A 48,689-nucleotide genomic window follows, 5' to 3' on the forward strand; every position below is an offset into this window, starting at 1 on the left:
AATCCTTCTTGCAATTTGCGAGTCACAGGACCTATATTACCATCGCCAACAGTTTCTCCATCTAATTTAACCACAGGCATTACTTCTGCTGAGGTACTAGATATGATAATTTCGTCTGCCTTTTTCAAAAATTCAACATTAAATGTTTCTTCGATAAATGGAAGGTCGTAGTCTTCAGAAATCCATTTAATCACTTTACGAGTTATACCATTTAAAATGCAATTATTAACGGGATGAGTGTAAATTTTGCCATCTTTAATTGCATATACATTGCTTGAAGCACCTTCAGTAACCGTTTCTCCTCTATGTTGAATTGCTTCACTGGCATTATATTTTACGGCATATTCTTTAGCAAGTACGTTACCTAAAAGGTTTAAGCTTTTAATATCACAGCGTAACCATCTAATATCTTCGACAGTTACAGCGTTAATACCATTTTTCAAATCTTCATATGGTCGATCATAACTTTTCGCAAAAGCCATTAATACAGGTTTCACTTCTGGAGTTGGGAAGCTATGTTCTCTTGGCGCAACCCCACGTGTAGCCTGAATATAAACGCCACCGCTTTTAATTTCATTTACTTTTAAGAGTTGTCTTACGATATCGATTAATTCTTCTACCGTATAATCTAGGTCTATTTGGAGTTCTCCTGCACTTCTAACAAAACGTTCGAAGTGCTCGGTAACTGTAAATAACTTACCATCATAGGCTCTAATATATTCGTAAATGCCGTCGCCAAACACATAGCCTCGGTCTTCGTATGATACTTTAGCGTCTTCTTGATTAATAAATTCACCGTTAATAAATACTTTCGTCATAGTTTAACCCTCCACACATAGCGCATAAATTGCTTCTAAATAGATACTTGTTGCATTGAATAATTGTTTTTTAGTAATATATTCATTCTTTTGATGCATTAAATCTTCAGAATCTGGGAACATCGCTCCGAATGCTACACCTTTATCAAGATTTCTGGCATAAGTGCCACCCCCGATTGTATAAGGTTCCGACATATCTCCTGTTTGATTTCTATAAACGTCTACTAGCGTTTGCACAAATGGATCATTTTTATCAACGTAATGAGGTTGTTGAACCTTACCTAATTCAATATCGAAACCTTGCTCTTTAATCTCTTTAGTAAAACGTTCAATGGCTTCTTCAAATTCAAAGCCTTGAGGATAACGCAAGTTGATTCCGAATTTGCCCCCATTTTTATTGTCATAAGTGATGACGCCTACGTTGGTAGTCACATCTCCCATAATATCAGTATGGAATTTCATTCCCATTTTCTCACCAAAATGAGATTCATGTAGATAGCGATTACTGAATTCGACAAATGATTTGGCAGTTTGATTTAGATTTAATGTTGATAAGAACTCTAATAAGTATAAGCCGGCATTAACACCTAATGATGGGTCCATACCGTGTACGGCTTTACCTTCAACTGTTAATACTAATTCGCCACTATCAACGACGCCTTCACCTTGTAATTTACGTTCATCTAAAAATTGTTCAAAGTGTTGGACTACATCGGTCATATTTTCTTTTACAAGCACACGTGCTTTGGCATGATCAGGCACCATGTTATAGCGTTGACCTGATTCGAATGATAATAATTCATCATCTGGTTCATTAGAATCTTCAAATGTAGACGTTTGGACTAAATCGAATGTCGTAATACCTTTTTCACCGTGAATTGCTGGGAATTCTGCATCAGGCGCAAAACCTAATGTTGGCATTTCTTCAGTTTGGAAGTATCTTTCTGTGCATTTCCAATCAGATTCTTCATCTGTACCTATAATGATGTGAATTCGTTTTTTCCAATCTACATTCATGTCATTCAAAATCTTAACAGCGTAATATGCTGCAATTGTTGGACCTTTATCGTCAAGTGTTCCTCTAGCAACGATAGCATCATCAGTAACGACTGGTTTGAATGGATCTGAATCCCAACCGTCTCCAGCTGGCACCACATCCACGTGGCATAATATGCCTAAAACATCATCGCCATTACCCGCTTCAATTCTTCCTGCTATATGGTCTACGTCGTGTGTAGAAAAACCGTCTCTCTCTGCAATTTTATACATATAATCAAGTGCTTCACGGGGACCTGGGCCAACTGGCGTTTCGCTAGTGGCTTGTGAATCATCTCTAACACTCTCAATTGAAAGTAGACCTTTTAAGTCATCAATAATCTGACTTTCATATTCTTGAACTTTTTCTTTCCACATTCGAGATCAACTTCCTTTTCAATAGATTTACACTTTATTTTACATAACTATGACGATAAATTACAGTAAGATGTCAGAATATTTATTAGTTTTTATAAAAAAAAGAGTGAGAACACTATGTCCCCACTCAAAAACATCTTCGCTATAATAATATTTAATCTTTATCTTCTAATGCATTTTTATTATTTTTTAAATCTTCTTCAGAAACAACTCTTAAATTATTATTAACAGTTGTACCACCTTCATCATCAAATTTACCTTCTTCTAAATCATCTGTTTTATTAGGATTAGAATTTAAATCAGTAAATTTTGATTTTTCTTGTTCAATAAATGATTTAGGATCATTTTTTAAACGGTTAGCATATTCTTGAGGATTATTTCTTACCTCTTGAATAGTTTCATTCGCTTTTGAACCGATTTGATTTGCTAAACCTTTAGCATTTTCTTTATAACCTTCTGGATCTTCTTTATATTTATTATATTGTTCTTTCAATTTATCTCTGCTTTCTTTACGAGATAACACGACAGCTGCAGCTGCTGCTCCAACTCCAGCAACAATTCTTAATAAACCTGTACTTTTAGCCATAGTTAACACCTTCTCCTTTATTATTGCTGTAATAGTTTTAATTCTTCATCAGTGAGCGATCTATACTCACCCAATTGAAGATTTTCATCTAACGCTAAATTAGCGATTTTAAGACGTTTTAATTCTAATACCTCATTTTCGATAACATGAAACATCCTTTTTACTTGATGGTATTTACCTTCAAAGATTGTTACATGTGATACGTTGTCGTTAACTTTAACTAATTCTGCTGGTTTAATCGGCCCATCTGATAGTTCTAGACCATTTTTAAAAGCAAGTATATCCTCATTGGTTATTGGAGTCGATGACACAACTTCATATGTTTTTGAAACGTGTTTAGATGGACTCATCAAATCGTGATTAAATTGACCATCATTGGTTATTAAAAGTAAACCTTCTGTATCTTTATCTAATCGTCCAACTGGAAATATATCCAAGTGTTGATATTCCGGAATCAAATCGATAACAGTTTGGACTGAATTATCATGAGTGGCAGAAATGTATCCTTTAGGCTTATTTAACATTACATAAATATTGTTGATATACGCAATTTTCTCACCATTTACAAAGATAATATCAATATCTGGATTAATTTGAGTTTTCGGTGATTTTTCTACTTTATCATTAACAGTTACGCTACCTTTTTTTAAAATTTGTTTAACATCAGTACGCGTCCCTACTCCCATATTAGCCAGAAATTTATCTAATCTCATCGTAAAAACCCAACTTTACGACGAATTTTACCAGGTAAGTCGCCTAAAAATTCGTCTGCTAAACGATTCTTAATAGTGATTGTGCCGTAAATCAAGCCGCCTACAATAACTCCTACAATTAAAATAATTAATGCGCCAAATTTACGTTCTACCGGAATAAATAAACTTAAGATTAGATATATTACTTCAACGCTAATCATCATAATTAAACTATAGATAAATATCTTAGCCACTTGAACCAATGTATCTGTAAAATGATATTTTGCATGAACTTTTAAAACCATTAAATTTGCAACATTTGCTACTAATAAGGCAGTGGCTGTACTTAATACAGCGCCTGGTGTGTGGAACAACATGATTAAAGGAATATTTAAAATCAATTTCACTACTACTGCTCCAAGAATAATAAATACAGTTAATTTCTGTTTATTAATACCTTGTAACATTGAAGCTGTAACACTCAATAACGATATTAAAATAGCGACTGGTGCATAGTAAAATAAGATCTTATTACCATCTGGATTATATTGGTAAAAGACTGTGTATAATGGTGAAGCTAACGCCATTATTCCTAAACTCGCTGGCACGGTTATGTACATCAATACACCAATCGAAGTTTGAATTTGACGATGCATCTCTGTTAAACGTCCTTCGGCAAATGTTTTTGTGATAAATGGAATTAAACTTACCGCAAAACCAGCTGCTAATGATGTCGGTATCATCACTATTTTATTGGTTGTAAAATTTAAAATAGTAAAGAAATAGTCTTTATTGGCATGGAATCCAACGGCATCAAGCGCATTATTATGTGTAAATTGGTCCACTAAGTTGAATAGTGGAAAATTCAAACTAACAATAACGAAAGGAATACTATATGAAATAATTTCTTTATACATTTTAGTATATGAAACTTCCAAACCTGTATGGTCTGATTCAACCATCTTATCTATATGAGGTTTACGTTTCTTCCAATAGTACCAAAGTGTAAGCAACCCGGCGATTGCACCTATCGCAGCAGCAAACGTTGCTACACCATTTGCGCTTAAATAAGAACCATGGAATACATTAATAACTAAGTAACTGCCAATTAAAATAAATATAATTCTTGCAAGTTGTTCTGTTACTTCAGATACCGCTGTCGGACCCATAGATTCATAACCTTGGAAGACACCTCTCCACGTAGCTAGTAGTGGTATGAAAACTACAACTATACTTATAATTCTAATAATCCATGTAATATCTGGGATAGTCCATCCCCCTACGCCTTCTTTTTGACCTAAGGTAATTCTTGCTATATCAGGTGCAAGCACAAATAAAATTAAAAATCCTATAATCCCTGATATACTCATAATGATAAAACTTGATCTATAGAGCTTTTGCCCCACTTTATATGCTCCTAAAGCATTATATTTAGCTACAAATTTAGAAGCTGCTAATGGAATACCAGCAGTCGCAACAGCAATAGCAATATTGTAAGGAACATATGCATAGTTAAATGGAGCTAATTTTTCCTCAGCATTGGCGCCCATAATTGCATAGAATGGTATTACAAATAGTACGCCTAATACTTTTGTAATTAAAATACTCAATGTTATCAGAAAGGTGCCACGTACCATTTCCTTATTTTCACTCATATTTAATCTTCCTACCTTTTTAATAATCGATATAATTAATTTACAGTCTGCACATTCTAACGGCTTGCATTAATATAAAATATATCACAAAATACTTATTGTTTCCCCTATCTTTAACACTTTCATTAAAATTATTAACTAACATTATATCGAATATACATTTATAATTTAATTAACAGAACCAATCTTAAATTATAACTAATTTTATTTAGAATTCAAATTAATACCAAATACGAACAATGAATATGAATTGCTAACGGAGGTCGTGCAATGTATCAAACGATAATAATTGGCGGAGGGCCAAGTGGATTAATGGCCGCATTCGCAGCGAGTGAGCATAGTGATAAAGTTCTTTTATTAGAAAAGAAAAAAGGTTTAGGCCGTAAACTTAAAATCTCAGGCGGTGGTAGATGTAATGTTACTAACCGTCTACCGTATGCAGAGATTATTGAGAATATTCCCGGCAATGGCAAATTTTTATATAGCCCTTTTTCAGTTTTTGATAATGAATCAATAATTGAATTTTTCGAATCACGTGGGGTAAAGCTTAAAGAAGAAGATCATGGACGTATGTTCCCTATGTCCAATAAGGCTCAAGATGTGGTTGATGCATTAGTAAATACTATTAAGTCAAATAATGTTGAAATTAGAGAAGAAACTGTTGTTAAGAATGTCGCTATATCAGAAAATGGTCATTTTATAGTTCGCACTCAAAGTGAAACTTTTGAATCCACGTCATTAGTTATTGCTACGGGTGGTACAAGCGTTCCTCAAACTGGCTCAACGGGTGATGGCTATGTCTTTGCTGAACAATTTGGTCATTCTATTACAGAACTTTTCCCAACTGAAGTACCTATTACTTCTAGTGAACCTTTTATTAAATCTAGACAACTTAAAGGGTTAAGTCTAAGAGACGTTGAGTTATCTGTATTAAAGAAAAATGGTAAAAAACGTATAAGTCATCAAATGGATATGATTTTTACACACTTTGGTATAAGTGGTCCTGCCGCTTTACGTTGTAGTCAATTCATATATAAAGAACAAAAAAATCAAAAGAAACAAGATATAAAGATGCAATTAGATGTCTTCCCAGATTTAAAGCGCACTCAATTAGAAGAAAAAATCTTAACATTATTAAAAGATGAACCCGATAAATATTTAAAAAATAGTTTAAGGGGCTTGCTAGAAGAACGATATTTACTCTTTATGCTTGAGCAATCAGGAATTGATAATGATACCACATATCACCATCTTTCTAATCAACAATTCATTAGCTTAATTGATAATTTAAAAGGCTTTACGTTTACCGTCAATGGCACCCTCCCTATTGAAAAAGCATTTGTAACAGGTGGGGGTGTGTCTCTCAAAGAACTATGGCCAAAAACAATGATGTCTAAGAAACAAGCCGGTTTATTTTTATGTGGTGAAGTACTTGATATTCATGGTTATACTGGTGGCTATAATATCACTAGCGCCCTAGTGACTGGAAATGTATCTGGAAATGAAGCGGGTAAATTCAAACCAGAAGATTAAGTTCTTGATTTTAAAAATACTTTTAAAATTGAATGATAAATATAAATAGCTCGACGATGTTTTCTTACATTTGAAGTCATCGTCGAGCTATTATTTTAAATGCTATATCATCTAATAAAAGAATCTATTAAATACTTTCTATTTCAGTTCCTTCAGAACCCCATGCATTCATGCCGCCATCTACGTTAACAGCATTAATTTCTTGTCCTTCTAAATAATTCACAACTTTAGCACTACGTACACCAGCTGCGCAGATAATATAATAAGTTTCATTTTTATTAAACTGATTTAAGTTATCAGGAATTTCATTCATTGGAATTGTTTTCGCGCCAGGAATAATACCTAATGCAGTTTCTTCGTCTGTTCTCACATCAATTACATTCACAGGATTAGACCCTAGCAATTTTCCTTTTAATTGATCTATTGAAATACTTTCCATATATAAAACTCCTTTAATAATTATTTAGCAACAATATTAACTAATTTTTGAGGTACCGCAATTACTTTTTTAATTTCTTTACCTTCAATAGATAGTTTAACATTTTCATCTTCTAATGCTAAATCTTGCATTTCTTCTTTAGATAAATCTTTAGGAATTTGTAATTTAGCTCTCACTTTTCCGTTCACTTGGACTACAATTTCTACTTCTGAATCAACTAATAATGATTCATCGTATGTTGGCCATGGTTGGTAAGTGATTGTGTCATTATTCCCAAGACGATTCCATAGTTCCTCACCAATGTGGGGTGCAATCGGTGCTAACATTTTCACAAAACCTTCAACATAAGGTTTATAAATACTATCCACTTTATAACATTCATTAATGAAGACCATTAATTGGCTGATAGCTGTATTAAAGTTAAGCGTTTCAAAATCTTCCGTTACTTTTTTAACTGTCTGATTATAGACTTTATCAAGAGATTTGTCGTTAGTATCATTAACTTTACTAGATAATGTACCATCTTCGTTAATAAGTAGTCTCCATACACGATCTAAGAAACGTCTAGAGCCATCTAAGCCATTTTCACTCCATGCAATAGAAGCATCTAATGGTCCCATAAACATTTCATAAAGACGCAACGTATCAGCGCCGTGTGATGCTACGATATCATCAGGGTTGACTACGTTACCTTTAGATTTACTCATTTTTTCATTTCCTTCACCAAGAATCATCCCTTGGTTGAATAATTTTTGGAAAGGCTCTTTCGTTGGTACTACGCCTAAATCATATAACACTTTATGCCAGAATCTTGCATATAATAAGTGAAGTACAGCATGTTCTACCCCGCCAATATATAAATCAACTGGTAACCAATGTTTTAATTTTTCAGGATCTGCCAGCATTTTGTCGTTATGTGGGTCAATATATCTTAAGTAATACCAACAGCTTCCTGCCCATTGTGGCATAGTATTTGTTTCACGACGTCCTTTCATGCCTGTCTTTTCATCAACTACATTTACAAAGTCATCGATATTTGCTAGTGGTGATTCCCCAGTACCTGAAGGTTTAATTTCATCTGTTTCAGGTAGTAATAATGGGAGTTCTTCTTCTGGTACTGTTGTCATAGTACCATCTTCCCAGTGAATAACTGGAATTGGTTCGCCCCAATAACGTTGTCTACTAAATAACCAGTCTCTTAATTTATAGTTAACTTTCTTCTCACCAGCATTTTTAGCTTCTAATAACTCAATCGCTTTAGCAATTGCTTGCTCATTATCTAAACCATTAAGTTCTCCAGAATTAATATGCGCACCTGCACCAGTATAAGCTTCTTTGGCAACGTCGCCACCTTCAATCACTTCAACAATAGGCAATTTAAACTTAGTAGCAAATTCATGGTCGCGCTCGTCATGTCCAGGAACGGCCATTACTGCTCCTGTACCATAGCTAGATAATACATAATCTGCAATCCAAATTGGCAATTTCTCTCCAGATAAAGGATTAATAGCATAAGCACCTGTGAAGACACCTGATTTATCTTTAGCTAAGTCAGTACGTTCTAAATCAGATTTTTTTGAAGCTTCTTCTTGATATTTTTTAATTTCTTCTTGTTTTTCATCTGCTGTAACTTTATTGACTAACGCATGCTCTGGGCTTAATACTAAAAATGTTGTTCCATAAATTGTATCAGGGCGTGTTGTGAAGACATCTATAGTTTCTTCGTATCCTTCTACTTCAAACGACACGCGCGCACCTTCAGAACGACCAATCCAGTTATATTGCATATCTTTGATTGAGTCAGGCCAATCTAGTTCTTCTAAATCTTCAATTAGTCTATCAGCGTATTCAGTAATTTTAAGTACCCATTGTTTCATTGGTCTTCTATATACTGGATGCCCACCACGTTCAGACACGCCATCTACGACTTCTTCATTAGATAATACTGTACCTAAAGCTGGACACCAATTTACTGCTACTTCATCTACGTAAGCTAACCCTTTATTATATAATTGAATGAAAATCCATTGTGTCCATTTATAGTATTCAGGATCAGTAGTATTCACTTCTCTATCCCAGTCATAACTGAAACCTAATTCTTGAATTTGACGTTTAAATGTTTGTACATTTTGTTTAGTAAATTCTCTTGGATCATTACCAGTATCTAACGCGTATTGCTCGGCTGGTAAACCAAATGCGTCCCATCCCATTGGGTGTAAAACGTTATAACCTTGCATACGTTTATAACGTGAAACAATATCTGTAGCTGTATAACCTTCTGGATGTCCTACATGTAATCCTGCACCTGAGGGATATGGAAACATATCTAGTGCATAGAATTTCTTTTGACCTAAATTATCATTGGCTTTAAATGTTTTGTTGTCAGCCCAATAAGCTTGCCACTTTTTCTCAATTTCATTGTGATTGTAACCCAAAGCATTTTCCTCCTAAAATATAAAAACACCTCAAACTATTACAATTTGTGTAGGGACGACTTAAAGCCGCGGTACCACCCTATTTCACATCAAGATGTGCACTTTATAATAGTAAGAGATGTTTAAAATTAAATTATTTAACGGTAAGTTCACTTAATTCTTAACACTAGTTTACACCACCACTAGCTCTCTTTCGAAAAGTATTTAAGCTACTACTCCAATACATTTTAATATTATGAGATTCGTGCCTTAAATGCAAGTGGTTAAACTAACTTTTACTCGCGTGCTAAGAATTTTGTCTATTTTTACCTTTTGAAAGACCACGATCAAAAATTAATACAAAGAATAAACCTACAAATAGCAATACTATCATTCCAATGAACATTGCACTCATATTAAACGCATCAACTAAGATACCACCCACAAGTGGACCAAAAGCTTTACCTACTGTAGAAGCGGAGTTGACTACGCCTTGATATTGACCTTGCTTACCATCTGGAGCTAAATAATTTGCAATTGACGGCACTGCTGGCCAGATGAACATTTCACCAAATGTAAGAATAATCATACCGATTAAAAACACTGAAAATTGTTCAGCAAAACTAGTAATTAGAAAAGATAGCATAAATATAAAAATTCCGACTATCATTTGAGATTTCAAGTTACCTTTTAATAGTGTAATAATTGGTCTAATTAATGGTTGTGCAACTAATATCATAATACCGTTAACCGTCCATAATACACTATACTGAGACATTGAAATGTTAATTTCTTGAGTAAATGATGCTATTGAACTTTCCCACTGGATATAAGCTACCCAACAAATACTAAACATTACACACAATAAAAGAAGTGCTACAAAACGCTTTTTATTTTCTTTACCATGAATATCAATGCTATCTGGTGATTTCACTTTAGCGTGATACTCTAAGTTAAATTGCGTAGTAGCTACTATGCCAAATAATACGTACATTATTAAGTTAGCAAGAAAAATATAGTTGAAACTAAATTCAGCTACAAAGCCACCTAAAGCAGCACCAGCAGCCACGCCTATATTTTGTGCTAAATATATAGCATTAAATGTTGTTCTCCCCCCGTTTGGCCAAACGGCACCAGCCATCGCATAAATTGCGGGAACTATCATTCCGCCACCAAAGCCTAATAATACTAACCATACTGCATACCATGGCCAACCATGGAAGAAGTTTAACAATGTAGTACTAATTAAACATGTAACGGTGCCTATCATAATTGTTCGATAACCACCTAATTTATCGAACAACGTTCCACCTAGTAAATTTCCGACTACCATTCCAAATGAATTTATCATAAGAACGATACCAGCGATTGTCAGGCTTTTATCAAGTTCTTCTTTCATATATATTGTGTTTAAAGGCCATAAAAAGCTAGAGCCAGTTATATTTAGTGCCATGCCAATAACTAGCCACCATACTGATCTAGGTATATTCATATTTACAGTCCCCTCTTTATATATTTATCGAAGTACAATAAACACTATAACATTAAAGTATGTTAAAATCTTTATTTAGAACTAAGTTAGATAGAAAGGAAAATGTTTTATGGGTAATTATTTCCCGTATGCCTTTGAAAACAAACGATATCATACATGGAACTACCATTTGAAGAATAAATTTAATCAAAAAATATTTAAAGTTGCGCTCGACGGAGGGTTTGATTGCCCCAACCGAGATGGTACTGTAGCACATGGTGGCTGTACATTTTGTTCTGCAGCCGGAAGTGGTGACTTTGCCGGCAATAGAGCAGACCCTATCGAAGTGCAATTCCAACAAATTAAAGACCGAATGCATGAAAAATGGAGCGAAGGTAAATATATCGCATATTTCCAAGCATTTACTAACACACATGCACCAGTTGAAGTATTAAAAGAAAAATATGAACCCGTCTTAAAAGAAGAAGGCGTTGTAGGATTATCTATCGCAACACGTCCAGATTGTTTACCTGACGATGTAGTAGAATACTTAGCGGAGTTAAATGAACGTACGTATTTATGGGTAGAACTAGGATTACAAACAGTTCATCAAAAGACTTCTGATTTAATTAACCGGGCACATGATATGCAAACATATTACGAAGGTGTAGCTAAATTAAGAAAGCATAACATTAACGTATGTACACACATTATTAATGGATTACCTGGCGAAGATTATAAAATGATGATGGAAACTGCTCAAGAAGTAGCTCAAATGGACGTTCAAGGTATTAAAATTCATTTGCTTCACCTATTAAAAGGGACGCCTATGGTCAAACAATATGAAAAAGGTATGCTTGAGTTTATGTCTCAAGATGATTATACCAACTTAGTTTGTGACCAACTTGAAATTTTGCCACCTGAAATGATTATTCATCGTATTACCGGCGACGGTCCAATAGACTTAATGGTTGGTCCAATGTGGAGTGTCAATAAATGGGAAGTTTTAAATGAAATTGATAATGAACTAGCACGTAGAGACTCATATCAAGGTAAGTTTTATAAAGCGGAGTCAAAGATTAAATCATGAAATTAGAACGTATTCTTCCATTTTCAAAAACATTAATAACTAGCCACATTCAGGAAGATAGTATTGTTATTGATGCAACGTGTGGCAATGGAAACGACACTCTGTTTTTAGCCCAACACGTACCAAGCGGGCACGTATATGGCTTTGATATTCAAGAAAGCGCTATTCATAATACCGCCGAAAAAGTTAAAAACTATAATAATGTCACATTAGTTCAAGATGGTCATGAAAATATAATTGACCACATAGATGTCACTAAAAGTGGCATGGTCGATGCGGCTATTTTTAATCTTGGTTATTTACCTAAAGGTGATAAATCAATCGTTACTCGTCCTGAAACTACTATTAAAGCAATTGAAGGTATTTTTAATGTGCTTAGTGTAGAAGGTATTATCGTCTTAGTCATTTATCATGGTCATGAAGAAGGTCAAATTGAACGTGACGCAATTCTTAATTATTTAGAACAGTTTGATCAAAATAAAGCGCATATCTTAAAATATCAATTTATTAATCAAGTAAATCATGCTCCTTTTATTTGTGCGATTGAGAAACGTTGAGGCCATCGACTAACATTTATATTCGGACTTTATTCCTCCACGAAGTAACTCATCACCTATTAAACAAGCTCTGATTTAATTTCAAAAATTAAATCAGAGCTTTAATTATATAATTAGTTTAGCAAGCATTTATGCACCCATTAAAGAATTTAAGCTATTCTCTAATGATTCGTATTTTTTCTTAATCATTTCAGAAATAAATTCTAGTAATTCAGTTTTAAATTGAGCTTTTTCTTCATTAAAATGAATAATTACTGTGCGTTCGTCATCAAGTGGGCGTTCTTTATTTATCCACCCTGCGTGAACTAAATTATTGTATGTACTAGTACGTTTGTAGGACTTAATGCTAACATAGCTATCCATTTCTTTTAATGTCATAGCCCCTTTGTCCCATAATGTAAGTAAGATAAGTACTTCTTCCTTAGTTAAATCATATGTTTCATAAATGATTTTGAAAATAGAGTTGATTTCTTTACACAATTCTTCTAATTGTAATATCATAGTGACGCTTTCTTTAGCTTGATTACTCAATGTTGACCCCTCCCTTATGATTTAGACACCTGTTTAAATAATCAATCACCCATAATATATTAATCATTTACCCATTCTATTTAATTATAATTAAATAGAACTAAATAAATTTATAATTTTTTATATTTAGAATATACCAATATCACAATTTACATTCAACTTTCATGATTTGCTCGATATTTTAATTCATTTAAAAGTTTAAATATACATATATGTATTAAGGTAAAACAATGTGGCATTTCAGTTATAATGTAGTGGAAAAAATAAAACAGTTTAGAACATGAATGTATGTTCCAAACTGTATGATTTTAAAATATGAGTACACTACATTTTTAAAGTTTATAATATATCTTCAATTTCATCTTCTTTAACGATAAATCCCATAGTATTAACACTATTATTGAGGAATGTTAGCACATAGCGCATAACTTGATCACGTTCAGGTTCATTATGAACTTCATGATATAAACCAGACCATGCTTTAAAATATAACTCCGACGTTGCTAATTGAGTTTTTAAATTATCGATTGCTCTGACGTCTAATAATTTATCTTCAGTACCATACATCAGTAATGTTGGCATAGGTTTGATATCTTTAATATGCTGTGATGTGTCTTTCATCGTTTCAATAACAATGTTATACCATTTATAAGTCACCTTTTTAAGCATTAAGCCATCTTGTTCTGTTTCTTCAATGACTTCTGGGTTACGAGTTAAATCACTATAATTAATACCTAATTTAAATCGTGCATCTTTATTACCCTTGCCTATATTTGAAATAAACATGTTTTTTCGTGTTTTATTATTTCTCTTTAATTCAAGCATTGGAGAAATTAACATCATGCCTTCAATTGGTAATTCTGCCTTTTCGAGCATATTTAACACGATTAAACCGCCTAAACCTATTCCCATAACGAAAGTTGGAATTTTATATTCATTAGCAACACTTACCCATTCGATAAGCTTTTCATGATAAATTTCGAAATTTTTAAGTTGACCCTTGCTGGCACGAGAAGTTTGTCCCTGCCCTGGCAAATCACCCATGATAACATGGTAACCATTACGTCTTAACATTGTAATAACATAAGCATATCGCCCCGTATGCTCTAAAATATTGTGTAATATAACTACCACGCCTTTAGCGTCGTGTTCTGTTTCCCACTTCCACATGATTATTAATCCCTTCTCACTTATATTTCAACACAAGTATTATATCAAATAATTACATCTAATTGGCACTCAAGCGTATGTACGATTAAGATGAATTTACGTTTTTAAAATTAGAGATTTTGAAATTAAAATGTGATTCTACCTTTTTTGTAGGGTATATACTAATGAAAACGCTTTCTTATAGCGCTTTTTCATGATAAACTAATTAATAAATAAAAGATTTTGGGGAAGATGGAGGAATTTAATATGTCACTTTTTAGAAACTTTTTTATTGCCTTATCTAACAGTAGTTATTTAAATGAAACTGCTCGTAAATTAGGCCCAAGAATGGGCGCAAATAAGGTAGTAGCGGGTAACACAATCGAACAATTAATTGATACAATTGAGTATCTTAATGATAAAAATATTGAAGTAACAGTAGATAATCTTGGAGAATTTGTAGGTACTGAAGCATTAGCAACTCAAGCTAAAAATGAAATTCTTGAAGTTATGCAAGCCATTAAAGACTATAATGTAGACGCGCATATGTCAGTTAAATTAAGTTCATTAGGTGGAGAATTTGATACTGAATTAGCTTATCAAAACTTAAGAGAAATTTTATTAAAAGCTGATGAATTTGATAAAATGCATATTAATATTGATACAGAAAAATATGACAGCTTACAACAAATTATTAAAGTATTAGATCGCTTAAAAGGTGAATTCAGAAATGTGGGCACAGTAATTCAAGCCTATTTATATGACGGACTAGATTTAATTGATAGATATCCTGAATTACGTTTACGTTTGGTAAAAGGAGCTTATAAAGAAGACGAGAGCATTGCCTATCAAACTAAAGAAGAAATCGATGCTAATTACATAAAAATCATCGAAAAACGTCTTCTAAACGCGAAGAATTTTACTTCAATCGCTACACACGACGATAAAATCATTAACCATGTTAAACAATTTGTTAAAGATAATAATATTGAAAAAGATGCCTTTGAATTCCAAATGTTATATGGTTTCCGAAGTGAATTAGCAGAAGAAATTGCACATCAAGGTGATCATTTCACAGTATATGTACCATATGGTAATGACTGGTTTGGTTACTTCATGCGCCGACTTGCTGAACGCCCTCAAAACTTAGCGTTAGCGTATCAGGAATTTGTATCTACAGAAACGCTTAAAAAAGTTGGTCTAACTAGTGTAATCGGTTTAGGGGCTCTCGCAGCAATTTCAGGGGCCGTTAAATTCTTTAGACGCTAAAATTGGAATAAAAAATTTATATTTTTATTAATAAAACACCCTAAAATGATTTCTGATTTAAGAAACCATCTTAGGGCTATTCATTTATCTTTTTCTTCTAAATTAAAATTGTTTTAGTAAGTTCGCCATTTCAATTGCACTTACTGCCGCGTCTGCACCTTTATTACCTGCTTTAGTACCTGCTCTTTCAACAGCTTGCTCAATACTTTCAGTCGTTACTACACCAAAAATAACTGGAGTATCAGATACATCGTTAGCCTTTGAAACGCCTTTTGCTACTTCATTACACACGTAATCATAATGAGATGTAGCACCTCTAATGACACATCCTAAAGTAATTACTGCATCGTATTCACTTTTTTGAGCTAATTTTTTAGCAACTAATGGTATTTCGAAAGCACCTGGCACATATGCAACATCAATATTATTGTCATCTACGCCATGTCTAATTAATGTATCTTTCGCTCCATCTAATAAACGATTTGTTATAAAATCATTAAAACGACTTACCACTATTGCAACTTTTAAATCCGTACCTACTAATTTACCTTCAAAATTCATATTAAAAGCCTCCTATAATAAATGTCCCATTTTTGTTTTTTTAGTCATCATATATACATGATTATGTGCAGTTTCCGGCACAATAATTTCTGTTCGGTTTGTAACTTTGATTCCGTATTCCTTTAATCCCTCAAATTTCTTAGGATTATTACTTAATAAATTGACTTGCTGCACATTAAAATAATTTAAAATTTGAGCAGCTATATGATAATCTCTTAAATCTTCATCAAATCCTAAAGCTAAATTCGCTGTAACTGTATCATGACCTTGCTCGATTAATTCATAAGCTTTCAATTTATTAATTAACCCAATTCCTCTACCTTCTTGAGGTAAGTAGATAATTAAACCACCATGCTTATTAATATAATCCATTGAGGCTTCTAATTGAGCGCCACAATCACATCTTTGACTATGGAAAATGTCTCCTGTTAAACACGCTGAATGGATTCGTACATTTTCAGTGGCACGAGGTTCACCTTTCGCAAGTACAACTATTTCCTCATCAGTAAACTCTGAATGGAAACCATACATTTCAAAGTCACCGTTATCAGTCGGCATTTGAACACGTGCTTTTAATTTCACTTCATTCATATTATGTTTACGAAATTTAACTAAACTCTCAATTGTAATCATTTTCAAATTATGGCGTTCTTTAAAGCGTTGAAGTTCTTCACCTTTAGCCATCGTTCCATCATCATTCATAATCTCACAAATAACACCTGCTGGCTCTGCACCACTTAATTTTGCTAAATCTACTGCTGCTTCGGTATGGCCTGTTCTTTCAAGTACGCCCTTATCTTTAGCAATTAATGGAAACAAATGACCCGGTCTATGAAAATCATTAGCAGTAGCCGCTGAATCAATTAAAGCACGAGCAGTGGCCATACGATCAAAAGCACTAATACCTGTTGAAGTCGTCACATGATCAATACTAACTGTAAAATTAGTACCGAAACCATCAGTGTTATGTTCAACCATTGGCATTAGATTTAAACGTTGCGCAATGTGAGTACTAATTGGCGCGCAAATTAGGCCACGTCCTTCTTGTGCCATAAAATTTATTGTATTATCATTCATCCACTGAGTAACTGCAATTAAGTCGCCTTCATTTTCACGGTCTTCATCATCTACAACGATAATACTTTCACCGCGTTTTAAAGCTTCAATTGCTTCGCTAATTTCATCAAATTTCATTGGTTACGCCTCCTAGAATCCAAACGCTTTTAATTTATCAACTGTTAATTCTGAATTATTTCTGTTAAGTATAGTTTCGACATATTTAAATAGAACATCCGTCTCAAGATGAACATTGTCACCAATTTTCTTAGAAGAGAGTATTGTAGAGCGTCTTGTTTCAGGGATTAAATGAATGTCGAAGCTATTACTATGTAAGTCGAAAACGGTTAGACTTACACCATCAACTGTAATAGATCCTTGTTTTACCATTTGCTTTATAATTGTATCAGGTGCCTTGATTGTCACAATTCGAGAGTTAGGTGTTTCATTAATATGCGACACCACACCCTTTTGATCGACGTGACCTAATACAAAATGGCCACCAAAACGTCCATTTCCTGCCATTGCACGCTCCAAATTCACCTCGTCATGTTGCTTAATTTGAGACAAATATGTTTTATCCTCCGTACCTTTAATAACTTGCACAGTAAAATAAGTATCTTGGAAGTTGACAACAGTTAGACATGCGCCATTGACGCTAATAGAATCACCAATCTGCATATCTTCTAAAATCTTATGACATGCAATATCAAGCGTTCTTACGGATTGTTGTGTACGAATGTTTTTCACAGTACCTATTTCTTCAACGATACCTGTAAACATTGTTATTCACTTCTTTCGCATTATCATTTTAATATTTTGGTTAATTAACTCAGTAGAAATAATTTCAAATTGTGTGGCCTGGTCTAAATCAATGACATGATCTGTTTGATAGAATTGATGTATTCCACGACCACCTATTATTTTCGGGGCGTAATAAATAATAAGTTGATCTAAGTATTTAGATTGGAGAAATGCTGAAGTAACACGAGGGCCTGCTTCAATTAAAAGTTTACCTACGCCTCGCTCGTAGATATCAGTTAAAATATTGTCTAATTTACAATCTGCTAAATGTATAATTTTAATATGCTCATTTGGACTTGTCAGCGATTCATGTTCAGTGTATATCCAAATCTCACTCAAATTATCATGAAAGATTTGTTTCGAAAAATCAATATCTCCCTTTCTTGATAAGATGATACGCGTTGGATGTTTACCATCTTGAATGCATGTCGTATACCGTGGATTATCCGCTTCCACTGTGCCATATCCAGTCAGTACTGCATCATGAGTATGACGCAAACGATAGACATCTTGTTTTACTTCAGGATTAGTAATCCACTGGCTTTGTCCATTATCAGTTGCTTGTTTACCATCTAAGGTTGCCGATACTTTTACAGTTATTTCAGGTACTTTATTATTTTTCGCTTTGAAAAAGTCTTCATATAACTGTGCCGCTTCAGTCGAATGTTGGTATTCAACTTCAATTCCAGCTTTTTGTAAGATTGCATCTCCTTCAGAAGGTAACGTAGTGTCCTTGACTGCATATATTACTTTGCTAAGTCCAAATTCAATGATTTTATTGACACATGGTGGCGTTGAACCATAGTGTGTACAAGGTTCTAAAGAAATATAAATTGTGCCACCTTTCGCTTTATCTTGAGCCATATCCAATGCTTGAACTTCAGCATGTTTATCGCCTTGCATCAGATGTGCACCTAAACCTACGATGCGTCCGTCATTAACTACTACTGAACCTACTGGAGGATTAACACCAGTTTGACCTTCAACCATTTGCGCAAGTTGTATTGCGTATTGCATAAAATTACTCAACTCATCACCTCTATAACTAAAAACTCCCTATACCGTAATGTAATTATTAGGCATAGGGAGTCTACATGTATATTTAAATAAGCTTACGACATTTCATAAATGTGCACGCTTAATAAACGTCTTTATTCAACGACGTCTTCATTCTTTCTCCCATCCAGACTTTTACTGTCGGCTCTAGAGTCTCACTAGATCAACCGAGGATGTCGTTACCAACATGCTCGGGTCGCAGGCTTAATTTACTGCCGGTTGGGAATTACACCCCGCCCCGAAAGAATTACTATGAAATTGTGATTATTGAGTTAATGTAGATTAGTTACTACAAAATAATCATACCCTTTATTTTTATAAATTACAAATGTAGAAACCATGTAAAAGTGAGAGTTCGCTATTTAATGGATAGTTCAGCTAAATAAGTGTAAAGATTTACTCTTTGTGGTCAAAGTGACTTTGTGTTTTGTATAAATAATCAACTGTACTAACAGCTTGATCAACAATCATTTTCACGCCATTACGTAATTTGTTAACTCCATTCGTAACGTGACCGATAGCAATCATATTATTAAGCGTGCCATATCTCGGGCTAATAACTTGGTTTGTCTCTGGAATGATTTGAATACCGCCCATTGGATGAGGTTGTACGATACGATGATTTTCAAGATTTAAAATAAGCCGATCATCTTCGTCTAAATCTGCTAAATGCGTTTTTGCACCGGTAGCATTGATAACGACATCATAGCGATATGCCACATCATCGTCTTTAAATTTTAAGATAAACTGACTATCATCATGTGAAACATCTTCTAATCCTCTTTTTATAATGAGTGAGTCATTATTTATCAGTTCGATAATTAATTTTGCAGTTCTCGGTGGCATCGGATTAGAATTTAATTGAATGATCTTTGTAAAACGTTGATCGAATTCTCTTTGATCTTCTTTACTCAAACTATTCCAAATCCAATTTAAATTTTCTTTAATATTTTCAATTAAACTTTGGAATATTCCCACTTTCTCAGGGTTTTGTAAATCATATTCTATATCAGCAATTGCATTTCCAGTTCGACGGTGTGCCAATTCTTCTAAATCAATCTTATAATGCTTACAATCTAATTTAAACAGTTCGAACGCACGTTCTAAAGGTACATTACCATAATGTTGCGCCTTTAATTTATTAAAATTTTCTTTAGTTAAGTGTTTAAAATTAAGGGGAATCATCTTTCCTCTAACACTAGGTAAATGAGCCGAACGACTCGTCATTGTAATAGGTAATTTCGGATGATGTGCGGTTACATAACGTACAACATCGAGACTTGCTAATCCTGTGCCAATAATTGCAATATCATCAGATTGAGATACATCATCCAATGTATTGTATGTAGGATAAGGCGTTGGTATATAGCCTTCTTTTCCTTTTAACTTATATGGGTCGTGGTAAGCAAACGTTCCAGTTGTTAAGAAGATATAATCATATTCTTTCCATTCATTCATATCTTCTGACGTACACACGTAATATCTGAGTGTCGTTTCACCTACTTCTGACTTTGTAAATATCTCATAGACTTCTTTATTAATAATAGTGAGATTATTATATGAATGTTCATAGTTTGAAAGATACGATTTCATATAATGGCCAAATACAAATCGAGGTAAATATTGAGGGTTGTCAAATTTAAATTTAGTTTGCTCCTGATACCACTTCCAGAACTCTTCATCATCATCTAAATTCAAGCTCATATTTTTGGTAGGCAAATTAATCAAGAGTTGACTACTATCATTTTGAAAAGGGACGCCCTGCCCCATGTTTTTAGCATTATCATACACATCTACTTGGAGATTTTTAAACTCATCATACTTTACCAGTTGTCTAAGCACACTCACTCCAGCTGTGCCCGTTCCAATAATTGCAACACGCATATTTAACATCATCCTTCAGTTGAACTCTATATTTATTTAACTATTCTAATATTATATCAATAACTTAATACCTATAAAATGAATTATACTTACTATATATAGCCTTTCTATATAATTTTTAACCTATTTACGATATGTTATTATCAAGATACTGAGGTGAGATAAATGAAATTTTTAATTAAAGTTGCTTTAGTCTTCGTGATTGCTTTTAGTTGGTTAAGTAGAAAAAATAAAGCCGAATAACTATATAACCTAAAAAACCAACGCGCCACTTATATACGAGACGCGTTGGTTTTTATATTATTTATGTTTGTTATCATCTTTATAAACGTAAAGTTTAAAATATTTACCTTCAGTTTTCATTTCTTTATAGAAATCGGCGATAATTTGAGCATTACTTTCTGCCCATTTAATATCTGTTGCATATTGATGTTCTCCTGGGTTCTTAGGATTCCATCTCATACTATATAATGTATTTTGGTCATTATGTGATAAGAAATGTTGATGTATAAAATCAGCTCCACCTTTAATCGCTTTTTCAGGTGAATCCCAACCATGTTTTTTAGCGTATTCTGCACCAGTTTTAATTGGATCACTATCTAAAGCACCGACACCATAGAAGTTATAATATTTTTTACCGTCAATTTCTACGCCATTCGCAAGTTCACTTTTAACTGAACCAGTTTCTAATAATGCATGAGAAATTAAATATACTTCGTTAACATGTTTTTCCTTCGCCGCTTCGATAAATGCATCAGTATGTTTCAACAACATAGGTCTATCAAATAACATACGTTTAATACGATTTTCATCAATACCTTGATATTTTGATAAATCTAAAAATTGGTATTTTTGTTTGTCATTTTCAATGAATTTACTACTATCCATTGCTGATTTAATTTCACCAGCTGACGCATCTCGCCACGCTGTATTGTTTTTATTTGAGACTTGTTGACTTGTGTAGTTATCGATTTGTTTCTCAGCAGCTTTATTTAATGTAACATTTAAATGTTCTACACTTTCTTCTTCATCAACGTTCTTGAAAAATATTTGATCAGAAATCATTGAGAAAAAGACAAAACCCGCTACTACTAAAACAATAAGCAACCCTACTAAACTTATAATAGAGCCCTTCTTGTGCTTTGTCATATTCACACCTCTTAGGTCATTGTTGTAATCTTATTTAAAGTCTTTCATGATAATAAAGTTTAACATTATTAATACCTTTAAACAATTTTATAGTTACAATGTTACAAATTCATAAAATAAAAGTAATCAAATTGAAATTTTATAAAATAAAAAGTAATGAAACAAGATTAATTTCATTACTTTAAGACAAGCCTGTCAATTTTATATAATTATTTGTTTTCATTGCGATAATCCATCATGATAAAGCTCGCTGCTTGTGATCTATTCTTATAAAAATATTGATTTAAATCAATTGTTCCTTCAATTTCGCCGTCACGGTACATCATTTCATTAGTAAAATTATTAATCATTACAAATTCTGAACGATCTCTAATAATGTCCAACTCATCATTTCTTGCAAAGAAATGCTCAAGATTTAAATGTGCATAATCCAACGCTATACCTCCCATATTTTAAATTGGCCTAAAGCCTATACCTTCAATTAATTTACCAATGTTAGGTACAATTCTATATAAATGTCGAATCACGTTCAAACAAACGAATTTAGACAAATTTCCACTAATATTAGCTATTCTATGTTTACTATTTAACATCTATTTTTTAAATTACGCAAATGATATTTCATTGTTTTTATTTTAGTATCTGCTTATCCGGAAAATTTAATTTATGTACATGAATAAGGAGAATTAAAATTAGCATTGAATTTTGAAGAAATATATCTTAAATATCATAAAATTATTCACTATTTGTTAAAACAATATCACATCAAGTATAATTATGATGAATTTTACCAATTATTATTAATTAAATTATGGCATTTATCTGTGTTATATCACCCCAATTCACACATAACAATGGCTTCCTTTTTATATACTCGATTAAAATTTTATCTTATTGACCTTTTCCGAAAAGAAAATATAAATCTTGAAACATCTCCTATAGATAATCAGATAATGTCCACTTTACCTATCTCTACAGTTGATAACTATGCATGTTATTTGAACGATATTAAATTATTTCTTAAGCCTAGTGAATATATGTGGCTTCATTATTACATTCAAGGCTATAAGCAATATGAAATAGCCCAATATATGCATGTATCTATTTCAATGATAAAAAAATATAAAACAAATGCTCTTATGAAACTTCGTGACTACTATCATGAAGGTGTATAGTATGTTACCTCATAATTCCTATAATTTATTATATCTCCAATCTTTAAAAAGCAGTTCGTTTAAGACCAAATGTTGCTTTACTGCTTATGACATGGTTCTACCTTTTTCTATAAAAAAGGTACTTACCTATTACTTGGAGCAACATAATAAATCTTACTTACAACAAGTAAAATTAGCGAAACGTTTGCTCACAATTAATAAATTAGTACCTTTGTATATTTCTGAAAAAGTTGTGTTATTCCCTATTAAACATCGACGTGCTCCCCTACAAGTTTATATTAATGCCCTCACTGTAATAGGTTTAAACTCACATAAAGATGGAACGCTTGTTACTTTTGAAAATAATTTATCGTTTTATGTGACTGAGCCTTATACATTAGTATATAAGAAATGGCAAGAATGCATACTATTAATGCATTTAGTCCGAAAAACTACTATGATTTATTAAATTTATACTCGAGTAGCTTTTTAGTAAATAATGCGGTTACCGATTTGATGAGTAGTAGACTTACTAAAGCTAGGAGTATTGAACCAATTAAAATTAAAATTACATCAATGACTGCAATCGATACTTGTGGATTTATAAAGTAATGAATAGCTGTCAGACTTGTAATAAAACCTGCGAGAAACATTCCCATTAAACATGCATAAATAAGTACCATACCTATTAACAAAATAAGTAAAGATGTACTAGATACATTCTTTTCTTTAAAAATATTTTCTTTTAAAAAGTTGTTGGCAAATTGAATAGGTTTGTTGAATTTCTTAGTTTTATCTTCTACATGATTAGATTGGCTATACTCGTATATTTTATCTTGTAGTAGTTCCTTTTCTTTCTTGTTTAAAAACCACAATTGTTTTTTTACTTTTTGTTCAAATGATGCTTGTTTCATACTGTGTTGTCTCTCCTTTTTCTCTCTTAAAGTAAATCTTAACGAGAATTGTTAACAGAAACAAGCGTTTAAAGTTTATATTTTCCCAAATAAAAACTCCGTGAAAGGAGCAGCGATAGTGAAGCATTACATGATGTATGCTTCAAACCGTCTCTTCACGGAGATTAATTATAAATTTTATAGAATTGATAAACCTGAACTTTGGATATCTTTAGCGAAACCTTGAACAGTGTCTACAGACAATTCATTGATATCGCGTCCTAAGTTGTTATTTACTTTTTTAACAACATCGGCTGGACATGTAATAATGTCGGCGCCAATTTCATCTGCTTGAATAACATTGAATAATTCACGACAACTTGCCCATAATAATTTCACGCCATCTTTACTGTGTGCCACTTCAACAGATTCTTTCATTAATGGTAGTGGATCTACGCCAGTGTCAGCTATACGCCCAGCAAATACAGAAATATATGTTGGTACGCCTGCAGTAACTGCTTCAGTAATTTCTTTTACTTGTTCAATTGTATATACAGCAGTAACGTTTAAACGTACATTATCAGCTGATAATTTTTTAATTAATGAGATTGTTGATTCGCCTTTTGAGTTTACTACAGGAATTTTAACAAATACGTTATCGCCATATTGTTTTAAGATTTCTGCTTCTTTCTCCATTGTTTCTAAATCATCTGAGAAGACTTCAAATGAAATTGAGGCATCTGGGATTTCACGAACCGCTTCTTCAGCAAATGCTTTATAGTCAGTAACTCCTGCTTTAGCCATTAAACTAGGATTAGTTGTGAAACCATCGACCTCTTTATTTTTATAAGCTGATTTCATTTGTTCAATATCAGCGCCATCTGCAAATACTTCTACTTTAAGATTACCTTTAGCCATATTTATTTCCTCCTGTATGTCATTTTACGAATATAGTCAAATTCCACCACAATGGAATTAAATTGCTATGTATATTATCCTATCTCACATGATGTAATTACTATTCCGTATAAATTAAACATTTATAATTTATTTATATCATTCTTAAAGACTGTTAGCGAATGTTTTGCACTTTTGATTATGAATTCCTATTAAAAGAAACTTTAATGCCACTATTATATCTTTCTATAAATATGGTAATATTGTTTAATGATATCGAGTAGGAGGATATATATGACGAAATCGAAAAAGTACTTCATTATATCAGTAGTGTTATTAATCATTAGTTTTTATTTTAATACATTTAATCCATTGTTAAGTCAACAAATCACATCTATTAAGTATTTGTTAATAGCTTGTAGTATCGTAAATGTTATTATTTTAGTTGCTGCAATTATATTTTCAGATAAAGCGATTAAACATTTAGGCAAACAACAACGTGGTTGGCTTAGAATTTGTAGCAAACTATTACCTTTTATCATTCTTTTAGTGATTTTATTCCATATTTATGCTTCTATTAGCACATTTGGCATTTTATCATAATTTATGGTAAATACTATTTCGCAATATTGAGTATAGGTGGTAAACAAATGCAATACGTTTTTATTTTTATAGGTGGTATGGTTGGCGCATTACTCAGATATTTAATATCTACGCTTAATTACACCTCTTCCTTACCTATTGGCACGCTTATCGCTAATGTAATAGGTGCCTTTTTAATGGGTTACCTTTCCACTGTTGCTATTCAATTATTTCAAAAATATCCTTTGATAAAAAAAGGGATGACAACTGGGCTAATGGGGGCGCTTACCACATTTTCAACATTCCAATTTGAACTTGTGAAAATGTTCCATCATGAATCGTTTAGTTCATTGCTAATATACGGACTAACGAGCTATATCGCCGGTATAATAATGTGTTGGTTCGGTGTTAAATTAGGAGGACGTAGGTGATGATTAACGGTTTACTAGTTATGCTAGGTGGCGGTTTAGGCGCAGTAGTAAGAGGATGGCTATCTGACTATATTAAGAAGAAATGGTCTTCAAGTTTTCCTATTGCAACGTTAATAGTGAACGTGTGTGGCAGTTTCTTAATTGGTTTAGTATTTAGTATGACACTGCACTATCAATGGTTTGGCATGTTTATTGTAACGGAGTTTTTAGGTGGATTAACTACCTTCTCCACAATGTCTTATGAACTTGTCCAAATGTTGACCTCGAAAATTAGTTTATTGCGCTTTATAAGCTATACATTACTACAATTTATTGTAGGCTTTATCGCCTGCTATATAGGATATACAATTAATTAAACACTTCATAATTAACGCTATTATCATCGCTAATTATGAAGTGTTTCCATTTACTTATTTACCTTCAAATGTATTTGGATCTGGTCCCACTCGTTTATCCTTATTTAAATCATCAATTTTCTTCATTTGTTCCTCAGATAATTCGAAATTAAAGACATTGATGTTTTCTTCTATTCTACTAGGTGTAACTGATTTAGGAATTACGATGACGCCATGCTGAATATTCCAACGTACAATTACTTGCGCTGTAGAAACATTCAGTTCATCTGCCACTTCTTTTAATGTCTCATCGTTCAGAATTTGAGCATTCATAAATGGCGACCATGATTCCATATAAATGTTTTGTACTTCTAAATATTTTCGAAGTTCTTTTTGTATAAAGTAAGGGTGAAATTCAACTTGATTAATAACTGGTTTAATAGAGACTTGGGCGAGTAAAGCTTCAAAATGCTCAGCATTAAAATTACTTACACCAATATTCTTCACTTTATTATCTTTATATAAATCTTCCATGCCTTTCCACGTATCTACCATAAGAGCTTCATTAGTCCCAGGCCAATGTACTAAATATAAATCTAAATACTCTAAACCTAATTTTTTAATACTTGTTTCATACGCTTGCGCCACGTTCTCACGACCAAAGTCTTCAAAATACAATTTAGAAGTGATAAATAAATCTTCACGGTTTAAACCAGTAGACTCAAGACCTTCTTTAATACCTAGCCCTACTTGTTCTTCATTACCATATACTTTAGCCGTATCAATACTACGATATCCCGCTTCAATGGCATGCTTTACTGCTTCTTTACATTCTTCATTATTTGCAACTCTAAATGTACCTAGGCCCACCTTAGGCATTTTATGCCCATTATAAAATTCAATTGTCTCCATAATATTCACTCCTCTTCTTATATTAATATAATTCCATATTCCCTAAATATTATTATGTAAAAACGTTTTCTGCATAAGAAAAGGCTAAAGATAATTCTAATCATAATTATCTTTAGCCTATCATATGAAACTTTATGGTGTAAGTATTATTTAATTAAATGTTTCGATTTTATCCATTACATCTTGTAGTTCATCTACATTATATTGAATACGTCCGTGGAAGACGAACTTATTAAAGAACTCATCTAACTGTTCAGGACCAACTAACACTTTGACACTTGAGCTTTGTGCATAGTTTGAAATAGTGACATCGCCATCATATTTAGGATTGAAATATAAAATAGATGTTGGTGTGTATTTAGCACCTAATTGTGTTTGTAAATCTGTCGCTAACTTTTCAATTGCTGCTAGTTGGTCAGAGTAATTTACAAATGATAATGAGTGCTTATCGTCGTTTTGATCTAGCACTATTGTTTGTGGAGAAGTAGCATCTAAATCTAACGTACTAAATACTTGCTCCATTAAAGGTAGCTCTTGGAATTGGTTACCGCTAATACCATTATAAACGTGTCCTTTTAAAAGTTGAGAATCAATAATGTAAAGTCCTGTACGTGTTAATACAAGGTGACTAATACGTTGAACATCGTTAAATTCATTACTTGGTAGGAAGATGTTCGCCATAATATGCATGTCTTCACGTCTGATACGTTTCTCGTTAACTAAGCGATCGCGTATACTAATTAAACGCATATCAGTAATATATTCACTTTTATTTTTAGAGAATACTTTAAGTGCATCGATTTCACGGTTTTTACCACTTACTGTTGCATCGAAATCTTCTTTTTGTTTCGTCACTTGTTTTTTATTCTCAATGCGTTCTTTTTCAAGAGCTTCTTCGTGAGAGGCTCTCATTTCTTTTTCTTTATGCTCATATTCTTCTTTTGTTTTTTGCTGAATATTATTTTTAGTTTTCAAAGCAACTAAGAATAATATTAGGCAGATAATAGCAATTACTATTGCTACAATTAAACCAATTTCAACTGGTCCAAATGAATTCATTAAAACAACGCTCCTTTTAAACTGTCAGTTACGTTCATTATAATAGAAAACATCTATAATTTCGACAATTAGCACATCCAATTGCTTAAAGCGTTAATTAACCTTGCACTGCATCTTTAAGTACATTAACTTTATCTAATTTCTCCCATGGTAATAACACATCGGTACGACCAAAATGACCATAAGCCGCAGTTTGTTTGTAGATTGGGTGTTTTAAATCTAACATTTTAATAATTCCTGCTGGTCGTAAATCAAAGTTTGCTCTAACTGCTTCTACGAGCTGTGCTTCTGTAACTTTACCAGTGTTAAATGTATCAATCGCTATTGAAACAGGTTCAGCTACGCCGATTGCATAAGCTAATTGTACTTCACACTGATCAGCTAACCCGGCTGCTACAATATTCTTCGCTACATAGCGTGCTGCATATGCTGCTGAGCGGTCAACTTTAGTTGGATCTTTACCACTGAAACAACCACCGCCATGACGTGCATAACCACCATATGTATCTACGATGATTTTACGTCCAGTTAAACCAGCATCACCTTGTGGCCCGCCAATTACGAAACGACCTGTTGGATTAATAAAGAATTTAGTATCTTCATCAATAAGTCCTTCTGGAACTGTAGGATAAATAACATGTTCTTTAATATCGCTTTGAATTTGTTCTAATTCAATATCGTCTGCGTGTTGAGATGATACGACGATAGTGTCAATACGTTTTGGTTTGTCATTTTCATCATATTCCACCGTTACTTGGACTTTACCATCTGGGCGTAAATATTTTAAAATGCCATCTTTACGCACGTCTGATAAGCGTTTAGCAAGTTGATGTGATAAGAAAATTGGTAAAGGCATATATGTTTCTGTTTCGTTAGTCGCATAACCAAACATTAAACCTTGGTCTCCTGCACCAGTTGCTTCAATTTCTTCTTCTGAAATATCATTTCTATATTCGTATGCTTTGTCTACCCCTTGAGCGATGTCAGGAGATTGCTCATCAATTGCTGTTAGTACAGCCATAGTTTGATAATCGTAACCATATTTAGCACGTGTATAACCAATGTTTTTAATTGTTTCGCGTACAACTTTAGGAATATCCACATATGTAGAAGTTGAAATTTCCCCTGAAATTAAAGCCATGCCAGTTGTTACTGTAGTTTCACAAGCAACACGAGCATTTGGGTCATCCTTTAAGATTTCATCTAAAATAGCATCAGAGACTTGGTCAGCAATTTTGTCCGGGTGGCCTTCTGTAACTGATTCTGAAGTAAATAAACGTTTATTATAAGTCATGATTGGCTCCTTTTTTCTTGTATTTACGAAAATTCTCTTTAAAATGATGAGCTAAAAAAATAAAAAAGCCTTCTTCACTAATAAGATAGAGAGAAGGCTCAGATACGTCCATTCGCTCTTATCGTTCAGACCATATTTGTCTGCAAACGGTTTGGCACCTTTCTTTAATAAAAAGAGGTTGCTGGGTTTCATTGGGTCCATGTCCCTCCACCACTCAGGATAAGAGAATCCGCTAAGAACTATACTACCGAATTCACTTATCAATGTCAATTTTGTTTTTTAATGATTTTTTGTCTTTTCCATGTGGAATAATCATTGTATTATGTTATACTACTTTAATGTAAAGGCTTACACGAAATATTTATAATTTGATGTTGGAGGGAAAGGTATGTCAGTAGATACATATAGCGAAACACCTAAAATTAAACAATTATTAGAAAAAGAAAGTTCACTATTTCAACTTTCTACAACTCAACTCTATTACAAGATTTTAAACAATAATGAAGGCGAATTAACAGAACTCGGAGCTGTAAACGCAAGCACTGGTAAATACACAGGGCGTTCTCCAAAAGATAAATTTATCGTAACTGAACCTTCTTACAAAGACAACATTGATTGGGGCGATATCAACCAACCTATCGATGAAGAAACATTCTTAAAACTTTACAATAAAGTTTTAACTTATCTAGATCAAAAAGATGAGCTATACGTGTTCAATGGCTATGCTGGTAGCGATAAAGATACACAATTAAAGTTAACAGTTATCAACGAACTTGCGTGGCATAATTTATTCGCACAAAATATGTTTATTCGACCTGAATCTAAAGAAGAAGCTAAAAATATAAAAGCCAATTTCACTATCGTTTCAGCACCATATTTCAAGGCTGACCCAGAAGTAGACGGTACTAAATCAGAAACATTTGTTATTATTTCATTTAAACATAAAGTCATTTTAATTGGTGGTACAGAATACGCTGGTGAAATGAAAAAAGGTATCTTCTCAGTTATGAACTATTTATTACCTATGCAAGATATTATGAGTATGCATTGCTCAGCTAACGTTGGCAATAAAGGCGATGTAGCATTATTCTTCGGATTATCAGGCACTGGTAAAACAACATTATCCGCTTCACCAGATCGTAAATTAATTGGTGATGATGAACACGGTTGGAATAAAAACGGTATCTTTAACATTGAAGGTGGTTGTTATGCTAAAGCGATTAACCTATCTAAAGAGAAAGAACCTCAAATTTATGATGCGATTCAATACGGTACAATTTTAGAAAATACTGTTGTAGATGAACGTGGCCGTGTAGACTTTGACGATAATACACATACTGAAAATACACGTGCAGCTTATCCTATTCATCATATCGATAATATCGTATTACCATCTAAAGCAGCACACCCTAATACGATTATTTTCTTAACTGCTGATGCCTTTGGCCTACTTCCGCCTATTTCAAAATTAACGAAAGCACAAGCTATGTATCACTTCCTAAGTGGTTTTACTTCTAAATTAGCAGGTACAGAACGTGGCGTAACAGAACCTGAACCATCATTCTCTACATGTTTTGGGGCACCTTTCTTACCATTAAATCCAATTAAATATGCTGATTTATTAGGCAAACTTATCGATGAACATGATGTAGATGTGTATCTAGTGAATACAGGCTGGACTGGTGGTAAATATGGTGTAGGTCGACGTATCAGCTTACATTACACACGTCATATGGTGGATCAAGCGATTTCAGGTAAATTAAAAGATGCTGAATTCACTAAAGATGAAAAATTCGGTCTAAGTATTCCAGTTGAAATAGAAGACGTACCTAAAACAATCCTTAACCCTATCAATGCATGGAGCGATTCAGATAAATATCGTGAACAAGCTGATGACTTAATCAAACGCTTTGAAGAAAATTTCAAGAAATTTGGTTCTGAAGTAGAAGATATTGCTCAAACTGGTGGCTTTAACAAGTAATATTAGAGTTTTCTATTTAATAAGATGAAAACAAAATACTGATATAAACTCCATAAATTTAAGAGGAGTGAAAGTGAATCGATTTGAATTCACCTTCACTCCTCTTTTTATAATATTAATTACATTAAATTCTGTTATTATTATAAATTAATTGTCGTTCTCGATGCATTTCATCCAGCTTTTAACACAAGTCAATGCATCTTTCATTGCTTTTGGTCTTGGCACATGACCTTCACTAGGTTGATAAAATGTTTCATACTTGGCATCTTTAACTTTTAACTGCTTTTCTAAATAATATGCTTGATTAATATTTACTTGTTTGTCTTTTCCTCCGTGAACGATTAGTATCGGCGGACTTTTACTATCGATTGATTTAACGGCATCTCGCTTATCATACTGATTAGCATCTTTCTTCGGGTGGCCTACCATGCGACGCAACATACCACGTAAATCCACGCGTTCTTCATACATTAAACGTACATCTGAAACGCCACCCCAAATGATATAACTATCGACTGGATAATCTTGAAATGTGAGTAATCCTTGTAACCCACCTCTAGAGAAACCAATCATATGAAGAAAAGCATCTGGATAGTATTGTTTTAAAATGCGTATCAGATATGTGACATCTTTTAAGTCAGCATTACAGAACTCATCTTGCCCTTCACTCCCACTGCTACCTCTATAATAAGGACCAATAACTAAAGTTTGTTCATTTGCAAATTGCATTAATCTCGCAGCTCTTACACGCCCTACTTGTCCTTTGCCACCTCGTAAATATATCACGATACGACGTACTTTATCACTAGAAGGCACCATTTGTAAGGCTTTTAACTTTAATCCATCCACAGTATAGGTGATTTCTTCAAAAATGTGTGTTTTAGAAGCAATAGGCATTTTCTTATTCTTGATAATATCCAAGCGCTATCACCCTTTCTAAACAATGTAAGATGGCATCATCTTGAATCAAATAACTTTGTTCATCATGAGGAATATCATTTAAATGTTTATATAATAAAGGACCATTTGTTTCTAAATAATCTTTTTTGGTTTCTAAACGCTCTACATTTATAAGATAGACATCTTTTTTGAACATGGAGCGATCTTGCGTAGAAACTTCGTATTGAGCAATATAGTGTACATCTTGAGCAATGCCACCCGTTTCTTCATACAATTCTCTTTCAATCGCATGTCTACTTTCTTCACCTTGTTCAACTTTACCTCCAGGAAATTCAATGCCTCTTATTTTGTGTTGCGTAAATAAGAGTTGATTATGAAAAATAGGAATAGCTAAAACGTGATTACCGTTTGGCCTATCATTGTCTGATTTATACTGCACTATTACAGGTCTATTATCTTTATCTATAAACTTCACATTGCTCACTACTCCTTTATATGTGTTAAAATATATAATAATGAAAGTTTGTTGGAGGCTTAAAATGCTTAAAAAATTATTTTTAGGAATAATCCACATTTATCAACGTTATATTTCGCCTATGTCACCACCTACATGCCGTTTTTATCCTACTTGTTCTGAATATACACGTGAAGCAATTGAAGTTTACGGAGCAATAAAAGGCGGCTATATGGGCATTCGTCGTATATTAAAATGCCATCCGCTTCATAAAGGTGGCTTTGACCCTGTCCCTTTAAAAAAAGATAAAGACAAACATAAACATTAATTTAAATATAATAATTTAGACTTATCAACTTGAGGAGGATTAAATGAAATTAATCCTCTTTTCAACTTACCTACACCTTGTGTAAAATCTTCATTAAAGTAATATCCATCTGGCGTCACATCACCTGGATAAGTTCCCTCTTTAGCTAGTAAAGCCGTGAAATACCTACTTAACCCATATTCATACATTCCACCAATCACAAATTTTATATTATACGTTTTTAATTGATTGATTAATCGTAGCACTCTATCTATTCCACCTACTCTAAATGGCTTTATAACTACAACCTTAACTGGATACTTTTCAATAATCGATAAAATTGTTGTTTCATCTATAGCTTTTTCATCAATAGCAATTGATGGATAATCTGTTAAGTCAAGTTGATGTAATATCGATAAGTCTTTAAACGGCTCTTCTATATATATAATGTTACCTAGTGCTTGTTTCTTAATTTTCTCAAAATCTGAAATATTGAGTGACTCATTCGCATCGAGTGCGAGGTTAACGTTAAATGGTAATTCTGTAGTCAGTGTTTCTATATCTGATAGAAGTGTATCAGACCATTTCAACTTTATACGAGATGGCTGTGTTGTTTGCAGTGCTTTGAGCTGTGTCTTGGTTAAACCGCTTGCTGTAGCGCCATATTCCACTTCAAAGCTAGGCAATGGATGATATATTTGATAAATAGCCATCACTATCGTACATCTCGCTGCAGGTTGATGATCTAATAATTCTAAATAAGGCAACCATTCTTCAAACGACGTAAACGTTTTATTTTTAATCTTCTTTGACCACTGTGCTAAGGTCTGTTTTACAGAAGTGATTGTCTCTTTATCATACCAATCCGTTTCAAACGCATTACACTCCCCATAAAACGAGCCGTGTGTATCAGTTACTAGTTCTACAATAAGCGCTTTACGATGAGTTAGTCTTACCTTAGGAGTAATAATCGCTGATTTAAATTCAGCATCATAGTAATAGAAATGAACATCTTGAATTCTCATTAAATTAATCTCCTTGTTTCACTTTATTACGTTGAAGCTTACCAGTTGAGGTATAAGGCAAAGTTTCTACTCGTTGATACGCTTTCGGTACTTTATACTTCGCTAAATATTGTTGTAGAAAATGAGTAAGTCGCTCTTCTTGAATGTCTATTTCAGATACATAGTAAAGTTTTGGTACTTGGCCCCACGTCTCATCGTTAAGAGGTACACATACCGCATCTTGAATCGCCTCATAGCGCTTAGCTACCGTCTCAATTTCATAAGGGTAAATATTTTCTCCCCCACTAATAATCAAATCTTTACGACGATCATACACCATCACATAACCATCTTTATCAATTTCGGCAATGTCTCCAGTCTTAAAATATCCCTCTTCAAACGTATCGCTTAAATGACTAGGATATAAATAACCATTCATGACATTTTCTCCCTTGATAAGTAACTCGCCCCGTCCCTTTTTATCAGGATGCTTAATTTTAACCTTCACATTGTCACTTGGTTTTCCTACTGTATCATAACGTTCCGCAAGCATTTGAGGCGAAGCCGTTAAGAATTGAGAGCACGTTTCCGTCATTCCAAACGAATTATATATTGGTAATTGATAACTCAATGCTCGATCAATAAGCGTGGATGATAATTTTGCGCCTCCCAATAATATTTTTTCTATTGAAAATGGTTGCGTTAACCCAGCATCCATTAACCATTTCAACGTTTGAGGTACAAGCGATACATGCGTAGGCTCTTCATGTTTTATAATAGATAACATTGTTTCAGTATGATACTTTTTCAAAATACGCACCGTAAAGCCCTCAATAATTGAGCGTAGAAATACGCTTAGACCTGAAATATGATAAATAGGTAAGACCGATAACCATATCGTTTGTTGATTAAATCCTAAGCTTTCTTTACACCCGAGAGCACTTGCGTAATGATTTCTAAAAGTTTGTGGTACCGCCTTTTGCGGACTGGTAGTCCCTGAAGTAAACATAATTGAAGCAATATTATCAATATCAAATACCTCATTATTGGATTGTTTCTTATATGTATGTAAATCACTACTTTGAATGACATTAAACGACGGTAAGTCAAAGTGAGTAGTAGTTATAATTGTAGAAATATTTACTGAATTCATTTGATTGATCATTTCTTGTGGTGTTAGTCGCGTATTAATCATCGCCACTTCTACATTAGCTAACCAGCATGCATTAACTAAAATTACTGAGGCAAGATCATTATTGATATACAGGCCTACTCTATCCTCATTTAAAGATAGTATATTCTCAGAAAGTGAATAAGCTTTTTCGTATAAATCTTTAAAAGTGATTGTTAAGTCGCCCTCGCTAATAGCAATCTTATCTCCATTGTATAGGCTTTGTTCTTTTAACCAAAAATCCACTGCGCATTCCTCCATAATTTGTACACATTAATTATAACGATTTTTAAGGAAGTTAGCAGTGGTTATGATTAAATGAAATAATAAATAGTTAATTTATTTAGGATTATAAGAGTATTTAGTGAAATAATTAATAGGTCATTAATCTATAATTGAAAATATGCAGCTCAACCAACACAAAAAAAGCCATAACTAATCAACTAGTTACGACTCGTGCCTATGATTTTCAATTATAATGCCTAGTCTCATAGGAAACGGCTACTATCGTTCAATGTATTTTGGTTTACAAAGTCCACGCATTGTCGTTGACTTATTTATAGTATAATATATTTATAAAATAAATACAATATAAAATTTTGGATTCCCCCGCTTTTCATTACTATTTCGCTGGAACAATTGTTAAAATCATATTCATGAATGTTAAAATAGATATACTATTAGTATCCACTATAATTATTAATAACTTGTCATGAATAGATGACAGTTTAATGAGACTTTGAGTGATTTTAATATAGATAATAAAGGGGAATGTTGAAATGAAATTTAATGAATGGACTATCAATATCATTTATAAAGGAGAATATGAAGTATTATCAAACAATAATACCTTTGTTGTTATAGATGAAGACGATGATTTCGCTCTTTTCATCAGAGAAAAAGACGGCATATTAAAAGTAAATAAGATTAATTACAATAGTGACTTTTATATCAATCATGATAAAAAGGAACTAACTCTTGAAATACATAATCCCCTTTTAGAAAATGATGAATATTAAAATTCACACTGTATAGTCAATATAAATTCGTTGATAAGTATTTCGCTATATAATAATTGAAATTTGAATACTATATGCTATCAGAACACTTTTAGATTTTAAATTTTTAATATCGATTTTTAGTATTTTCGCTATCTTTCATAATACATAAATATTAATTCAACTTTGGCATGAAAAACGTCTAGTACTTTATAAAAGTTTAAGAAAATATCGCAAATAACGAATTTTTTCATTATAATATAGTTAGCAAGTTAACTAAGTTATATTTAAACACGGTAATTATAACTTATATGAACTTGCTTTTTTTGGTTCAACTTAAAGTTTTGCACTATAAGATAAAGAGTATTATAAAAAGATTGCTATTTACACACATATAGATAATTAATTCATATATTTACATATGTTTGAATATAAAATATAAATTAAAGGGAGATTTTAAATGAAATTTAGATTATTAGGTACAGCATTATTATCATCTACATTACTATTAGCTTCATGCGGGCAAGATGAGGAGAAATCAAACAAAGATGAGGATAAAAAAGCTGAACAGAAATCAAACAAGAAAGCAGAAAATAAGAAACATGATACAAAAGAGAAAGTAAATAATAGTGCTAAAAAGAAAGATAATCCTAAAGCTAATAACGATGAAGGAAATAATGAAACGGCTGACGGTGAACAAATAGAAGACTCTCAAGATACAAGTGAACATCAAGAATCAGAACAGCAAAATAATACGCAAACTTCTCAAACACAAGAACAATCATCAAATCAGCAAAATAATTCACAATATACTCAGTCCCAAGAACAACCCTCTAATCACCAACCTACAAAAGAGGAAATAGCTGAATGGGATAGACAAAATATTAAAGGTGGAACTGATTATGGTTTAATAGACCCCGAAGAAGCAAATGCAGATAGCTCTCACTCTAACGATTCAAATGAAAACTATGACTCAAACAATCCTTATATGAATTTACCTAATCAAGAATGGCGTAATAATACTGGTGATGGTCTATCTTCAGGAGAAAAACAGCTTCAATATCAAATTGAAAAAGGCGAATATGAGGGTGATGATGGTCAACAAATACTTGATGCCTTAGATTATTATCAAAATCAATATGGTCAATAATTACTTTTCATTACGATAATTAATTTATAACGCTCGAACCATTAAAATTTTTGAAGTTATATTACATTGATTAACCCTATCCTAGTAGCGAGCGTTTAGACAAACAAAGAAAGAGCACGTATCAAATTGTTAATTGCTTATTCTATTAGAAATTTCACTTTAAATACAAATAACTTTATGTAAAATGACTACTAATAGCTCCTCTAAATTATAATAATTTATATATGGATGTTTAGATTAAGATTTTATACTTAATAATATATAGAATATATTAATGGATAGTACGCCTGCCCTTATCATATTAAATTTTTGTAGAAGGTATAAAATATCATTGTAAAAGGAAACTATATGATATAAAAAAGAGACGTTCATAACGTCTCTTTTTTCTTGGAATCTTGTTAGGAAAGATTCATTTTACGATGCTACCATATATTAATATATCTTGCTATTACCTTAATGATAGATCTTAATAGTTTATTCTCTTTAACTCTGGTACATTATTTAATGACTGCCCCGAGTGGCCGTCTCTTTATTACAATTACATCATAGCAAAACCTAATATATCATGCAATTTAAAAATCAATTTCTAAATACTCTCTTTATGATGCCACATTTAACAATTCTAATTAGTCCATATAATTTAATTCATTCATGAGTAAACCTTTCTCAATTTTAACAAATTTTTACGGTTGGCAATGCTTTTATTAAAAAACCAATAAAAGTATAAAACCGTTCTGGACTCTAGTACGGGGGTATCACTTAAAATTATTGCGACATACTCATTGATGTTATTTATTAGCTAATGGTATGTCAATTCAGTATATATCTAAGCGATTAGGTCATGCTGATATATTAACAACTTATAGAGTATACTCTCATCTTATTAAGGAGTATGAATACCAAGAAGATAATAATATGATAGAACAACTTAATAAGCTTATGACTTAAATTTTGGTTGACTAAACACGTTGACCAAAACAGGAATTTTTTCTTTAAATTTAGTCAACGGTTGACTAAAATTTTTTTAATGGATACGAACTATTATTAAGCAAAATATCTCAAAGTATTGATATATCAAGGCTTATAGAAAAAAGCCTAGAATGGTTTTTTACCATTCTAGGCTCTAGTATGGAGAGCAAGGGATTCGAACCCTTGAGACGCGATAAAGCGTCTACACACTTTCCAGGCGTGCTCCTTCGGCCAGACTCGGACAGCTCTCCTTAATAATAAATAACAGAAAAAAACAGAAGCGATATTTCACTTCTGTTTGTATGACTCCTACGGGACTCGAACCCGTGTTACCGCCGTGAAAGGGCGGTGTCTTAACCGCTTGACCAAGGAGCCATGGCTCCACAGGTAGGATTCGAACCTACGACCGATCGGTTAACAGCCGATAGCTCTACCACTGAGCTACTGTGGAATAATTTATAATGGAGCGGGTGATGGGAATCGAACCCACAACATCAGCTTGGAAGGCTAAGGTTTTGCCATTAAACTACACCCGCATCTTAACGATTATGGGGCGGTTGAAGGGAATCGAACCCTCGAATGTCGGAACCACAATCCGATGCGTTAACCACTTCGCCACAACCGCCAAAATGATTGAATGGTTCAGGACAGAGTCGAACTGCCGACACATGGAGCTTCAATCCATTGCTCTACCAACTGAGCTACTGAACCGTAATAAGTAATGGCGGTCTCGACGGGAATCGAACCCGCGATCTCCTGCGTGACAGGCAGGCGTGTTAACCGCTACACTACGAGACCAATTAAGACTATGTATTGCGGGAGGCGGATTTGAACCACCGACCTTCGGGTTATGAGCCCGACGAGCTACCGAACTGCTCCATCCCGCGCTAATATTATTTGATGTCTCAAAAATCAGTACTTAACTAGTGTATCATTAAACACTTTACAAAGTCAACACTTTTTTAATTAAATTTAACATTTCTTTAATTTAATCTTTATAAAGTAATGCGATAATTAAAAGTAAGTTGTTGCTTTTTTCAATACTTTATTAGTATATATATTTAGTTCTCTATAGTCAATAACTATTATAAAGTAATTTGTGTAAAAAAACGCTACACTTAAAAAATTTTAATTAAAGATACTAATTGGATGCCACTAATCAAATAAATACTAGAATATACATCTCTCATACTTACTCCCTACGCATCAAATTAACTTATAATAATTCTAATTAGCCCAAAACATCAAAGTTTATTTTGCATAATTAATCCCTACTACCTATTTAGTCATATATTTTTGCATTTTTTCCTGTAGTTCTGTAAATGAGACAAAACCCTCTTCTTCTAAGAAATGTCCGCCTTCTTCAACAATTCTAGTTCGTCCACCCAACTCATCTATTAAGTTTTGTGTTTCTTTATATGAAACATAACTATCATCTTTAGACGCTAGACCGTAAAAACGTTTAATCTTCTGTTTAATTAGATTATAATCAATCGTAATGTGATCTACCCTTATTGATTCGTCAATATCTTGAGCATCTTCTTTAAAACCAGCAATACTAAAGAATCCTTCAATAGGAAAGTCTAAATGTAATCCCTCAACAAATTTTAAAGTCGCAATTGAACCATAACCATGTGTCATAAAATAAGTATCTGCTGATTTAATGTCTATTTGATGTTTCATTTCATTAACCCACGTTTCAATATCTCTATTGTCTTCCTTATCTAAATGAAATAATTGAACATCATATCCTTCAAGTTCTAAGTTGTGTTGAAGCCATTCATACCAATGATTATGCGAGTTACCTAATTGTGAATGAACAATAATTACATTTGTCATTTATCTTTCTCCTTCTATGTAATAGCATTAATAACCATTTTTCTACTTTATTTTAAAATAAAACACTTTTAAGAGATATGCTTAACCTCTAAAAAGTGTTTCAAAGTTATAATTCTTCTATTAATTCTTCCACTGCATTTTTACCTTGTTGGATACAATCGGGTAAACCAACCGCTTCAAATGGTGCGCCAGTGATTCGCAGTCCTTTGTATGTTTGTTTAACATGTTGTTGTATTTTTCTAATTTGACTAATATGTCCTATATGATACTGTGGCATACTTTTAGGAAGTCGATTAACAATTGTAAAGTCAGGATCGCCTTTAAATGTCATCATTTTCTCTAAATCACGTCTTGCAATAGCTGCTATTTCTTCATCAGTATGGTCTTCTACAACAGTGTCCCCTGGTTTACCCACATATGCACGGATAAGTACTTTACCTTCAGGGGTAGTAAATGGCCATTTTTTTGTCGTCCATGTACATGCGGTAATGTCTGTATTACTTGTACGTGCAATAACAAATCCGGTACCGTTATACGTGTTTTCGATATTTTGTTCATCAAAAGCAAATACTACTGTAGCAACTGAAGTAGAGTCCATCTTATTGAAGTATCTAAATGCTTCATCATGATTAAACCATTTCATAAATGTTTGATGTGGCGTGGTTACTAATAAGCCATCAAAAGTTTCACTACCACCTTCAATATTAACTTCATATTCACCTTTTTTAGTAACAATATCTTCAACTGCTGTATTATATCGAATAGTTACGCCTTTACTTTCCACGTCTTTCGCTAACGCTTCAATAAAAGAACTTAGACCATGTCTAAATTGTTTAAACTGCCCTTTAGGTGCCCCAGGATACAATTGGCGTTGTTTTACTCGTTCAGCTTTTTCATGTTGCATTCCTCTAATTAAACTGCCGTATGTTTCCTCTTTCTTTTTAAAATCAGGAAACGTGCTCATTAAACTTAGTTGATCGATGTCTGTACCGTAGATACCACCCATCAATGGTTCGATTAGATTTTCAAGAATTTCATTACCTAGACGTTGTCTAAAGAAATCTCCTACTGAAATGTCATCATCAATTTGGATTGGAGATTTAAATAAGTCTAAACTTGCTCTAAGTTTGCCTAATGGAGAAATTAAACGCGTTTTTAGAAATGGTTTAATATCTGTTGGAATCCCCATAATTGACCCACCAGGAATAGGATAAAGTTTATTCTTGGCAAAAATATATGATTGGCCAGTTTGATTAGTAATCAATTCATTCTCTAGACCAAGATCTTTCGCAATCTCCGTCATGATTGTTTTACGACCTAAATAAGATTCAGGGCCTAATTCAATCGTATAACCGTCTTTACGATACGTTTGAATTTTACCTCCTGGTCGATTGGTTGCTTCAAAGATTGTGATATCAATATCTGGTTGATAACGCTTAAAGTAATATGCACTAGCAAGGCCAGTAATGCCAGCACCTATAATTGCAACTTTTTTACTCACAACGAGTCCCTTCCTTTATTAAAAAACTGTTTTAATTTCGTCTACGATGGCACCAATGAATAATGAGTCTGTATTAGGCATGTCAGGACGATAATAATTCGCGCCTAACTCGTCACAAACAACTTTACACTCATAATCGTTGTCATATAGCACCTCTAAATGTTCACATACAAATCCTACCGGTGTGTAAATGAAATTTTTATAATGGTGTGCTTCAAATAATTCTCTAGTTAAGTCTTGCACATCTGGTCCTAACCAAGGTGTACCTGTATTACCTTCAGATTGCCAACCTTGTGCAACATGTTTAATGTTAGTAGATGCTTCTAAACGTTTCATTGTATCATGTAATTCATCCGGATATGGGTCATTATTTCTCTCTATTAAGCCTTTAGGTAAGCTGTGTGCTGAAACGATCAAGATGGTTTCATCGTGTTCTTCACTAGGAATTTGTTCTAACGTTTCATTAATTTTATTCGTCCAGTATTCAATAAATTTTGGTTGATGATAATACTGTTTAACATGATGTAACTCAATACCATATTTATCTGCTTCTTCCTTAGCCCGTTCGTTGTAAGAGCCCACTGAAAAGCTTGAATAATGAGGAGCTAAGACAACAGTTACCGCTTCTTGTATACCGTCATTATGCATCTTCTCAACTGCTTCTTCTATATATGGAGAAATATGTTTTAAACCTAAATACAACTTAAATTCGACATCTGAATATGCTTCATTAAGCGTCTCTGTCAATGCTTCAGATTGACGATCAGTAGTACCAGCTAAAGGAGAAAGACCACCTATGAATTCATATCGATCTTTTAAATCTTGTAATTCTTCTTCAGAGGGTCTTTTCCCATGTCTAATATCTGTGTAGTATGGTTCAATGTCACTTTCTTTGTATGGTGTACCATAAGCCATAACTAATAAACCTACTGTTTTAGTCATTATTTAAAACCTTCCCTTATAAATTGATTCTTTATTTTCTAGTATAATCATGGACATATTGAGTCACACGTTTAAGTGTATCTGGTTGAACTTCAGGAAACACGCCATGGCCGAGATTAAAGATATGTTGACCTCTGCTCATACCTTCATCAAGGATAGCTTTAATTCTCTTTTCAAGAATATCCCAAGGTGCAAGCAATAATGAGGGATCTAAGTTACCTTGTAAAGTCTTATCGACACCTAATTGTGTAGCTTTAGTAATTGATGTACGCCAATCTAATCCCAAAACATCAATCGGTAAATCGTTCCATTCATTGATTAAGTGACTCGCGCCTACACCGAATAAGATAACAGGCACATCGTAGTGTCCTTTAATACCTTTAACTAATCGTTGCATGGCCGGCTTAATATAGTAGCGATAATCTTCTACATTTAACGCACCTACCCATGAATCGAAAATTTGAATTAGCTCTGCACCTGCTTCGATTTGAGCTACAACATAATCGATAGAAACCTCTACAAGATGGTTCATTAAAGCAAACCAAGTTTCTTCATCCCCATACATCATGGCCTTAGTAAAACTATAATTCTTTGAAGGGCCACCCTCTATCATATATGAAGCCAGAGTAAATGGTGCTCCTGTAAAGCCGATAAGTGGCACATTTAATTTTTCTTGAGTTAATAATTGAATTGTTTCTAATACGTATGGCACATCTCTTTTAGGATCGATGTGCGTAAGCTTTTCAACATCTTTAATACTGTGAATTGGATTATGAATGACTGGGCCTATACCAGACTTAATATCAACGTCAACACCGATAGGCTTTAACGGGGTCATAATATCTTTATATAATACAGCAGCATCTGTGTTGTAGTTATCAACAGGAAGTTGTGTGACATAAGCACATAATTCTGGCTGATGTGTAATCTCGAAGAGAGAATATTTTTCTTTCAGTTTGCGATATTCTGGTTGAGATCTTCCAGCTTGGCGCATAAACCATACTGGTGTATGGGACGTTTGTTCCCCTTTTATTGTTTGTAAAATTGTATTGTTTTTATTATGCACCATAGCGTCCTCCTAAATTAAAATCATTCTTATCTATAATATCATATCGTCATAATATTATCGTTTATACCGGCTTAAATGTCATAAAAAAGACATAGCGCAATAATATTTTTTATCTAGATTTCCAAATTAATTATAGATGATTTTGCATATATAAAACTACATGTTACATAAATCTTTTATTTTTCATAATAATAATGTTATATAAATAATTACTATAGTCACATTTTATATTTAACCGTATAATATAATCAACAAGGGAGGGATAATCATGAAGATAAACACTACGTATGGCACTTATGGTTTTTTAAATCAAATTCGTATGAAACATCCTGATAAAGATTTATTTTTATTTTCAACAGAGGATTCAACAGTCATTATTGAAGAAACTGATGATAAATCTATATTGAAACACCCTACTGTTTATAACACGATTAATAAAATTAATGAAATGAGTAATGAACATTTTTATTCAGCAATATTCATCCCATCTTCAGATGATCATGCATATCAGTTAGAAAAACGCCTAGCAAATTTAGATTTAAACTTTGAAAACTTTGCAGGATTTAAAAGCTATCGTTTCTTAAAACCTGTTGAAGGTACGACGTATAAAGTTTATTTTGGATTTGCTAATCGAGAGACATATGAAGATTTTAAAGAAGCTGACACGTTTAAGGATTATTTTTCAAAAGATGCATTAAAGCGCTATTTTGGTTCAAGTAGTCAGCATTCAAGTTATTTTGAAAGATATTTATATCCTATTAAAGACTAGATAATTTTAAAGGTTGCTCTATATTTGTGAGCCATGACGCTCACCCATATAAAGCAACCTATTTTTTTAATCTCTAAGTAATGTTTCTTGATACTCAAGCTTTTTAATAGTACTTCTAATTGTTAACCACCCAACGATAAAGAAAACAATTGCAAAGAAGAAAAATTGTGGATATATAATAATAAACGTCATTGCAAAAATAATACCAATCACAAACATTAAGCGATATAAGAATTTTTCATATCCTCTAATCACTTGGGTATCAGATACAGGCCAAACCTGAGGCCATAAGCCATATGCTTGCTGTGTATAGAACTGTGACATTTGTAGTAACGTAATATACATAAATAGGCTTCCAATAATAACTGTCACTATTGGTGATGACAGCCAAATCATTAATACTAAAGCAATAATGACTAATCTTAAGATGATACTAAATGCATCTCTACCTCTTACGAAACTACGTGTAAACAGGTATAAGTACATATTTTTCGGATTGAATCTTTGCCCTTTCGGTGTTGGTAGTAAGAAGTCTAAATACTTACGTCTGACTGCACTCTCTTTAAGATGCTTAACGTCTGTAAACATGTTTACAAATTTATAGTAATTTGTATGGTGTCGTTGCTCGACTGCTATCATTCTTTCCCAAGGGAATAAGTTGATTTGCTTCATTTTCGGAATAAGGAAAATTGCTACAACTACCCCTATTGTTAATATAATAGCCCAATAGAATTTATGGCCTAAAATAAGATAGTAAGTTAGGGCATTCACTATAAACAATAAGATATTAATAGACCAACTAGATAAGCGAAGTTGGTACCATTGCCATTTCAATCTTAAACCGAGATAAGGGTGTACAAGTAGTAAGATTACAAACACTACATAAGCGATTACAAGTTGATTGCTTAATTTATAAAATAATGGAAATAAGATAATCGCTATCATTATTTGTAACGCAATCCGATTAAAGTAACTATATTGTAGACTTAATTTCATATAATCTTTCATGTTTTTTTCAAATGGTAAGAGAAAGATTCGGTCTGCGTCTTTTAAAAATGTTCTAATTGGAAATATAGAAGTAATAGCTAATACAATACTTGCAAATAATGCATAGTCAATATTATGTGGGATGTGTTGCAACCATTGCCCGTAGCCTAGAATAAAGGCACCAAGTAAAATCACTAAAAAGACTGTAAAATGACCATTAAATATGAACTTATTGTAATAGCTCTTTTCTTTACGAATTGCTTGATGACGCTTTTTAAATAAGTTTGAAGCTTTCTTATTCATGATGTTGACCACCTTGAGTCACATGAATGTAGATATCATCAAGCGTCGAATCATGTAGCCCTGTTTGTTCACGAAGTTCTTCTAAATTACCTAAGCCTACTACTTTCCCTTTGTCTAAAATGATAAAGCGATCACAATAACGTTCAGCAGTCGCAAGTATATGCGTACTCATTAAAACGGTACGACCTTCGTTTTTCTTTTCAACCATTAAATCAAGCATTGATTGTATACCTAAAGGATCGAGACCTAGGAAAGGTTCGTCGATAATATATAATTCTGGATTAACGATAAAAGCGCAAATAATCATTACTTTTTGCTTCATCCCTTTAGAAAAATGACTTGGAAAGACGTTTAATTCATTTTCTAATCTAAATGTTTTAAGTAATGGTCGCGCACGTTTCATAGCTTCTTCTTCACTGATTTGATATGCCATTGCGGTCATCGCGATATGTTCTTCTAATGTCAATTCTTCATATATTACTGGTGATTCAGGTATATAAGATAATTTCTTACGATAAACTTCGATATCTTCTGTTATGTCTGTATTTGAAATAGAAAGATTGCCTTGCATAGGCGTTAATAGTCCTAACATGTGTTTAATAGTAGTACTTTTACCGGCTCCATTCAGTCCTATTAAACCTACTATTTCGCCTTCTTTTAATTCAAAATTTATATCTTCAATAACAGGACGCTTACCATAGCCACCTGTTAGATGTTCAACTTTTACTGTCATATGGCACCTCCATGAATTATATTGTACCAAAATCATTGTCTAACTACTAAAGTTAGATATGTCTTACTGACGAAATTTTAATATACTAATGATATAATAAGATACAAATATGACATAAGGAGTGAATTTAAATGGCAGAAACTGTTTTCGGCAAAATCCTTACTGGAGAAATCCCAAGTTTTAAAGTTTATGAAGACGATTATGTGTATGCATTTTTAGATATTTCGCAAGTTACTAAAGGGCATACGTTACTTATTCCTAAAAAGGCATCAGCAAATATTTTTGAAACTGATGAGGAAACAATGAAACATATTGGTGCTGCATTACCAAAAGTGGCTAATGCAATTAAGAAAGCATTTAATCCTGATGGCTTAAATATTATTCAAAATAATGGTGAGTTTGCAGATCAATCTGTTTTCCATCTACATTTCCACTTCTTGCCTCGTTATGAAAATGATATCGACGGATTTGGTTATCATTGGGAAACTCATGAAGAAGAACTAAATGATGAGCAGAAAAAAGAAATTGCTGAACAAATCAAAGCGCAATTTGAATAATTCTGCATATTGAATGACATAATAGGGTAATATAGAATTAAACTAACTTGTCGAGTTTTCTAAAGATAAAATACAACGACATATTAAGTGAGGAGAATAAACATGAAAGTAACACGCGTATTATTTGGTATTAGTGTTGGAATCGCATCAGGCATTGCAGTTTCATGGATGAATCGTGATGCTGATAGCGTGAAGAATAATACTATTGATTCTAAGACCCCTACTGGTTCTCGTTCAGAATTAGAACGTGAAATTGAATCTATCAAACGTAGTTTCCATAATATTATTGACTATGGTAAACAAGTTAAAAATGATGGTGTGGAATATGGTAGTGAAATTGGCGATGAATTTAAAACATTAATTGGTGATTTTAAATCAGATATTAATCCTAATATTGAAAAGTTACAATCACATATCGAAAATCTTCAAAACCGTGGAGAAGAAATTAGTAATACATTTTCAAAAGATAAAAAATAATTACTTGTTAAGAGAGAGGTCGAAACATAATTATGTTTCGTCTCTTTTTTTATACCTAATTTGTCTTGACTGTTTTAGTGGTTAGTTAGATAATACGTAGCGTATATAAAAGAGTTATAAAGAGGTGTCTCTATGTTCCTATGTAAACGTCAAATTGATATTCATGCACGTTTTGGTGTGCCAAGAATCGCATTCCTTAGCTTTACTATAACTGTAATTGCTTTTTTAGTGAGTTATGAAATTATGTATTATTTTGTAGACACTCCTTTATCAGACAGACATTTTATTATTTTATTATTTTTTGTAATATTAATGTACCCTATCCATAAATCGATTCATTTACTCTTTTTTATTCAACATTTCCACTCTTTTAGAATGCATAAGTTGAATAAAAAAAGATGGTTACCTTATTTTAATACTTATGTAAGCGCGCCTGTTCACAAAGTGTATTTTTGTATTAATTTATTATTACCATTTATTATAATTACTCTATTTTTAATCTTTATGACAATGATGTTCCCACAATATGGTCATTATTTTATGTTTTTATTAGCGTTAAATTTTGGAATTTCTGTACTTGATTTTTTGTATTTGAAAATAATCATTTTCTCGAATGAAGGCCAGTTTATTGAAGAACATCAAACGGGTATCAATATTTTAAAGAAAGTCCCTCATAGTTCATTGCATTAAGCTATGACGTTATGAGTCAAATTCTAATATTATTCAAATGAGCGAAACACTAATTCTTTAAAAAATGGATTTTTGTTTCACTTCTTTATTTGTAAAAATACTAACCTTTAATGCTTAAGATCTATATTCACTAATACTTTGGTAGTATTAAGTCTGTTTCTAATTGGTGTAGCATATATAATATGTTATATTTACTTTGTTATT

48 protein-coding genes, 8 tRNA genes, 2 riboswitches and 1 other annotated feature are annotated in these 48,689 nt (G+C 32.9%); of the genes, 16 read left to right on the top strand and 40 right to left on the bottom strand.

Annotated features, from left to right (window positions below; translation table 11 throughout):
• From dat to CD147_RS09320, 5 genes are all read right to left on the bottom strand, one after another.
• Positions 1–818 (bottom strand): D-amino-acid transaminase (gene dat, locus CD147_RS09300; RefSeq protein WP_103167119.1); only part of this gene is annotated, 818 nt, incomplete at its 3' end.
• A 3-nt stretch (positions 819–821) separates the two neighbouring features.
• Positions 822–2,231, bottom strand: coding sequence for a Cys-Gly-3M3SH dipeptidase (locus tag CD147_RS09305; RefSeq protein WP_103167120.1), 1,410 nt, complete (start codon positions 2,229–2,231; stop codon positions 822–824).
• Positions 2,232–2,385: 154 nt separating this feature from the next.
• Positions 2,386–2,817, bottom strand: a complete 432-nt coding sequence (locus CD147_RS09310; RefSeq protein ID WP_103167121.1) for a YtxH domain-containing protein — start codon at positions 2,815–2,817, stop codon at positions 2,386–2,388.
• Positions 2,818–2,837: 20 nt separating this feature from the next.
• Complete coding sequence (locus tag CD147_RS09315) at positions 2,838–3,530, bottom strand: pseudouridine synthase (protein WP_103167122.1); 693 nt, start codon at positions 3,528–3,530, stop codon at positions 2,838–2,840.
• Entirely contained in the window at positions 3,527–5,164 is a 1,638-nt protein-coding gene (locus CD147_RS09320; RefSeq protein ID WP_103167123.1) for a putative polysaccharide biosynthesis protein, read from the bottom strand. The genes CD147_RS09315 and CD147_RS09320 overlap by 4 nt, the downstream gene beginning before the upstream one ends.
• 270 nt (positions 5,165–5,434) lie before the next feature.
• Here CD147_RS09320 and CD147_RS09325 point away from each other — a divergent pair, with 270 nt between their 5' ends.
• Positions 5,435–6,697 carry a BaiN/RdsA family NAD(P)/FAD-dependent oxidoreductase gene (locus CD147_RS09325; RefSeq protein ID WP_103167124.1) on the top strand — a complete coding sequence of 421 codons (1,263 nt, stop codon included), beginning with the start codon at positions 5,435–5,437 and terminating at the stop codon, positions 6,695–6,697.
• A 127-nt stretch (positions 6,698–6,824) separates the two neighbouring features.
• Here CD147_RS09325 and CD147_RS09330 read toward each other — a convergent pair whose 3' ends face one another.
• The 3 genes from CD147_RS09330 to CD147_RS09340 form a co-directional block, all read right to left on the bottom strand.
• On the bottom strand, positions 6,825–7,136 hold the full coding sequence (locus tag CD147_RS09330; protein ID WP_103167125.1) for a rhodanese-like domain-containing protein: 312 nt from the start codon (positions 7,134–7,136) through the stop codon (positions 6,825–6,827).
• A 20-nt stretch (positions 7,137–7,156) separates the two neighbouring features.
• A complete protein-coding gene (gene leuS / locus CD147_RS09335; protein WP_103167126.1) occupies positions 7,157–9,571 on the bottom strand; it encodes a leucine--tRNA ligase in 2,415 nt (804 codons plus the stop codon).
• 48 nt (positions 9,572–9,619) lie between these two features.
• Positions 9,620–9,803, bottom strand: a binding site (T-box leader).
• A 54-nt stretch (positions 9,804–9,857) separates the two neighbouring features.
• Positions 9,858–11,042 carry an MDR family MFS transporter gene (locus CD147_RS09340; protein WP_103167127.1) on the bottom strand — a complete coding sequence of 395 codons (1,185 nt, stop codon included), beginning with the start codon at positions 11,040–11,042 and terminating at the stop codon, positions 9,858–9,860.
• 109 nt (positions 11,043–11,151) lie between these two features.
• Between CD147_RS09340 and mnmL the strand changes: the two genes are divergently transcribed.
• Together mnmL and mnmM are read left to right on the top strand one after the other, a co-directional pair.
• Entirely contained in the window at positions 11,152–12,111 is a 960-nt protein-coding gene (gene mnmL, locus CD147_RS09345) for a tRNA modification radical SAM protein MnmL/YtqA (protein ID WP_103167128.1), read from the top strand.
• Positions 12,108–12,668, top strand: a complete 561-nt coding sequence (mnmM, locus tag CD147_RS09350; protein WP_103167129.1) for a tRNA 5-(aminomethyl)-2-thiouridylate-methyltransferase MnmM — start codon at positions 12,108–12,110, stop codon at positions 12,666–12,668. Before mnmL ends, mnmM begins: the two co-directional genes overlap by 4 nt.
• Positions 12,669–12,797: 129 nt before the next feature.
• Here mnmM and CD147_RS09355 read toward each other — a convergent pair whose 3' ends face one another.
• Positions 12,798–13,199, bottom strand: coding sequence for a transcriptional regulator, SarA/Rot family (locus CD147_RS09355; protein ID WP_103167130.1), 402 nt, complete (start codon positions 13,197–13,199; stop codon positions 12,798–12,800).
• Positions 13,200–13,538: 339 nt separating this feature from the next.
• Positions 13,539–14,369 (bottom strand): alpha/beta fold hydrolase, encoded by an 831-nt coding sequence (locus CD147_RS09360; RefSeq protein ID WP_103167131.1) that lies wholly within the window; start codon positions 14,367–14,369, stop codon positions 13,539–13,541.
• A gap of 246 nt (positions 14,370–14,615) precedes the next feature.
• On the opposite strand from CD147_RS09360, the gene CD147_RS09365 reads away from it, so the two are divergent.
• Entirely contained in the window at positions 14,616–15,617 is a 1,002-nt protein-coding gene (locus tag CD147_RS09365; RefSeq protein WP_103167132.1) for a proline dehydrogenase family protein, read from the top strand.
• 102 nt (positions 15,618–15,719) lie between these two features.
• Here CD147_RS09365 and ribH read toward each other — a convergent pair whose 3' ends face one another.
• The 7 genes from ribH to CD147_RS09400 all read right to left on the bottom strand — a co-directional run bounded on the left by ribH (position 15,720) and on the right by CD147_RS09400 (position 22,561).
• A complete protein-coding gene (gene ribH, locus CD147_RS09370) occupies positions 15,720–16,178 on the bottom strand; it encodes a 6,7-dimethyl-8-ribityllumazine synthase (RefSeq protein WP_103167133.1) in 459 nt (152 codons plus the stop codon).
• A 12-nt stretch (positions 16,179–16,190) separates the two neighbouring features.
• Positions 16,191–17,372, bottom strand: coding sequence for a 3,4-dihydroxy-2-butanone-4-phosphate synthase (ribB, locus tag CD147_RS09375; protein WP_103167134.1), 1,182 nt, complete (start codon positions 17,370–17,372; stop codon positions 16,191–16,193).
• A gap of 12 nt (positions 17,373–17,384) precedes the next feature.
• Positions 17,385–18,017, bottom strand: a complete 633-nt coding sequence (locus CD147_RS09380; RefSeq protein WP_103167135.1) for a riboflavin synthase — start codon at positions 18,015–18,017, stop codon at positions 17,385–17,387.
• A gap of 6 nt (positions 18,018–18,023) precedes the next feature.
• Entirely contained in the window at positions 18,024–19,067 is a 1,044-nt protein-coding gene (gene ribD / locus CD147_RS09385; protein WP_103167136.1) for a bifunctional diaminohydroxyphosphoribosylaminopyrimidine deaminase/5-amino-6-(5-phosphoribosylamino)uracil reductase RibD, read from the bottom strand.
• Between the two features lie 138 nt (positions 19,068–19,205).
• Positions 19,206–19,344: riboswitch (FMN riboswitch) on the bottom strand.
• A 146-nt stretch (positions 19,345–19,490) separates the two neighbouring features.
• Positions 19,491–20,978 (bottom strand): FAD/NAD(P)-binding protein, encoded by a 1,488-nt coding sequence (locus CD147_RS09390; RefSeq protein ID WP_103167137.1) that lies wholly within the window; start codon positions 20,976–20,978, stop codon positions 19,491–19,493.
• 300 nt (positions 20,979–21,278) lie between these two features.
• Positions 21,279–22,127 carry a peptidoglycan release complex glucosaminidase SagB gene (sagB, locus tag CD147_RS09395; protein ID WP_103167138.1) on the bottom strand — a complete coding sequence of 283 codons (849 nt, stop codon included), beginning with the start codon at positions 22,125–22,127 and terminating at the stop codon, positions 21,279–21,281.
• A gap of 209 nt (positions 22,128–22,336) precedes the next feature.
• Positions 22,337–22,561, bottom strand: coding sequence for a hypothetical protein (locus tag CD147_RS09400; protein ID WP_103167139.1), 225 nt, complete (start codon positions 22,559–22,561; stop codon positions 22,337–22,339).
• 874 nt (positions 22,562–23,435) lie between these two features.
• Here CD147_RS09400 and CD147_RS09410 point away from each other — a divergent pair.
• Complete coding sequence (locus CD147_RS09410) at positions 23,436–23,750, top strand: competence protein ComK (protein ID WP_233643273.1); 315 nt, start codon at positions 23,436–23,438, stop codon at positions 23,748–23,750.
• Here CD147_RS09410 and CD147_RS09415 read toward each other — a convergent pair.
• Together CD147_RS09415 and CD147_RS09420 are read right to left on the bottom strand one after the other, a co-directional pair.
• The gene (locus CD147_RS09415) at positions 23,737–24,195 is read right to left on the bottom strand and encodes a hypothetical protein (RefSeq protein WP_103167142.1); all 459 of its coding nucleotides are present in this window, start codon (positions 24,193–24,195) and stop codon (positions 23,737–23,739) included. The genes CD147_RS09410 and CD147_RS09415 overlap by 14 nt on opposite strands.
• Positions 24,196–24,372: 177 nt before the next feature.
• On the bottom strand, positions 24,373–25,092 hold the full coding sequence (locus CD147_RS09420) for a transaldolase (protein ID WP_103167143.1): 720 nt from the start codon (positions 25,090–25,092) through the stop codon (positions 24,373–24,375).
• A 273-nt stretch (positions 25,093–25,365) separates the two neighbouring features.
• On the opposite strand from CD147_RS09420, the gene CD147_RS09425 reads away from it, so the two are divergent.
• From CD147_RS09425 to crcB (CD147_RS09435), 3 genes are read left to right on the top strand one after another with little or no spacing between them, the layout of a single operon-like run.
• On the top strand, positions 25,366–25,674 hold the full coding sequence (locus CD147_RS09425; protein ID WP_103167144.1) for a hypothetical protein: 309 nt from the start codon (positions 25,366–25,368) through the stop codon (positions 25,672–25,674).
• A 47-nt stretch (positions 25,675–25,721) separates the two neighbouring features.
• Positions 25,722–26,084 (top strand): fluoride efflux transporter CrcB, encoded by a 363-nt coding sequence (gene crcB, locus CD147_RS09430; protein WP_103167145.1) that lies wholly within the window; start codon positions 25,722–25,724, stop codon positions 26,082–26,084.
• Positions 26,084–26,440, top strand: a complete 357-nt coding sequence (gene crcB / locus CD147_RS09435) for a fluoride efflux transporter CrcB (protein ID WP_103167146.1) — start codon at positions 26,084–26,086, stop codon at positions 26,438–26,440. The genes crcB (CD147_RS09430) and crcB (CD147_RS09435) overlap by 1 nt, the downstream gene beginning before the upstream one ends.
• Positions 26,441–26,494: 54 nt before the next feature.
• On the opposite strand, the gene CD147_RS09440 is transcribed toward crcB (CD147_RS09435), so the two are convergent.
• The 3 genes from CD147_RS09440 to metK form a co-directional block, all read right to left on the bottom strand.
• Positions 26,495–27,331, bottom strand: a complete 837-nt coding sequence (locus CD147_RS09440) for an aldo/keto reductase (RefSeq protein WP_103167147.1) — start codon at positions 27,329–27,331, stop codon at positions 26,495–26,497.
• 150 nt (positions 27,332–27,481) lie between these two features.
• On the bottom strand, positions 27,482–28,390 hold the full coding sequence (locus CD147_RS09445) for an NERD domain-containing protein (RefSeq protein ID WP_103167148.1): 909 nt from the start codon (positions 28,388–28,390) through the stop codon (positions 27,482–27,484).
• Between the two features lie 97 nt (positions 28,391–28,487).
• A complete protein-coding gene (gene metK, locus CD147_RS09450) occupies positions 28,488–29,684 on the bottom strand; it encodes a methionine adenosyltransferase (RefSeq protein ID WP_103167149.1) in 1,197 nt (398 codons plus the stop codon).
• A 115-nt stretch (positions 29,685–29,799) separates the two neighbouring features.
• Positions 29,800–29,910: riboswitch (SAM riboswitch) on the bottom strand.
• A gap of 162 nt (positions 29,911–30,072) precedes the next feature.
• Between metK and pckA the strand changes: the two genes are divergently transcribed.
• The gene (pckA, locus tag CD147_RS09455) at positions 30,073–31,665 is read left to right on the top strand and encodes a phosphoenolpyruvate carboxykinase (ATP) (protein ID WP_103167150.1); all 1,593 of its coding nucleotides are present in this window, start codon (positions 30,073–30,075) and stop codon (positions 31,663–31,665) included.
• A gap of 147 nt (positions 31,666–31,812) precedes the next feature.
• On the opposite strand, the gene CD147_RS09460 is transcribed toward pckA, so the two are convergent.
• Positions 31,813–32,586, bottom strand: coding sequence for an alpha/beta hydrolase family protein (locus CD147_RS09460; RefSeq protein WP_103167151.1), 774 nt, complete (start codon positions 32,584–32,586; stop codon positions 31,813–31,815).
• Positions 32,567–33,040, bottom strand: a complete 474-nt coding sequence (gene ytkD / locus CD147_RS09465; RefSeq protein WP_103167152.1) for an RNA deprotection pyrophosphohydrolase — start codon at positions 33,038–33,040, stop codon at positions 32,567–32,569. The genes CD147_RS09460 and ytkD overlap by 20 nt, the downstream gene beginning before the upstream one ends.
• Positions 33,041–33,104: 64 nt before the next feature.
• Here ytkD and yidD point away from each other — a divergent pair, with 64 nt between their 5' ends.
• Positions 33,105–33,347, top strand: a complete 243-nt coding sequence (gene yidD / locus CD147_RS09470) for a membrane protein insertion efficiency factor YidD (RefSeq protein WP_206185151.1) — start codon at positions 33,105–33,107, stop codon at positions 33,345–33,347.
• On the opposite strand, the gene menC is transcribed toward yidD, so the two are convergent.
• Together menC and menE are read right to left on the bottom strand one after the other, a co-directional pair.
• Positions 33,344–34,351 carry an o-succinylbenzoate synthase gene (menC, locus tag CD147_RS09475; protein ID WP_103167154.1) on the bottom strand — a complete coding sequence of 336 codons (1,008 nt, stop codon included), beginning with the start codon at positions 34,349–34,351 and terminating at the stop codon, positions 33,344–33,346. The genes yidD and menC overlap by 4 nt on opposite strands.
• A gap of 4 nt (positions 34,352–34,355) precedes the next feature.
• The gene (gene menE / locus CD147_RS09480) at positions 34,356–35,747 is read right to left on the bottom strand and encodes an o-succinylbenzoate--CoA ligase (RefSeq protein ID WP_103167155.1); all 1,392 of its coding nucleotides are present in this window, start codon (positions 35,745–35,747) and stop codon (positions 34,356–34,358) included.
• Positions 35,748–36,280: 533 nt separating this feature from the next.
• Here menE and CD147_RS09485 point away from each other — a divergent pair.
• Positions 36,281–36,520, top strand: a complete 240-nt coding sequence (locus tag CD147_RS09485; protein ID WP_103167156.1) for a hypothetical protein — start codon at positions 36,281–36,283, stop codon at positions 36,518–36,520.
• A 439-nt stretch (positions 36,521–36,959) separates the two neighbouring features.
• Positions 36,960–37,649 carry a hypothetical protein gene (locus CD147_RS09490; RefSeq protein WP_103167157.1) on the top strand — a complete coding sequence of 230 codons (690 nt, stop codon included), beginning with the start codon at positions 36,960–36,962 and terminating at the stop codon, positions 37,647–37,649.
• A 1,129-nt stretch (positions 37,650–38,778) separates the two neighbouring features.
• Here CD147_RS09490 and CD147_RS09495 read toward each other — a convergent pair.
• From CD147_RS09495 to hemE, 12 genes are all read right to left on the bottom strand, one after another.
• A tRNA-Ser gene (locus CD147_RS09495) sits at positions 38,779–38,869 on the bottom strand.
• 52 nt (positions 38,870–38,921) lie between these two features.
• Positions 38,922–38,993 (bottom strand) — tRNA-Glu (locus tag CD147_RS09500).
• A gap of 1 nt (position 38,994) precedes the next feature.
• Positions 38,995–39,069, bottom strand: a tRNA-Asn gene (locus CD147_RS09505).
• Between the two features lie 11 nt (positions 39,070–39,080).
• Positions 39,081–39,154, bottom strand: a tRNA-Gly gene (locus tag CD147_RS09510).
• Between the two features lie 13 nt (positions 39,155–39,167).
• Positions 39,168–39,243 (bottom strand) — tRNA-His (locus CD147_RS09515).
• A gap of 13 nt (positions 39,244–39,256) precedes the next feature.
• Positions 39,257–39,329, bottom strand: a tRNA-Phe gene (locus tag CD147_RS09520).
• Positions 39,330–39,340: 11 nt separating this feature from the next.
• Positions 39,341–39,416: transfer RNA gene (locus tag CD147_RS09525), tRNA-Asp, on the bottom strand.
• Between the two features lie 15 nt (positions 39,417–39,431).
• A tRNA-Met gene (locus CD147_RS09530) sits at positions 39,432–39,505 on the bottom strand.
• A gap of 391 nt (positions 39,506–39,896) precedes the next feature.
• Positions 39,897–40,457 carry an RBBP9/YdeN family alpha/beta hydrolase gene (locus CD147_RS09535; RefSeq protein WP_103167158.1) on the bottom strand — a complete coding sequence of 187 codons (561 nt, stop codon included), beginning with the start codon at positions 40,455–40,457 and terminating at the stop codon, positions 39,897–39,899.
• A 106-nt stretch (positions 40,458–40,563) separates the two neighbouring features.
• Positions 40,564–41,958, bottom strand: coding sequence for a protoporphyrinogen oxidase (gene hemY, locus CD147_RS09540; RefSeq protein WP_103167159.1), 1,395 nt, complete (start codon positions 41,956–41,958; stop codon positions 40,564–40,566).
• An 18-nt stretch (positions 41,959–41,976) separates the two neighbouring features.
• Positions 41,977–42,900: a ferrochelatase gene (gene hemH / locus CD147_RS09545; RefSeq protein WP_103167160.1), complete on the bottom strand. Its 924-nt coding sequence runs from the start codon at positions 42,898–42,900 to the stop codon at positions 41,977–41,979.
• A 31-nt stretch (positions 42,901–42,931) separates the two neighbouring features.
• Positions 42,932–43,969 (bottom strand): uroporphyrinogen decarboxylase, encoded by a 1,038-nt coding sequence (gene hemE / locus CD147_RS09550; RefSeq protein ID WP_103167161.1) that lies wholly within the window; start codon positions 43,967–43,969, stop codon positions 42,932–42,934.
• Between the two features lie 268 nt (positions 43,970–44,237).
• On the opposite strand from hemE, the gene CD147_RS09555 reads away from it, so the two are divergent.
• The gene (locus CD147_RS09555; protein WP_103167162.1) at positions 44,238–44,738 is read left to right on the top strand and encodes a signal transduction protein TRAP; all 501 of its coding nucleotides are present in this window, start codon (positions 44,238–44,240) and stop codon (positions 44,736–44,738) included.
• Positions 44,739–44,804: 66 nt separating this feature from the next.
• Here the strand turns inward: CD147_RS09555 and ecsB are convergent, their stop codons facing one another.
• Together ecsB and ecsA are read right to left on the bottom strand one after the other, a co-directional pair.
• Positions 44,805–46,028: an ABC transporter permease EcsB gene (ecsB, locus tag CD147_RS09560; RefSeq protein WP_103167163.1), complete on the bottom strand. Its 1,224-nt coding sequence runs from the start codon at positions 46,026–46,028 to the stop codon at positions 44,805–44,807.
• Positions 46,021–46,761 carry an ABC transporter ATP-binding protein EcsA gene (gene ecsA / locus CD147_RS09565; RefSeq protein WP_103167164.1) on the bottom strand — a complete coding sequence of 247 codons (741 nt, stop codon included), beginning with the start codon at positions 46,759–46,761 and terminating at the stop codon, positions 46,021–46,023. The genes ecsB and ecsA overlap by 8 nt, the downstream gene beginning before the upstream one ends.
• Before the next feature lie 131 nt (positions 46,762–46,892).
• On the opposite strand from ecsA, the gene CD147_RS09570 reads away from it, so the two are divergent.
• The 3 genes from CD147_RS09570 (at position 46,893) to CD147_RS09580 (ending at position 48,485) form a co-directional block, all read left to right on the top strand.
• Positions 46,893–47,318 (top strand): HIT family protein, encoded by a 426-nt coding sequence (locus tag CD147_RS09570; RefSeq protein WP_103167165.1) that lies wholly within the window; start codon positions 46,893–46,895, stop codon positions 47,316–47,318.
• Positions 47,319–47,420: 102 nt separating this feature from the next.
• Positions 47,421–47,795 (top strand): YtxH domain-containing protein, encoded by a 375-nt coding sequence (locus CD147_RS09575; protein WP_103167166.1) that lies wholly within the window; start codon positions 47,421–47,423, stop codon positions 47,793–47,795.
• 132 nt (positions 47,796–47,927) lie between these two features.
• Positions 47,928–48,485: a DUF3267 domain-containing protein gene (locus CD147_RS09580; RefSeq protein ID WP_103167167.1), complete on the top strand. Its 558-nt coding sequence runs from the start codon at positions 47,928–47,930 to the stop codon at positions 48,483–48,485.
• Positions 48,486–48,689 lie beyond the last annotated feature (204 nt).

Origin of the sequence: Staphylococcus devriesei (genome assembly GCF_002902625.1) — a bacterium.
Lineage (GTDB): Bacteria > Bacillota > Bacilli > Staphylococcales > Staphylococcaceae > Staphylococcus > Staphylococcus devriesei.

What these genes read in the sequence shown, in the direction of transcription:
- CD147_RS09305 (WP_103167120.1), bottom strand. Translation starts at nt 2,231, where the DNA reads ATGTGGAAAGAAAAAGTTCAAGAATATGAAAGTCAGATTATTGATGAC.
- CD147_RS09310 (WP_103167121.1), bottom strand. Translation starts at nt 2,817, where the DNA reads ATGGCTAAAAGTACAGGTTTATTAAGAATTGTTGCTGGAGTTGGAGCA.
- CD147_RS09315 (WP_103167122.1), bottom strand. Translation starts at nt 3,530, where the DNA reads ATGAGATTAGATAAATTTCTGGCTAATATGGGAGTAGGGACGCGTACT.
- CD147_RS09320 (WP_103167123.1), bottom strand. Translation starts at nt 5,164, where the DNA reads ATGAGTGAAAATAAGGAAATGGTACGTGGCACCTTTCTGATAACATTG.
- CD147_RS09325 (WP_103167124.1), top strand. Translation starts at nt 5,435, where the DNA reads ATGTATCAAACGATAATAATTGGCGGAGGGCCAAGTGGATTAATGGCC.
- CD147_RS09330 (WP_103167125.1), bottom strand. Translation starts at nt 7,136, where the DNA reads ATGGAAAGTATTTCAATAGATCAATTAAAAGGAAAATTGCTAGGGTCT.
- CD147_RS09340 (WP_103167127.1), bottom strand. Translation starts at nt 11,042, where the DNA reads ATGAATATACCTAGATCAGTATGGTGGCTAGTTATTGGCATGGCACTA.
- mnmL (WP_103167128.1), top strand. Translation starts at nt 11,152, where the DNA reads ATGGGTAATTATTTCCCGTATGCCTTTGAAAACAAACGATATCATACA.
- mnmM (WP_103167129.1), top strand. Translation starts at nt 12,108, where the DNA reads ATGAAATTAGAACGTATTCTTCCATTTTCAAAAACATTAATAACTAGC.
- CD147_RS09360 (WP_103167131.1), bottom strand. Translation starts at nt 14,369, where the DNA reads ATGTGGAAGTGGGAAACAGAACACGACGCTAAAGGCGTGGTAGTTATA.
- CD147_RS09365 (WP_103167132.1), top strand. Translation starts at nt 14,616, where the DNA reads ATGTCACTTTTTAGAAACTTTTTTATTGCCTTATCTAACAGTAGTTAT.
- ribH (WP_103167133.1), bottom strand. Translation starts at nt 16,178, where the DNA reads ATGAATTTTGAAGGTAAATTAGTAGGTACGGATTTAAAAGTTGCAATA.
- ribB (WP_103167134.1), bottom strand. Translation starts at nt 17,372, where the DNA reads ATGAAATTTGATGAAATTAGCGAAGCAATTGAAGCTTTAAAACGCGGT.
- CD147_RS09380 (WP_103167135.1), bottom strand. Translation starts at nt 18,017, where the DNA reads ATGTTTACAGGTATCGTTGAAGAAATAGGTACTGTGAAAAACATTCGT.
- CD147_RS09390 (WP_103167137.1), bottom strand. Translation starts at nt 20,978, where the DNA reads ATGCGTGTTGCAATTATTGGAACGGGCACAGCTGGAGTGAGTGTGCTT.
- sagB (WP_103167138.1), bottom strand. Translation starts at nt 22,127, where the DNA reads ATGACAAAGCACAAGAAGGGCTCTATTATAAGTTTAGTAGGGTTGCTT.
- CD147_RS09415 (WP_103167142.1), bottom strand. Translation starts at nt 24,195, where the DNA reads ATGAAACAAGCATCATTTGAACAAAAAGTAAAAAAACAATTGTGGTTT.
- CD147_RS09420 (WP_103167143.1), bottom strand. Translation starts at nt 25,092, where the DNA reads ATGGCTAAAGGTAATCTTAAAGTAGAAGTATTTGCAGATGGCGCTGAT.
- CD147_RS09425 (WP_103167144.1), top strand. Translation starts at nt 25,366, where the DNA reads ATGACGAAATCGAAAAAGTACTTCATTATATCAGTAGTGTTATTAATC.
- crcB (WP_103167145.1), top strand. Translation starts at nt 25,722, where the DNA reads ATGCAATACGTTTTTATTTTTATAGGTGGTATGGTTGGCGCATTACTC.
- crcB (WP_103167146.1), top strand. Translation starts at nt 26,084, where the DNA reads ATGATTAACGGTTTACTAGTTATGCTAGGTGGCGGTTTAGGCGCAGTA.
- CD147_RS09440 (WP_103167147.1), bottom strand. Translation starts at nt 27,331, where the DNA reads ATGGAGACAATTGAATTTTATAATGGGCATAAAATGCCTAAGGTGGGC.
- CD147_RS09445 (WP_103167148.1), bottom strand. Translation starts at nt 28,390, where the DNA reads ATGAATTCATTTGGACCAGTTGAAATTGGTTTAATTGTAGCAATAGTA.
- metK (WP_103167149.1), bottom strand. Translation starts at nt 29,684, where the DNA reads ATGACTTATAATAAACGTTTATTTACTTCAGAATCAGTTACAGAAGGC.
- pckA (WP_103167150.1), top strand. Translation starts at nt 30,073, where the DNA reads ATGTCAGTAGATACATATAGCGAAACACCTAAAATTAAACAATTATTA.
- yidD (WP_206185151.1), top strand. Translation starts at nt 33,105, where the DNA reads ATGCTTAAAAAATTATTTTTAGGAATAATCCACATTTATCAACGTTAT.
- menC (WP_103167154.1), bottom strand. Translation starts at nt 34,351, where the DNA reads ATGAGAATTCAAGATGTTCATTTCTATTACTATGATGCTGAATTTAAA.
- CD147_RS09485 (WP_103167156.1), top strand. Translation starts at nt 36,281, where the DNA reads ATGAAATTTAATGAATGGACTATCAATATCATTTATAAAGGAGAATAT.
- CD147_RS09490 (WP_103167157.1), top strand. Translation starts at nt 36,960, where the DNA reads ATGAAATTTAGATTATTAGGTACAGCATTATTATCATCTACATTACTA.
- CD147_RS09535 (WP_103167158.1), bottom strand. Translation starts at nt 40,457, where the DNA reads ATGACAAATGTAATTATTGTTCATTCACAATTAGGTAACTCGCATAAT.
- hemH (WP_103167160.1), bottom strand. Translation starts at nt 42,900, where the DNA reads ATGACTAAAACAGTAGGTTTATTAGTTATGGCTTATGGTACACCATAC.
- hemE (WP_103167161.1), bottom strand. Translation starts at nt 43,969, where the DNA reads ATGGTGCATAATAAAAACAATACAATTTTACAAACAATAAAAGGGGAA.
- CD147_RS09555 (WP_103167162.1), top strand. Translation starts at nt 44,238, where the DNA reads ATGAAGATAAACACTACGTATGGCACTTATGGTTTTTTAAATCAAATT.
- ecsB (WP_103167163.1), bottom strand. Translation starts at nt 46,028, where the DNA reads ATGAATAAGAAAGCTTCAAACTTATTTAAAAAGCGTCATCAAGCAATT.
- ecsA (WP_103167164.1), bottom strand. Translation starts at nt 46,761, where the DNA reads ATGACAGTAAAAGTTGAACATCTAACAGGTGGCTATGGTAAGCGTCCT.
- CD147_RS09570 (WP_103167165.1), top strand. Translation starts at nt 46,893, where the DNA reads ATGGCAGAAACTGTTTTCGGCAAAATCCTTACTGGAGAAATCCCAAGT.
- CD147_RS09575 (WP_103167166.1), top strand. Translation starts at nt 47,421, where the DNA reads ATGAAAGTAACACGCGTATTATTTGGTATTAGTGTTGGAATCGCATCA.
- CD147_RS09580 (WP_103167167.1), top strand. Translation starts at nt 47,928, where the DNA reads ATGTTCCTATGTAAACGTCAAATTGATATTCATGCACGTTTTGGTGTG.